The organism is Streptomyces sp. NPDC047000 (genome assembly GCF_040644295.1).
Classification (GTDB): Bacteria; Actinomycetota; Actinomycetes; order Streptomycetales; family Streptomycetaceae; genus Streptomyces.
Genome location: NZ_JBEYWE010000036.1, coordinates 1 through 57,671 on the forward strand (window position 1 = coordinate 1; position 57,671 = coordinate 57,671).

At 69.3% G+C, this 57,671-nt stretch carries 45 protein-coding genes and 5 pseudogenes (1 of these 50 running past the window's edge); 22 read left to right on the forward strand and 28 right to left on the reverse strand.

Annotated elements, in window-relative coordinates:
• Nucleotides 1–285, forward strand: a pseudogene (locus tag ABZ862_RS34455) (dehydrogenase); the annotation flags it as partial.
• A 69-nt stretch (nt 286–354) separates the two neighbouring features.
• Here the strand turns inward: ABZ862_RS34455 and ABZ862_RS34460 are convergent.
• Together ABZ862_RS34460 and ABZ862_RS34465 are read right to left on the reverse strand one after the other, a co-directional pair.
• Entirely contained in the window at nt 355–1,029 is a 675-nt protein-coding gene (locus tag ABZ862_RS34460; RefSeq protein ID WP_360967172.1) for an ankyrin repeat domain-containing protein, read from the reverse strand.
• Nucleotides 1,030–1,268: 239 nt separating this feature from the next.
• Nucleotides 1,269–2,651, reverse strand: a complete 1,383-nt coding sequence (locus tag ABZ862_RS34465) for a PLP-dependent aminotransferase family protein (RefSeq protein ID WP_360967175.1) — start codon at nt 2,649–2,651, stop codon at nt 1,269–1,271.
• A 64-nt stretch (nt 2,652–2,715) separates the two neighbouring features.
• Between ABZ862_RS34465 and ABZ862_RS34470 the strand changes: the two genes are divergently transcribed.
• The 3 genes and pseudogenes from ABZ862_RS34470 (at nt 2,716) to ABZ862_RS34480 (ending at nt 5,765) form a co-directional block, all read left to right on the forward strand.
• Nucleotides 2,716–3,663, forward strand: a complete 948-nt coding sequence (locus ABZ862_RS34470) for a DMT family transporter (RefSeq protein ID WP_360967178.1) — start codon at nt 2,716–2,718, stop codon at nt 3,661–3,663.
• 28 nt (nt 3,664–3,691) lie between these two features.
• Nucleotides 3,692–4,489, forward strand: a pseudogene (locus tag ABZ862_RS34475) (ISKra4 family transposase); the annotation flags it as partial.
• A gap of 1,015 nt (nt 4,490–5,504) precedes the next feature.
• Nucleotides 5,505–5,765, forward strand: coding sequence for a hypothetical protein (locus ABZ862_RS34480; protein ID WP_360967181.1), 261 nt, complete (start codon nt 5,505–5,507; stop codon nt 5,763–5,765).
• 414 nt (nt 5,766–6,179) lie between these two features.
• Here ABZ862_RS34480 and ABZ862_RS34485 read toward each other — a convergent pair.
• The 3 genes and pseudogenes from ABZ862_RS34485 to ABZ862_RS34495 all read right to left on the reverse strand — a co-directional run.
• Nucleotides 6,180–6,914 (reverse strand): annotated as a pseudogene (locus tag ABZ862_RS34485) (PIG-L family deacetylase); the annotation flags it as partial.
• A 139-nt stretch (nt 6,915–7,053) separates the two neighbouring features.
• Nucleotides 7,054–8,268 carry a hypothetical protein gene (locus ABZ862_RS34490; RefSeq protein WP_360967184.1) on the reverse strand — a complete coding sequence of 405 codons (1,215 nt, stop codon included), beginning with the start codon at nt 8,266–8,268 and terminating at the stop codon, nt 7,054–7,056.
• A gap of 387 nt (nt 8,269–8,655) precedes the next feature.
• A complete protein-coding gene (locus ABZ862_RS34495; protein ID WP_360967187.1) occupies nt 8,656–8,826 on the reverse strand; it encodes a hypothetical protein in 171 nt (56 codons plus the stop codon).
• A gap of 217 nt (nt 8,827–9,043) precedes the next feature.
• Between ABZ862_RS34495 and ABZ862_RS34500 the strand changes: the two genes are divergently transcribed.
• The gene (locus ABZ862_RS34500) at nt 9,044–10,750 is read left to right on the forward strand and encodes an IS1634 family transposase (RefSeq protein WP_360967190.1); all 1,707 of its coding nucleotides are present in this window, start codon (nt 9,044–9,046) and stop codon (nt 10,748–10,750) included.
• Between the two features lie 114 nt (nt 10,751–10,864).
• Here the strand turns inward: ABZ862_RS34500 and ABZ862_RS34505 are convergent.
• Nucleotides 10,865–11,245: pseudogene (locus ABZ862_RS34505) on the reverse strand (lytic transglycosylase); the annotation flags it as partial.
• A 98-nt stretch (nt 11,246–11,343) separates the two neighbouring features.
• Between ABZ862_RS34505 and ABZ862_RS34510 the strand changes: the two are divergent.
• Both ABZ862_RS34510 and ABZ862_RS34515 read left to right on the forward strand, forming a co-directional pair.
• Nucleotides 11,344–11,928 carry a hypothetical protein gene (locus ABZ862_RS34510; protein ID WP_360967193.1) on the forward strand — a complete coding sequence of 195 codons (585 nt, stop codon included), beginning with the start codon at nt 11,344–11,346 and terminating at the stop codon, nt 11,926–11,928.
• A 95-nt stretch (nt 11,929–12,023) separates the two neighbouring features.
• A complete protein-coding gene (locus ABZ862_RS34515) occupies nt 12,024–13,511 on the forward strand; it encodes an ISKra4 family transposase (RefSeq protein WP_360967196.1) in 1,488 nt (495 codons plus the stop codon).
• Between the two features lie 32 nt (nt 13,512–13,543).
• Here the strand turns inward: ABZ862_RS34515 and ABZ862_RS34520 are convergent.
• Nucleotides 13,544–13,756 (reverse strand): annotated as a pseudogene (locus tag ABZ862_RS34520) (hypothetical protein); the annotation flags it as partial.
• A gap of 775 nt (nt 13,757–14,531) precedes the next feature.
• On the opposite strand from ABZ862_RS34520, the gene ABZ862_RS34525 reads away from it, so the two are divergent.
• The 3 genes from ABZ862_RS34525 to ABZ862_RS34535 all read left to right on the forward strand — a co-directional run bounded on the left by ABZ862_RS34525 (nt 14,532) and on the right by ABZ862_RS34535 (nt 22,109).
• Complete coding sequence (locus tag ABZ862_RS34525; protein WP_360967338.1) at nt 14,532–20,729, forward strand: DNRLRE domain-containing protein; 6,198 nt, start codon at nt 14,532–14,534, stop codon at nt 20,727–20,729.
• A gap of 88 nt (nt 20,730–20,817) precedes the next feature.
• Entirely contained in the window at nt 20,818–21,045 is a 228-nt protein-coding gene (locus ABZ862_RS34530) for a hypothetical protein (RefSeq protein ID WP_360967199.1), read from the forward strand.
• Nucleotides 21,033–22,109: an FKBP-type peptidyl-prolyl cis-trans isomerase gene (locus ABZ862_RS34535; RefSeq protein ID WP_360967202.1), complete on the forward strand. Its 1,077-nt coding sequence runs from the start codon at nt 21,033–21,035 to the stop codon at nt 22,107–22,109. Before ABZ862_RS34530 ends, ABZ862_RS34535 begins: the two co-directional genes overlap by 13 nt.
• A gap of 307 nt (nt 22,110–22,416) precedes the next feature.
• Here the strand turns inward: ABZ862_RS34535 and ABZ862_RS34540 are convergent, their stop codons facing one another.
• Nucleotides 22,417–22,890 carry a hypothetical protein gene (locus tag ABZ862_RS34540; protein WP_360967205.1) on the reverse strand — a complete coding sequence of 158 codons (474 nt, stop codon included), beginning with the start codon at nt 22,888–22,890 and terminating at the stop codon, nt 22,417–22,419.
• Nucleotides 22,891–22,906: 16 nt separating this feature from the next.
• On the reverse strand, nt 22,907–23,566 hold the full coding sequence (locus ABZ862_RS34545) for a DNA-binding protein (RefSeq protein WP_360967207.1): 660 nt from the start codon (nt 23,564–23,566) through the stop codon (nt 22,907–22,909).
• Nucleotides 23,567–23,647: 81 nt separating this feature from the next.
• On the opposite strand from ABZ862_RS34545, the gene ABZ862_RS34550 reads away from it, so the two are divergent.
• On the forward strand, nt 23,648–25,033 hold the full coding sequence (locus tag ABZ862_RS34550; protein ID WP_360967210.1) for a transposase: 1,386 nt from the start codon (nt 23,648–23,650) through the stop codon (nt 25,031–25,033).
• Here ABZ862_RS34550 and ABZ862_RS34555 read toward each other — a convergent pair.
• Nucleotides 25,007–26,187 (reverse strand): IS3 family transposase gene (locus tag ABZ862_RS34555; RefSeq protein WP_360967213.1). Its coding sequence is split into 2 segments (ribosomal slippage): nt 25,007–25,920 and nt 25,920–26,187, totalling 1,182 coding nucleotides; the frame shifts between segments, so codons are not numbered across the junction. The two genes, ABZ862_RS34550 and ABZ862_RS34555, sit on opposite strands and share 27 nt — an antisense overlap.
• A gap of 141 nt (nt 26,188–26,328) precedes the next feature.
• Here ABZ862_RS34555 and ABZ862_RS34560 point away from each other — a divergent pair.
• Entirely contained in the window at nt 26,329–26,637 is a 309-nt protein-coding gene (locus ABZ862_RS34560) for a transposase (RefSeq protein WP_360967216.1), read from the forward strand.
• Complete coding sequence (locus ABZ862_RS34565) at nt 26,598–27,383, forward strand: IS3 family transposase (RefSeq protein WP_360967219.1); 786 nt, start codon at nt 26,598–26,600, stop codon at nt 27,381–27,383. The genes ABZ862_RS34560 and ABZ862_RS34565 overlap by 40 nt, the downstream gene beginning before the upstream one ends.
• A gap of 114 nt (nt 27,384–27,497) precedes the next feature.
• Here ABZ862_RS34565 and ABZ862_RS34570 read toward each other — a convergent pair whose 3' ends face one another.
• On the reverse strand, nt 27,498–28,271 hold the full coding sequence (locus ABZ862_RS34570; RefSeq protein WP_360967222.1) for an IS110 family transposase: 774 nt from the start codon (nt 28,269–28,271) through the stop codon (nt 27,498–27,500).
• Between ABZ862_RS34570 and ABZ862_RS34575 the strand changes: the two genes are divergently transcribed.
• Nucleotides 28,221–28,403, forward strand: coding sequence for an antitoxin (locus ABZ862_RS34575; protein ID WP_360967225.1), 183 nt, complete (start codon nt 28,221–28,223; stop codon nt 28,401–28,403). The two genes, ABZ862_RS34570 and ABZ862_RS34575, sit on opposite strands and share 51 nt — an antisense overlap.
• A 102-nt stretch (nt 28,404–28,505) precedes the next feature.
• Here ABZ862_RS34575 and ABZ862_RS34580 read toward each other — a convergent pair whose 3' ends face one another.
• The 16 genes from ABZ862_RS34580 to ABZ862_RS34655 all read right to left on the reverse strand — a co-directional run bounded on the left by ABZ862_RS34580 (nt 28,506) and on the right by ABZ862_RS34655 (nt 46,135).
• Nucleotides 28,506–29,777, reverse strand: a complete 1,272-nt coding sequence (locus tag ABZ862_RS34580) for an MFS transporter (protein WP_360967227.1) — start codon at nt 29,775–29,777, stop codon at nt 28,506–28,508.
• A gap of 148 nt (nt 29,778–29,925) precedes the next feature.
• Complete coding sequence (locus tag ABZ862_RS34585) at nt 29,926–30,789, reverse strand: ABC transporter permease (protein WP_360967230.1); 864 nt, start codon at nt 30,787–30,789, stop codon at nt 29,926–29,928.
• Between the two features lie 41 nt (nt 30,790–30,830).
• Complete coding sequence (locus ABZ862_RS34590; RefSeq protein ID WP_360967233.1) at nt 30,831–31,925, reverse strand: ABC transporter substrate-binding protein; 1,095 nt, start codon at nt 31,923–31,925, stop codon at nt 30,831–30,833.
• A gap of 13 nt (nt 31,926–31,938) precedes the next feature.
• On the reverse strand, nt 31,939–33,531 hold the full coding sequence (locus ABZ862_RS34595) for a carboxylesterase family protein (RefSeq protein ID WP_360967236.1): 1,593 nt from the start codon (nt 33,529–33,531) through the stop codon (nt 31,939–31,941).
• Nucleotides 33,532–33,653: 122 nt separating this feature from the next.
• On the reverse strand, nt 33,654–34,358 hold the full coding sequence (locus ABZ862_RS34600; RefSeq protein WP_360967239.1) for a GntR family transcriptional regulator: 705 nt from the start codon (nt 34,356–34,358) through the stop codon (nt 33,654–33,656).
• Between the two features lie 100 nt (nt 34,359–34,458).
• A complete protein-coding gene (locus tag ABZ862_RS34605) occupies nt 34,459–35,313 on the reverse strand; it encodes an amidohydrolase family protein (protein WP_360967243.1) in 855 nt (284 codons plus the stop codon).
• Between the two features lie 45 nt (nt 35,314–35,358).
• Nucleotides 35,359–36,342 carry a 4,5-dihydroxyphthalate decarboxylase gene (locus ABZ862_RS34610; protein WP_360967246.1) on the reverse strand — a complete coding sequence of 328 codons (984 nt, stop codon included), beginning with the start codon at nt 36,340–36,342 and terminating at the stop codon, nt 35,359–35,361.
• 52 nt (nt 36,343–36,394) lie between these two features.
• A complete protein-coding gene (locus ABZ862_RS34615; RefSeq protein ID WP_360967249.1) occupies nt 36,395–37,273 on the reverse strand; it encodes a hypothetical protein in 879 nt (292 codons plus the stop codon).
• Between the two features lie 52 nt (nt 37,274–37,325).
• Nucleotides 37,326–38,504 carry a DUF3500 domain-containing protein gene (locus tag ABZ862_RS34620; RefSeq protein WP_360967251.1) on the reverse strand — a complete coding sequence of 393 codons (1,179 nt, stop codon included), beginning with the start codon at nt 38,502–38,504 and terminating at the stop codon, nt 37,326–37,328.
• Between the two features lie 128 nt (nt 38,505–38,632).
• Nucleotides 38,633–39,544, reverse strand: a complete 912-nt coding sequence (locus ABZ862_RS34625; protein ID WP_360967254.1) for a hypothetical protein — start codon at nt 39,542–39,544, stop codon at nt 38,633–38,635.
• A gap of 5 nt (nt 39,545–39,549) precedes the next feature.
• The gene (locus ABZ862_RS34630) at nt 39,550–41,205 is read right to left on the reverse strand and encodes a thiamine pyrophosphate-binding protein (protein ID WP_360967257.1); all 1,656 of its coding nucleotides are present in this window, start codon (nt 41,203–41,205) and stop codon (nt 39,550–39,552) included.
• The gene (locus ABZ862_RS34635) at nt 41,202–42,272 is read right to left on the reverse strand and encodes an amidohydrolase family protein (protein WP_360967260.1); all 1,071 of its coding nucleotides are present in this window, start codon (nt 42,270–42,272) and stop codon (nt 41,202–41,204) included. The genes ABZ862_RS34630 and ABZ862_RS34635 overlap by 4 nt, the downstream gene beginning before the upstream one ends.
• A 65-nt stretch (nt 42,273–42,337) precedes the next feature.
• The gene (locus ABZ862_RS34640; protein WP_360967263.1) at nt 42,338–43,198 is read right to left on the reverse strand and encodes an aldolase/citrate lyase family protein; all 861 of its coding nucleotides are present in this window, start codon (nt 43,196–43,198) and stop codon (nt 42,338–42,340) included.
• A complete protein-coding gene (locus ABZ862_RS34645; RefSeq protein WP_360967266.1) occupies nt 43,195–43,878 on the reverse strand; it encodes an SRPBCC domain-containing protein in 684 nt (227 codons plus the stop codon). The genes ABZ862_RS34640 and ABZ862_RS34645 overlap by 4 nt, the downstream gene beginning before the upstream one ends.
• A 234-nt stretch (nt 43,879–44,112) precedes the next feature.
• Complete coding sequence (locus ABZ862_RS34650; protein WP_360967269.1) at nt 44,113–44,907, reverse strand: ABC transporter ATP-binding protein; 795 nt, start codon at nt 44,905–44,907, stop codon at nt 44,113–44,115.
• 322 nt (nt 44,908–45,229) lie between these two features.
• Nucleotides 45,230–46,135 carry a LysR family transcriptional regulator gene (locus tag ABZ862_RS34655; protein ID WP_360967271.1) on the reverse strand — a complete coding sequence of 302 codons (906 nt, stop codon included), beginning with the start codon at nt 46,133–46,135 and terminating at the stop codon, nt 45,230–45,232.
• A 514-nt stretch (nt 46,136–46,649) separates the two neighbouring features.
• Between ABZ862_RS34655 and ABZ862_RS34660 the strand changes: the two genes are divergently transcribed.
• The 6 genes from ABZ862_RS34660 to ABZ862_RS34685 all read left to right on the forward strand — a co-directional run bounded on the left by ABZ862_RS34660 (nt 46,650) and on the right by ABZ862_RS34685 (nt 52,871).
• A complete protein-coding gene (locus ABZ862_RS34660; RefSeq protein ID WP_360967273.1) occupies nt 46,650–47,708 on the forward strand; it encodes an ABC transporter substrate-binding protein in 1,059 nt (352 codons plus the stop codon).
• A 133-nt stretch (nt 47,709–47,841) separates the two neighbouring features.
• The gene (locus tag ABZ862_RS34665; protein ID WP_360967275.1) at nt 47,842–48,393 is read left to right on the forward strand and encodes an NADPH-dependent FMN reductase; all 552 of its coding nucleotides are present in this window, start codon (nt 47,842–47,844) and stop codon (nt 48,391–48,393) included.
• Between the two features lie 2 nt (nt 48,394–48,395).
• Entirely contained in the window at nt 48,396–49,175 is a 780-nt protein-coding gene (locus ABZ862_RS34670) for an SDR family oxidoreductase (RefSeq protein WP_360967278.1), read from the forward strand.
• Between the two features lie 56 nt (nt 49,176–49,231).
• Entirely contained in the window at nt 49,232–50,410 is a 1,179-nt protein-coding gene (locus ABZ862_RS34675; RefSeq protein WP_360967280.1) for a DUF3500 domain-containing protein, read from the forward strand.
• Nucleotides 50,411–50,495: 85 nt separating this feature from the next.
• Nucleotides 50,496–51,380, forward strand: a complete 885-nt coding sequence (locus tag ABZ862_RS34680) for a fumarylacetoacetate hydrolase family protein (protein ID WP_360967282.1) — start codon at nt 50,496–50,498, stop codon at nt 51,378–51,380.
• Between the two features lie 318 nt (nt 51,381–51,698).
• On the forward strand, nt 51,699–52,871 hold the full coding sequence (locus ABZ862_RS34685) for a lactonase family protein (protein WP_360967284.1): 1,173 nt from the start codon (nt 51,699–51,701) through the stop codon (nt 52,869–52,871).
• Between the two features lie 139 nt (nt 52,872–53,010).
• Here the strand turns inward: ABZ862_RS34685 and ABZ862_RS34690 are convergent, their stop codons facing one another.
• Complete coding sequence (locus ABZ862_RS34690; RefSeq protein WP_360967287.1) at nt 53,011–54,930, reverse strand: hypothetical protein; 1,920 nt, start codon at nt 54,928–54,930, stop codon at nt 53,011–53,013.
• Between the two features lie 543 nt (nt 54,931–55,473).
• Between ABZ862_RS34690 and ABZ862_RS34695 the strand changes: the two genes are divergently transcribed.
• Together ABZ862_RS34695 and ABZ862_RS34700 are read left to right on the forward strand one after the other, a co-directional pair.
• On the forward strand, nt 55,474–56,166 hold the full coding sequence (locus tag ABZ862_RS34695; RefSeq protein ID WP_360967289.1) for a GntR family transcriptional regulator: 693 nt from the start codon (nt 55,474–55,476) through the stop codon (nt 56,164–56,166).
• Nucleotides 56,167–57,490: 1,324 nt separating this feature from the next.
• Nucleotides 57,491–57,671, forward strand: partial view of a WhiB family transcriptional regulator gene (locus ABZ862_RS34700; protein ID WP_360967292.1) — the 5' portion only. The gene runs 140 nt beyond the window's last position; the window shows 181 of its 321 coding nt (coding positions 1–181); it begins with the start codon at nt 57,491–57,493; its stop codon lies off the right edge, out of view.

A 57,671-nucleotide genomic window follows, 5' to 3' on the forward strand; every position in this document is an offset into this window, starting at 1 on the left:
CCCGACCAGAACGCCCGCTACGGCGCCTTGACGCAGGCGCTGCCCTCCCACGTCGCCGCCTTCACCAAGGCCGGCGTGACCTCCGACACCGCGGCTCGGACGATCGCCAAAGCGGCAACCGACCGGAAACCGCGCACGCGCTACACCATCGGCGCGATGGCCACCTTCCTCATCCGCGCCTCCCGCTTCCTTCCCGACCGGGTGCTCGACCGCATGACAACCTCCGATCTGCGCAAGCACTACCCGACCGGATCCGGCCGGACCACCACAGCGCATCACGCATGACCGATCCGGGTCCCGTACAAGGAGGTAGAGATCGGGCCTTCCCCCAAGGCCGGGAAGTTAGGACTTCGCCTACTCCGGCTTGTGGATGCGGCCGACCGTGATGCGGTAGGGCGGCGGGGTCGAGTAGTCCATCTTGCCGACGGCCTGGGCGTTCAGTTCGAAGCCGCGCAGCTCGATGATGAAGATGCCGCCGCAGATGCGGATCCGGTAGGCGGGCGGGTCCAGTTCGGTGAGTACCTCGACCTCGGGAAGGCGCAGGTAGGACGGCGCGTCGGAGTCGTACCGGGTGATCAGGGTGTGCAGGTTGCGCTGCAGACCGGCGAGGACTGCGTCCGGGACCTGGTGCTTGATCTCGGGCTGCAGGATGCGGGTGAGGTGGTGGCCGCGCTCTTGGGGGATGTCGAGTGGCCGCTTCCCGTCGCTGTTGCGGAGGGTGCGCCATGCTCCGCAGCCGAGGAGGGCTTTGACGGCGTCGACAGGGGCGCCGTGCCTCGCGGCCTGGTGGAGCGGGGCGTACCCGCGATGCCCGTCGAGGCGTACCGCGTTGATCCAGCCGCGGTTCTCGCTGCAGGGCTCTCTTGCAGCGCGGCTGACCACGGAGAGGACCTGCGGCCAGTTAGCGGCGCGGGCGGCGTCGGCCAGTTCGTCCCGCGCGGCGGCTCGGTACGGGTGGACGCTTTCCCGGAGTATGCGGCCTTCCCACTGGGGGATACGCCCGAAGGCGCCTGTTCCTGATCTCCGCATCGGGGTGCCGCCTTGGAAGCGGCCGTCTGCGCCGCTGGGAGCGTCGCGCGGTGCGCAGTCGGCCAGCCGAGCAGTGGGTTCGGCATTTGTAGACGGCGCCGGTCCCGGCCGGTTCTGGGGCCCGCGTGAGTTGCCGCGCGGCGTGCAGGCCGTCCTGGCCGGTGACTGCGAGGGTGGAGATGCCCGGGTGGGCGGCTTCGACGACGCAGCCGGACGCTGTGCGGGTACTTGCCTGTGTGTCACATCGCGTGCGAGAGACGACGGATGCCTTCGCCGATCTGGTCGGCGGAGACCTGCCCGTAGGTCAGGCGGAGGCAGGCGCCGTCGGGTTCGGCGGGGAACCAGGGGGTGCCTGCGGAGATGAGGACCCCGGCGGCCAGTGCGCGTGCGGCGAGGACGTCGGGGTCGGTGCCGTCCGGCAGCCTGACCCACACGTGCATGCCGCCGCGGGGCACGCACGTGACGTCCGCTCCGGGCAGGTGGGTGGTGAGGGCCCGCAGGAGGGCGTCGCGGCGGTGGGCGAGCTGTCGGGACACTGCGCGCTGGTGGCGAGGGAACGCGCTCGAGGTGAGGAAGTCGAGCGCGGCGGCCTGGAGGGGGCCGGAGACGTAGAGGTCGTCGAGGGCTTTGGCCGCGCGCAGCCGGGCGAGGGCCGGTCCTCGGGCTGCGAGTGCGGCGACGCGCAGGCCGGGGGCGACGGCCTTGGTGAGGGAACGTACGTGCACGACGTGCCCGGTGCGGTCGGCGGACATGAGCGTCGGGGGCACGGGGGTGTCGATGACCAGGTCCCGGGCGTAGTCGTCCTCGAGGACGAACGCGGAGTGCCGTGTCGCGGTGTCGAGGAGCTGGGCGCGGCGTTCGGGGGGCAGGGTGGTTCCGGTGGGGTTGGCGAAGAGGGGCTGGACGACGACGAGGCGGGCTCCAGTGCGGGTGAGGGCGTCGTCGAGGAGGTCGGTGCGCATTCCGTGAGCGTCGGTGGGGACGGGCACGGTCTCGAGGCCGTAGGTGCGGGCGATGGAGATCGCGCCGAGATAGCCGGGGCTTTCCATGAGGACGGGCTGGCCGGGGCGGGTCAGGGCGCGGATGGCGATGGACAGGGCGCTCTGCCCGCCGGCGGTGACGACGACCTCGTCGTGGGCGACGCCGCCGATCGCGCGGGCGAACCACCGGCGCAATGCCTCCTCGCCGTCCACGGGTGAGCGTCCCCACACACCCGGGCGGCGTCCTGCGCGGGCGAGTGAGGCGCCCAGCGCCCGGGTGGGGATGGTCTCCTCGTCCAGGTAGCCGCCGGACAGCCGGATCGTGCCCGCGGGAGGTTCGGTCACCAGATCCAGCGCGCGCACGGCTGCGTCGGGGGTGCGCCCGCCGAGCACGGCCTGCTGCCAGGCGGTGTCCCGCGGTGGCGGGACGGGGTGGGCGGCGACGAACGTGCCTGCGGCCGGGCGGACTTCCACGAGTCCCGCGGCGGCCATCTCCCGGGTTACGGCCTGCACCGTGGCCGGCGACACCCGGTACTCGCGTTGCAGCGTACGCACCGTCGGCAGGCGTGTCCCTGCTGGCTCGCGTGCGGCGAGCTCACGCAGTGCGGAGAGTAGCAATGATCGACTGCTATCGTCATTCATGAGAGATGAGAGTAACGCAACTGTAGATACGGCGATTTCGAGTAACGGATCGCCGCGCGCGGCAGTGACGGCGTGGGTGCTGGGCGGGCTGGGGGTGCTGGTGTTCAGCCTGTCACTGCCCGCGAACAAGATCGCTGTTGTGGGTGTCGATCCGGTCGGGATCACGGTGTGGCGGGCGGCGATCGCCGGCGTCCTGGCCGGTGCCTACCTGCTGGCGGTGCGGGCGCCGGTCCCGCGCGGGGCTGCCGCCGCGCGCTTGGCGGTGTCCGGCCTCGGTGTCGTCGTGGGGTTCCCGTTGCTGTCCTCTCTCGCACTGCAGTCGATCGACTCGGGACGAGCAGCCGTCATCCTCGGACTGCTGCCGGCCGTCACCGCGATGTCCGCCCAACTGATCGGAGGAGAACGGCTACCGGCTGGCTTCTGGGCGGCATCCCTGGCCGGGATCGCCGTACTCACGACATATCTGCTGGCGTCCAGGCCCGGTGCGGCGGCCACCGGGTTCGGCTGGGGCGACCTCGCCATGCTGGGAGCCACCGTGTGCTCCGGCTTCGGGTACGCGGTCGGAGCCAGGGAGGCCAAGAACATCGGCGGCGCCCGCAGCATCTCCTGGACGCTCGTCCTGCTGCTGCCGCTCTCGCTCCCCGCCACGTCGGTCGCCTCCCTGACCGGCACCTACGACCTGAAGCCCCCGGTGATCGCCGCGATGGGCTACATCGCCGTCGTCTCCCAACTGCTGGGTTTCTTCGCCTGGTACGGCGGCCTGGCCCGCGGCGGCATCGCTCGCGTCGGCCAGATCCAGCAGCTGCAACCGATCCTCACCCTCATCGCCTCCGCCGCGCTCCTGGGCGAACCCCTCGCAGCCGGCACCTACCTCGTCGGCGCCGCCATCGCCGCACTTGTGTGGCTCGCCCAGCGCGCCCGCGCCACGGCCACATCGGCTGCGACCCGCCCTCGCCCCGCGCCTGGCTCCGTCGTCTCCGACGAACTGGCTCACGAAAGCAACAGGTCGTGAGCGGGACGGGCGCGGGCGGCCTACCGGTGTGGCCACCGTGGCCTGCGTATTCGACACCCGCCCGGCCCCACGCCGCCCGCACGACGTGATCGGGCCGCCCGAGGGCCGCAGCAGCCATCGCCCCCGCCGCCCACGACCGAAGGCGGAGAACAAGTGGCTGACCGCCTCCCTGGTCAAAACCCCCGAGGAGGTCATCTCCGAAGCGTTCGACCAGGCCCAGGCCCGCGACCCGCACCACCTGCGGGACTGGATCGTCCTGGTCGACGGCGCCCGCCACCAGCTCGACGCCGTCCAGGCCGAAGCCGCCCGCCGAGGCGTGACGATCCACGTCCTGATCGACTTCGTTCATGTCGCGGAATATCTGTGGGACGCCGCCCATGTCTTCCACAAAGCCGGCAGCAGCGAGGCCGAAGCCTTCACCGCGGACCGGCTCACCGCGATCCTCGCCGGTCACACCGCCCGCGTCGCCGACGAACTCCTCGCCCAGACCCACCGGGAGAACCTCCCCGCCTCACGACGCGAAGCAGTCATCGCCTGCCACCGCTACCTCACCAACCACCTCGACCAGCTCCACTACGACACCGCCCTGGCCAAGGGCTGGCCCATCGCCACCGGCGCGATCGAGGGCGCCTGCCGGCATCTCATCGCCGACCGCCTCGACATCACCGGCGCCCGCTGGGGCCTCGCCGGCGCCGAAGCCGTCCTCAAACTCCGCGCCGTCACCAGCAACGGACACCTCGACACCTACTTCGCCCACCACACCGCCCGCGAGCACGAACGGCTCTACCCCACCGCTGACCAGGCCACATTCAGACCGACCGCCTGACCCACAACCTTCACTCCAGAGGAACCGCACCCGATTCGGATTGCGAGGACCGAGCAGGGCAGCGCGGAGCTCCTGCTCGGCAAGCGCAGGGTCCATGGACAGAGGACCGGCCTGCAGGGCGACAAGGCCCACGAGCAGCCGGTGAAAACGCAGCCGCCGCAAGCCTTTTACTTCGCCGAAGAGCCCGGCGGCGAGGCGGCTTGCAATCTCCCGTGGCCGGACGTCACTCGCTTCGGTGACTGCGTAGTACGCGTTGGGCCGGTGCCGGGCGATGCGGGCGAGGTCCTCCTTCAAGAGGTGGGTCTTTCCGCTGCCAGGCGGTCCTATGAGGATCAGCACGGGCAGTCCGCGTGAAGCAGTGGTCTTGCGAGCGGGCCGCCGGTAGGGGACCCGCCTGAAGTCGTCGAACAGCCTTGGTAAACCGACAAGCTCACTCACGCGTGCTGTGCTCCCTGACGCTTGTGCAGCCCGTACGGCTGCCTACGGTCAGTCTTTACCTTCACCAGGCTCCGCGCACGCCATGTAACTACTCTGTTACTCGCCGCAGTTGGAATGGTGAAGTGCGCGGCAAGCCAACACACATCTCGGCGAAGTGCCCGCGTTCCCCTCGTCGGCAACGCCCACCCCGTATCCGCTTGAGAAGGGCCCAGCCGCCGCCGAGTGCCCCTTTGAAGCGGCCCACACTTCTCACTCGCGCGGACGAAGCCGATGCGCCAGTGGCGCGAGATCTCGTACACCGACGGTGCCGGTAGCACGGCGCTTGGCGGATCAGGTCCGGTTGCGCGTCCGCGGACTGCGCCCGGCGCCCGGCGCCCGGTCGCGACGATCCGTACGCCCTGACCGCCACGGACCGCGGCCGGACGGGATGACACGGAAGCAGCGGGCGCCGAAGTCGACTGGGACGACGTCGACGTGCTCGCTGTCCCGGTTGATGCCGCTACCGCTGTCTTCGATCCCGTCCCCAGACACCTGACTGGGATGACGAGACGTACCTCAAGAACTGAGCTTCCCCGCTGTGTGGGAGGTGCTGAACGGCCGGGTCTACGGCACCGACCACGACCACCCCGGTCCGCGTCCCGGCCGGCGCTGCGCCGGACTGGTGGGCGGACCGCTGGACAGCCTGCTGCTCGACATCACCGGCTGGAGGCGGGACGAGGCCGGCATTGGCGTCGCGCTGGCCACCGAGCTGGGGCAGTTCGGCCCCGGCGGGCGGGCGCTGTACGATCCGCGCCCCGGCGACCCGGCCCGCTTCGACTGGACCGGTGACACTCCCTGATACCCCGGGCCGACTCGCCCCCCCCCGACCCGGGGCAGGCTGGGAGGCGTGACCAGCGCGCCGGTCGTCGTGCACCAGGCCTCCGTTCCGGCCGGCAGGAGAGTCACGGTGCGCAGCAGCGGCCGGGACGAGATCCTCGGCACCGCCTTCAGCGACCACGACCTGCTCGTGTTCCTCGAAGGCGCGGGCATCACCGACCCCGAGGCCGTCCTGGACGACCCGCAGTGGTGGAGTGGCGCGGCGGCCACGCCTACGAGTTCCGCGCCGCCTGACGTCCGGGAGGAGGCGCGGTGGGCGGCATCTGCGTCGGGGGATCTTTCCCCGACCGTGAGTGCCTTGCTCGGGGGCGGTCAAGGTGCGGTCGGCACGGGGTCGGGGTGTCAGATGGTGAGCTGGGCTGGGTCGCTCTTCACGGGGGCCGGGGGCAAGACCGGTGAAGTGCTCGGTCTGGATGATCTGGTTGCGGTCGGCTTGGGGCAGGCGGGCGAGGATGCCGGGCAGGGACCGCTTGCGTGCGACCTCGCCGCGGTGCGCGAGGATCGCGCGCCACTTCGCGTCGGCCCAGGGGGAGACGTCGACGCTGGTGGTCATGTACGGGTCCGGCACCATGAGGACACGCTTGCCCACGCCTTCGAGCAGGGGGCGGAGCAGGCCGACGCCGGACTCGGAGTGCGCGGCGGCGTACAGCGCGGCCGGCTGCCAGGGCGGACCCGCGTCGGGATGCAGGTGAGCGAGGCCGGCGGCTTCGACGGCGAGCAGGGTGATCTGGTGGGTGCGTACGTGGTCGGGATGGCCGGTCAGCTGGCCGAGGGCGTCGTGTCCGACGACGATGTCGGGGCGGAAGTCCCGAATGTGGGCGACGAGGCGGCCGACCGCTTCGTCGAGGGGAGCGTCGACGAGCCGGGGCCGGCCGGGGGCGGCCTCGGGATTGCGGGCGTCGTTGTAGCCGAGCAGACGCGGGGTGCCCGCGCCCAGGACGGCCAGGGCGTCCGCGAGTTCGGGAACTCTTCGGCTGCCGGGAGCCCAGGTGGCGGTGACGACCGCCGTGCGGGCCCCGGCGGCGTGATGCTGCGCGAGGACGCCCCCGGCGAGGAGGGACTCGTCGTCCGGGTGGGCGAAGACGGCAAGCAAGCTGGGCGGCACGGGGATCTCCCGGGGCGGTCAGGGCACGGGTACAGGGGTGCCGGTGAGGTGCTCGGCGTGGCAGGCGAGGGGAAGAGCGATGGGTGAACGCGCCGGCCCCCGGGCCCTCGCAGGCGGAGCACGGGCTCGCCCGGCCCCGGCCGGCTCAGGTGGCCTGCGCGCCGGGCTGGTCCACCAGTTCTGATCGGATGCGTTCCCAGCTCGGCCGCGGGCTGTCGACCGGGTGCACGACGGTGAGCAGGCGGCCTTCGAGGTACATGTCGAGCCGGTCGGCCCTCTGCGAGGTCTGCAGGCGCCGGGCCCTGTGGTCCACTTCCACACGCTTGTCCAGGACGCCGAGCAGGACTTCGTGGCGTGCCTGGCCGACGGCGTCGCCGCGGATCCACCGGCCGCGGACCTCCGCACCGGAGAGAGCGCCGAGAACGTTCCCCTCCCGGCCGAAGGACCGGTCCATGGCCTCCTCGACCACCGGCGCGGCCCGGCTGACCACCGTTCCCTCACCGGCTCCGGCTCCGCCGGCCGTACTGTCGCCGCCGGGGTCGGGTGCGGGACCGGCCTGGGCCGCCAGGAGCATGCCCTGCTCCAGGTCCTCCTCCGGGCGCGCCCGTCGGCGGGAATCAGGCCGGGGGACATCGAACCGCCAGACCCGTGCGCTGCCCGACCGCTGGCTCCACTTGGGCTTGAGCATGGCCATGGCCGGGGAGTTGTCGGGCAGGAAGACGTCGACGTAGACGCCGCCCGCGCCGAGCCAGACCCAGCTCATGAAGTAGGCGTGATCGTCGTGGTGGTCGGACCACTGCGCGAGCTGTAGCAGGCGTGCCTTCTGTGCGGCGGTGCCCTTGCCGGGCGGGAACATCGGCTGGTGGTCGCGGCGGCGGCCCCGCGCCTCCCCGGCGAGCGGACCGGCGGCCAGGTCATACAGCAGGTCCGGCCGCACCCCCTTCTTCGCGTAGGTCCCGACAAGCTTTCCGGGCAGGACGTCGAAGCTGCTGACACGGTCCTTCCCTGCCCTCCAGTCGAAGAGACCCTCGCTGGCGGCGCTCATCACGCCGAGCCCGGTGCACTCGCTGACGAAGCGCCGGATGTGGAGAGAACTGGAGTCGAGCGCGGGGCAGTCGACCTCGAGGGGGCCGTCGCCCGGCCTGCCGGCTATGTAGCTGAGCAGGAGGCTGATCTCGTGGTCGCGTACCCGCTGATCGACCGTCCTGCGCAGATCGCAGGCGAGAGCGTTGACGTTGACCACTGCGGCCAGGGACACCGGCAGCAAGTCCTGCCTCATCTCGACGGCCTCGACGGCCTCAGCACCGGCCCTTCCCCGCTCGACCGTGAAACGCCACACCCGCGCGCGCACCGAACTCATGCCGGAACCCTAGACCCACCCGCCGACAGCACGAATTTCCGTGCTCGCGCGGTCGGTTCGACCAGAGCGAGCGGGGCGCACCGCAACGATTGCCACCGGGCACCCGGACATCCGGCCCCCTGGGTTCGCCGCCCTGCACACGGCCTGCGGTGTCGGTGCCACGCCGTAGTGTGCCGGGCATGGCCCGCGCCTGGACGCGACTGCACGAGCCCATCGGCGCGCCCCACCCGCCCCGCTCTGGGGAACGGGCGCTGCTTGCAGAGGCCGCGGAGCGTGACGCGGCACCGCATCCGGTCTGCCGTGCTCCCTGCCTGCTCGGACAGGCCCGGACGCAGCCAGGTCCCCGGCTGCGCGGAGGCCGGAGGCAGCACAGCGGGCAGGAGCAGGTCACCTTCTGCGGATGATGCGTGCGACGACACTGGTGACGGCGGCGAGCGCGCTCATGACGGCGGCTCCCACACCCAGCGGCTGGGCGAGGGCCGGGTGCACGCGGGCCACGTAAACGGCCGCGGCGGTGATCAGCAGCCCCACCAGCAGGGCGAGAAGGAGGAGCACCATGCGCAGCTCCTGGTGTTCGCGGTCCTGAGGAGGGGGCGTGTTCGTGTCTGCAGTCCCGGGTTCGACGTAATTAGGGGGTTCTAGAGGTTCTCCGGGGCTGAAGATGCAGGTCGCAGGGCGGATACCGCTTCGCGGCACGGAAAGTGCCTAGAGACGCGATTTTCTGGATTCGCCTGCGCTGGCCTGGGCATAACTCATAGGGTCTGGAGTCGTGTACGTGAAGACGACGAAGCGGGAGAACAAGTCCGGCACGGTCCGGTACCTGCACCTGGCCCACAACGAGTGGGATCCGGCGAAGGGGCGGGCGGTGCCGAAGGTGCTGTTCACCTTCGGCCGCGAGGACCAGCTCGACCGCGACGCGGTCAAGCGCCTGGTCGCGTCTCTATCGAAGCTGCTGGAGCCGGGCGACGCGCTGACCGCGACCGCCGCCTCGGACCTGGAGTTCACCTCCTCGGTACCGTTCGGCGGCACCTACGTGCTCGACCACCTGTGGCACCGCCTGAAGATCGACCAGATCGTGGGCCGGGTCGGGCAGCCCAAACGCGGCCGCCGCCGGGACATGACCGCCACCGAACGGGTGCTGTTCGCCCTGGTCGCCAACCGGGCACTGGCGCCGTCGTCCAAGCTGGCCGCCGCCGAGTGGATCACCAACGACGCACACATCGACCAACTCACCGAGACCGGCGAACAACCCTGCTACCGGGCGATGGACTGGCTCCACGAGGTGACCGGCGACCTGGAGAAGCAGGTCTTCGACGAGGTCGCCAACCTGCTCAACCTCGAAGTGGACCTGCTGTTCTTCGACACCACCAGCACCTACTTCGAACTCGAGGAGCCCGACGATCCCGTCGCCCGCGACGACGCAGGCCGCCCGCTGGACGACGCACCAGGCGACGGCGAGACGAACACGACCGGGTTCCGCACCTACGGCAAGTCCAAGGACTCCCGCGACGACCTCCCCCAGATCGTCATCGGCATGGCCGTCACCCGCGACGGCATCCCGGTCCGCTGCTGGTGCTGGCCCGGCAACGCCTCCGACCAGACCCTCATCCGGCAGGTCAAGGACGAGATGCGGGACTGGACCCTCTCGAAGATCGTCTGGGTGGCCGACCGCGGCTTCTCCTCCGAACGCAACCGCCGTTATCTGCGCCAGGGCGATCACGCCTACATCATCGGCGAGAAGCTCCGTTCCGGATCACCGGAGGTCAAGGCCGCCCTGTCCCGGCAGGGCCGCTACCAGGACATCGCCGAGAACATGCGCGTCAAGGAAGTACGGATCAGCGACACGGAACGGTTCGTCATCTGCCACAACCCCGAAGCCGCAGCACGTGACCAGCACACACGGGCCCAACTCGTTGCCCGGCTCCAGGAGCTGATCGAGGACACCGACAAGCTCAGCGACTTCAAACGCGGCGAGCTACGGGGGAAGATCGCCGACAAGCCCGGCCTGAACCGCTACCTGCGCACCACTCCCGCCGGCAAGCTCCGCATCGACACCACGAAGGCCAAGAACGAGGAGAACCTCGACGGCAATTACCTCCTGCGCTGTTCGGACCCCCACCTGAGCGCCGAGGACATCGCACTCGGTTACAAGCAACTCCTGGAAGTCGAGCGCGGCTGGCGCGACATGAAGCAGATCATCGACCTGCGGCCGGTCTACCACCGGCTCGAAGAACGCATCCGCGCCCACGTCGTCCTGTGCTGGCTCGCACTCCTGCTGATCCGCATCGCCGAGACCACCACCGGCAGCACCTGGCCGGACATCCGCCGCGAACTCCAACGCATCCACCTCGGCACCTTCACCGGCCCGACCGGAAGCTTCCAGCAGGTCACCGCCCTGACCAAGCCTCAACGAGACCTGCTCGCCAAGCTCACGATCCCCGCCCCGAAGCAGGTCATCGACCTTCAGGCCGCACCCCGCTGACCAGCGAGAACACCACCGCCTAGAGAAACGCCCACCAGGCGGTCCCTCCCATGTCCACGCAGGTCAGACCCCGAATTCACCACTCCAGCTCGCCGAATTACGTCGAACCCGGGATGCCCAGGTGGAGGGAATGAACTGCATAGGGCCCACCGCGCGGTCGTATCTGCTGTCGCCGTCGAATGCGCCGTGGTCGGTGTCCTTGATGCGGGCGAAGCCGTCGCCGTCGAGGACCGGGCCGAGGATCGGCGAGAGGGCGGTGCCGTTCGTGTCGACACGGCCGCCGCGGGCATGGCCCGACTCGACCTTGCCGATGGCGGCCAGGAGCTGCCAGGGCAGGTTGCAGGTGGGCCTGGACTTGTGCAGCGACGCCTGGGCCTGCTTGTAGGCGTCCAGGACGGTCGCCGGAATACCTGCCTCCGCGGTGTCCGTCGCCACGGGCGTGCCGTCTCCCACGGCCGGCGCGGGGTGCGGGCTTGGAAGTGGTGGAAGATGGGTGCGGCTCTTTCTCAGTGAGCTGGTGATGCCGTGCGCCGTTGCCGTGTGTGCGCGGAGGGCGGATCGTCGTGTCCTGAGACGTGGTCTTGGAGGCGGCGATGGTGTCGTGGCTGGAGGAGATCGAACGGCGGGAGGCGGCTGCCCGGGCCGAGATCAGTGAACTTCGCTCGCGGATGGAGGAGTTGGCTGGTCGTGTTGCCGAGCGGGAGGCTGTGCTGTCCCGGCTGGAGATCACCCGGGAGACGATGACGGAGATCCTGTCCGGCGAGGGGGCGGTGACGGTGTCCGTGGACGAGGCCACGGAGGAGGTCCCGCTGCCGGTGGAGGAGAGCGGGGCGGGATCGCCGGTCGGGGTGCGGCTGGTGCCGCAGTGGGAGCCGGGGGTCGAGGCGGATGTGCTGCCGCGCTCGTACCGGGACGTCGTGGAGGTGTTGCAGGACGCGGTGCATCCGATGCGGGCGCATCATCTGTGCGCCGCGCTGGGGTTGCCGACGGACAAGAACAAGGTGGAGGGGTTCCGTTCGAAGCTGAAACGGCTGGTGGAGCGGGGCTGGCTGGCCGAGGACGAGCCGGGCCTGTTCGCGTGGGGCGGTGCGCGGCGGGCGGGCGCGGGTGCGCCGGAGCGTGAAGCCGCGGCCGATGGGCCGCGTCGCGCCGGTGTGGGGCCGGGCTCTCGTCCCTAGCGTCGATGGTGCCAACCAGATCGCCACTGTCCGAAGACGAGAGCCCGATGAACGCAGCGTATGAAACGGCCGCGGCGGCTGACCCCTTTGCCCGCGTGTTTTCTTCCCTCACTTCTCTGGCCACCCGCCTCTCCAGCCCCGAAGCACTCACCGCGACGCATGAACAGACTGAGGCCGACGTCGAAGCGGGCTCCCGGGAACTGGGGCGACTGCTCCTGCAGGCCCATCTCGAGTGGCGGGCCCGCCACGAGGAGGACCACCTGTCCGCCCTCGGTCCGCATGAGCGGGCCGCGCTCGCCGGCGGCCGGAGCAGGCTGGAGAAGGGCCACCGCCGGCAACTGGCCACCGTGCTGGGGCCGGTGACCGTGACCCGATGCGCCCTGCGCGGCGCGGGCATGACCAACCTCTACCCCGCCGACGCCATGCTGGGCCTGCCCCACGGGCGGCACAGTCTGGGACTGCGCCGGCTCGCGGTCCTCGAAGCGGCCCGCGGTTCCTACGACACCGCGCTGGAAGCGATCGACCGCAGCTGCGGGGGCCGGGTGGTGGGCAAACGCCAGGTGGAGGATCTGGTGCGGGCCGCGGCCGTGGACGTCGCCGCGTTCTATACGGCCCGCACTCCCCACCCGGCCCCGGCCGGGACGCTGCTGGTGATCAGTGTCGATCAGAAGGGAATCGTGATGCGCCCGGGCCACCTGCGCGAGGCCACCGCGAAAGCCGCCGCCAGGGCCCGGCACACCTTCCGCACCCGGCTGTCGGCCGGGGAGAAGTCCTGCCGCAAGAGGATGGCCACCCTCGCCGTCGTCCACGACGCCGAACCCGCCATCCGCCGTCCGCACGACATCATCGCCCCGCCCGGCGGCCGCACCGGAGTCCGCACCGTCCGCAAAGGCCCCATCGCGCGGGCGAAATGGCTCACCGCCTCCGTCCGAGAGGACGCCGAAACAGTCATCGCCGCCGCGTTCGACCAGGCCGAGGCCCGCGACCCCGGACACCACCGGACCTGGGTCGTACTGATTGACGGCGCCACCCACCAGCGGGAGCTGATCCAGGCCGAGGCCGCCCGGCGCGGTGTCACGGTCCACATCGTCCTCGACATCGTTCACGTGATCGAGAAGTTGTGGGCAGCCGCCCGCTGTTTCCACACCGCCACCGATCCCGCCACCGAGGACTGGGTCGGCATCAGGGCCGCCCAGATCCTGGCCGGCGACGCCCCCGGCGCCGCCCGTGACATCCGCACCGAAGCCGACCGCCACCACCTCAGCGACGACCAGCGCGCCGCCGCTGACAAAGCGTGCCGATACCTCGAGAACAACGCCGACTTCGTCCACTACGACCAGGCCCTGGCAGCGGGCTGGCCGATCGCCAGCGGCGCCGTCGAAGGAGCAGCCCGCCATCTGGTCGCCGACAGACTCGACATCACCGGCAGCAGGTGGACCGTCCCCGGCGCCGAAGCCGTCCTCACCCTCCGCACCGTCATCAGCAACGACGACTTCCCCGGCTACTGGATCTTCCACGCACGGAAAGAGCACGAACGGCTCCAGCCCCTACCCGACCAGCACATCTACGCACTTCAAGCCTGACACGGGAACTCACTCAGACAGAGCCGCACCCGTGGAAGATCCGTGTAATAGCGTGAGTTGCCGGTCGCGATTCCGGTGTCTGTGCCGCTTGCGTTCTGGCCGACGTGGACGGCGGCCCTCGGACTGCCGTGATCGTTGGTGATGACTGCTGGGGCCTGCGAGGCGGACAGAGCCACGACCGCGGCGGCGGCCACAACGGTGGTTGCCGCACCTTTGCGCAGCCTCCTGCCGAATTGCACCGCCATTGAGCGACCCCTCCCACGGACGACCGCCGTGACCTGCTGTCTCTCAGAACCTGGTGCGCTGCTGCTTTAGGCTGCGATCTTCCAGCACGGCGACCCGGGTGACCATACGGCAACCTTTGGCCGAGGATGTGCGTGGCGTCTCCGCTGTACCACAGCAACGTCGCCCGGCCGGGATGGTGCTGCCCGCCACCTCACGGCCGCCACGAAGACGGGATCATGGTGACGTGCTCGAGGACGGTGTTGGCGCAACTCGAGAAAACGGCAATGAAGTTGTACGCCCCGCCTGCTATCACCGCCAGCCGCATCCCGATCTCATCGGCAGTCCCGAGGACCACACCTTGGAACTGCGGTGAAATCGGTCCGCCCGGGATGCGGTGATCGTTTTGATGGGTTTCTGGGGTATGTCACTGCATATTCCTTCATGGTTTTTAAAAGCCTCTGATGGGCAACCTGCAATCGTTTCGATACCTGACGCATCAACAGATCGCCGAGGGGAGTCGTAAATCGTGATGATCTACGTATCTCTCTCGCATGTAAAGCCACGGTAAGATTGCTGATTCTTTGTGTTGCATGGCTTAAACTTTACTTTTCTGGGATGGGGCGACGCTGCGGGTGGTCTGTCTACAGATGATCAACTTCCCGGCCGGGGCAACCTGGTCGGGCGGTTGACCTGGAAGGACACCCGACAATGCGTCAAAGACGTGCGATCCTCAACGGATCGCGGCCGGCATATGCGCGCCGGCGAAGATTGCGGCAGATAGCCGTTGGCCTGGTGATGGCCATGGTCGCCGAGGGGGCCCTGGTCGCGGAAGGCAGCGGGCTGGCTTTCGCGGCAGCGCCGGAGAGCAGCACATCGGCTGCCTCGGCTTCCGAAACTCCCTCAGGACCCCCAGAGGCGCAAGACGAGGCGTCGGCGATGCTGATGGCCCGCCTGCAGGACCGCAGGATTGAGGTGCTCTCGCAGCGGACATCAAAATCGACCACGTATGCGCTGTCCAGTGGGTCTTTGCAGACGGAGTCCTACGGCGGTCCGATCCGTGTGAAGCAGGACGGGAACTGGAAAGACATCGACACGTCCTTGTCTGACACGGGTGACGTCCTGGAGCCGAAGGCGGCCGCAGCGGACGTCGCGGTGTCCGACGGCGGGGATACCCAACTGGCATCGGTGGCCAAGGACAAGGAGTCGTTCGGGCTGGGCTGGAAGGACAAACTGCCCGCCCCGTCGGTGGAGGACGACACCGCCTCCTACAATCTGGGCGACGGGCAGAAGCTGTCGGTGACCGCTCTGGCCCAGGGCTTCTCGGAGAACATCAAGCTATCCCAGCAACTGGCCGACGGCTCTGCCACCTACCGGATCCCGCTCCACCTGGACGGGCTGAAGCTGTCCCAGGCCGATTCCGGGCACCTGCTGCTGAAGAATGCGGACGGGGACCTGGTGGCCGAGGCGCCGGCCCCGATGATGTGGGATGACTCCAAGGACCCTGTTTCGGGTGAATCCGCCCACCAGCAGCGGGTCGACACGAAGATCGAAACCGCTTCGGACGGGGCGCAGACCCTCGTCCTCAGCCCGGACAAGGACTTCCTGGCCACCGCCACCTACCCGGTGACCATCGACCCCACCTCCACGCTGGCGGTCACCACCGACACCTGGGTGCAAAACCCCGACTACCCGGACTCGCAGGTCTCCTCGCCCGAACTGAAGTCCGGCACGTACGACAACGGCACCGACAAGGCCCGCTCGTACCTGAAGTTCGACGTCTCCAAGTTCACTGGCAAGCACATCACCGACACGAACCTGGCGCTGTACTCGTACTACTCCTCGACCTGCGCCACCACCGGGGCCGGCACCCAGGTACGGCGCATCACCTCCGACTGGTCGTCCTCGACCATCACCTGGGGCGCGCAGCCGTCGACGACCACGACCGGCGCGGTGACGAACACCGCGGCGCTGGGATACAGCTCCTCCTGCCCAGCCGGGACGATGAACTTCGACATCGATGCCATCGTGCAGGCCTGGGCCGACGGCTCGGCCAACTACGGGCTGCGCATCGCCGGGGCGGACGAGACCGACCCGTCCACCTGGCGGCGCTTCCGGTCGGCGAACTACATCAGCGGTGACAACTCGGTCGAGCCGCATCTGACGGTCACCTACAACTCCTACGCCAGCAACTCGGCTTCGGCAGTTTCGCCGAGCGTCGTCAACGCTTACAACGGCAAGCGCTACGTCACTTCATTGACGCCGATGCTCTCAGCAAAGGTCAGCGATGCCGACGGCGGGACGGCCAAGGCTCAGTTCGAAGTGACGCCCGATCCGGCGTACAACGACACCACGTACACCTACACGGCCACCACAGCACCTGTGACATCAGGTGGAACAGCCAAGCTGACCATCCCCTCGGCCAACGCCTTCCCTGCTGGATCGCATCTGCGCTTCCGGGTCCGTGGCTTTGACGACTCCGACTACGGCACATGGTCGGGCTATTCGACGTTTACGCTGAACACCGCGCTGCCCGTCGCACCGAGTATCTCGTGCCCGGATTACCCGGTAAGTACCTGGTCGGCGGAGGCGCCGGACGCGGTCTCATGCACTCTGGACACAACCTCGACAGACGGTCAGGGTTTCAAGTGGAGCCTGGACGATCCGGCCATGGGCAAGCGCGTCGACGACACGGCAGACGGCACCGGCGGTGACCCGCTGACCATCAGCATCACACCTGCTGGCGGCTGGCACGCTCTGTACGCCAAGACCATCGATTCGGGCGGGAATCTGTCTACCGCGACCACCCAGTACGCCTTCGGCGTGGGCGCCGACGGGGCGGCCATACTCTCGCCCGGCCAGGGTGACAGGCCTGCCCGCCGCGTTGCTCTGTCTGCCACCGGCAAGTCTACCTACACCGGTGTCACGTACCAGTACCGCCGCGGTGACACCGACACCTGGCACAACGTGCCGCTCGCAGACGTCGTCAAGAATACCGATGGTTCCGCCGTCGCCGCATGGCCGCTGGCTGCTCCGGGCGGCGCGCCACCGGCGCTGGCCTGGAACATCACCACCTCGTTGGCCGAGGACGGCCCGGTCGACCTCCGCGCCGCCTTCACCGACGGCACTAGCACCGGTTACTCCGAAACCGTGACGGTCACTGCGGACCGCAATGCTGGCGATGCCCCCGCGAAAGATGTGGGACCTGGTTCAGTGAACGAACTGACCGGTGACTACACCCTGGCAGCCAACGATGCCTCGCTCTTCGGCATGTCGATCAGCCGCACGGCATCGTCCCGTCGTCCGACCGCAGGCACCGACGCCGAGGGGCAGGTGGCTATCTTCGGCCCCCAGTGGACCTCCGGTGCCGCGGTGCAGACCTCGGACTCGGACTGGGACTACCTGCGCAAGACCTCGGCCACCTCGGTCGCTGTGGTGGACTCCGAAGGTATTGAGACCGGCTTTACCGCCACCAGTGCCAGCGGATGGCAGCCGGAACCTGGCGCGCAGGACCTCGCCCTCACCGGTTCCCTGACCGGCTCGTTCACGCTCACGGACGACCAGGGCACCACGACCACCTTCGCGAAGGTGGACCCGGCTGCGACCACGTGGCAGATGTCCGCCACATTCACCCCCCTTTCCGACTCCACTACTACCGTGGTGTCCGAGAAGGTTGTGGCGGGCTCCAGCACGTTGGCGCGTCCGAAGTACCTGATCGCCCCGACGTCCGCGATCAGCACGTCCACTTGTGCGGCCACGCCGTCGACGGCGGGCTGCCGGATGTTGCAGTACGTCTACGCGACCGCGACGACCTCCACTCCGAGCGCGTTCGGCGACTACACCGGGCAGGTCAAGCAGGTCCTGCTCTGGGCCACCAGTCCCGGCGCCACAACGGCCACGTCCACGACGATCGCACAGTACTCGTACGACGATTCCGGTCGACTGCGTGAGGAATGGGATCCTCGGATCTCGCCGACGCTGAAGACCGCATACGCCTATGACAGTGCGGGCCGCGTCACCACGCTCACTCCACCGGGCGAACTGCCGTGGACCTTTGCCTACGGCACTGCCGGCAACGCGGCTACCGCAGGACCGGGCATGCTGCTGTCAACGTCGAGGCCCACGCTCTCCGCTGGCTCGCAAAACCAGCAAGATGGTGGCACGGCCGCCGTCTCGCTGGTCTACGACGTCCCTCTCAGCGGTTCCACGGCCCCCTACAAGATGGGTACCTCCGACGTGTCCGCCTGGGGACAGACGGACACGCCGACGGACGCCACCGCCGTCTTCCCTGAGGACACGGCGCCCGCCTCGCACGACGGCAAGAGCCTGACCTCCACGTCGTACACCCGCGCCTCGCTGTCCTACGCGGATGCCTCCGGCCGTGAGGTGAACGCCGTCGCCCCAGGCGGGTACGTCACCACCACCGAGTACGACGACACCGGCAACGTATTGCGCGAATTGACCGCTGCTGACCGTGAGCTGGCGCTTGCCACCTCCGGCACGGGCTTCGACAAGATCAACAGGCTTGGCATCAGCGGCCTGTCCACGGCGGAGCGCGCCGAGCAACTGTCCACCACGCATGTGTACTCCACCGACGGCCAGCGTGAGCTGCAGGAGTACGGGCCGCTACACATGGTCACCCTCACCGGCACCCTCAAGGCCGGCACGGGCGGCACCGATCTGCCCGCCGGCTCTGAGCTCGCCGCTCGAAGACACACGGTGACCGCCTACGACGAGGGCCGCCCCTCCGACGGCAGCGCCACAGTGAGCAATCAGCCCACTACCGCCACCATCGGCGCGTACGTGGACGGCTACCCCTCCGATGCGGACACCCGGACGACAAAGACCGGCTACGACTGGACGAAGGGCCTACCCACCACCAGCACACAGGACCCGGCCGGCCTCGCAGTCACCCAGACCACGGTGTACGACACCAAGGGCCGGACAGCCGAGACCATCATGCCCAAGTCCAACGGTTCGGACGCTGGCACCACGGTCACCACCTATTGGTCGGCCACTGGCACCGGAACCTGCCAGGGTCGTCCTGAGTGGGCGGACATGGTCTGCTCCGTGGGCCCGGCCGGGGCCATCACGGGAGGTGGCACCAACCCTGCCCAACTAGCGACCAAGTCACTTGAGTACGACCGATGGGGCAACCTCTCCAAGGAGACGCGGACCGCGAACGGCGCGACCCGCACCACGGCCTTCACAGTCGACGGCGCGGGCCGCACGACCAAGATCGCCATCGCTGGTGGCGTGGGGGCGGCTGTGGCCGACACCACCGCCGAGTACGACACGTTGACGGGTAACGTCACCACCGTCACGTCTGGCGGACAGACCGTCACCCGGACGTACGACATGCTCGGCCGCGACCTTTCCTACAACGACGGCGCGGGCAACGTCCGCAACACGGTATACGACAACCTCAACCGGCCGGTGAAGACGACCGACTCGGCTTCGTCGACCATCACCTACATCTACGACACCAGCAAGGACCCACGCGGTCTGGAGACTTCCCGCACGGACTCAGTGGCGGGCACCTTCCACGCCACCTATGACGCGAACGGCGGCATAGCCACCGAGCAGATACCGGGCGACTACACCCTCACGGTCGGCACGAACGAGATCGGGGCACAGACCTCCAAGGTCTACACCCGTGACAGTGACGGCTCCACCGTCGCGTCCGACGTCGCCGATCACTCAGTGCAGGACCAGGTTGTCGCTGACAATGACACCAACGGGCGGACGGTCAGCCGCGCCTACGCCTACGACCAGGTCGGTCGGCTCATGCGTTCCGACGAAACGAGCCCGAACGGCACCTGCACCAGAAGGGACTATGGCTTCGACAAGGACTCCAACCGCACCACCCAGGCGGTCTCGGCAGGCACTCCCGGAGACGCTTGCTCCTCGACCGGCGCGACCAGCACCACGAACACCTACGACAGCGCCGACCGCCTGACCAATGCCGGCACCGTCTACGACGCCTTCAGCCGCACGACGGCTAAGGCGAACGGCACTACCCTCTCGTACTATGCCAACGACCTGATCCATCAGCAGACCTCCAGCACCGGCCGTCAGACCTGGAGCCTGGACGCCGTCGGACGTCTGTCGTCCTCGGTCACCGAAACCCAGAACTCCGACTCCACCTGGAGCCAGACTGCGGTCAGGACCGAACACTACGGGGACGATACCGACAGTCCCGACTGGTCGGTGGTGGACGCGAGCGGCACCGTGAGCCGCAACGTCCAGGGCATCGACGGCAGCCTCGCCGCAGTTACCGGTGCCTCCGGTGCCACCGTTCTCCAGCTAGCCGACCTGGCTGGCAACGTGACAGCGCAGCTGCCCCTGGACCAGTCGGGCACGGTCGTCGCCCAGTCCTTCGACGAATTCGGCAACCCTGAGGCCCTTGCCGCACCCGCGAGCTACGGCTTCCGCGGTAGCACCCTGCGCAACAGCGGGACGGTCTCCGGCGACATCGTCATGGGCATGCGTATGTACGATCCGTCCACCGGGCGGTTCTTGCAGACCGACCCGGTTCCGGGCGGTTCGGCGAACGCCTACGACTATGCCGGACAAGACCCACTCAACCAGCAAGACGACTCTGGCATGTCGAGCACGTGCAAGTGCACCAGCTCCAACAGCTACTGGCGGAAGACGTCCAGCGGTTCCATTCACTGGGGCCCCTGGCACGACACTTACAGCCAGTGGATGCAGAACTGGTTCAAGCGCAACGCCATCAACGCCTTCAACTACATCTTCGCGGGCTATTCCTTCGGATCGTTGCGCGTAAAGATCGTCGGAATGAAGGTCCGGTACGGTTACCAGAACTATTACTTCAGACGCTGCCACCAAGGACGATGGCAGCACGAGAAGGAGACCTACTACTGGTACGTCGCGAAGGGAACGGTGGAGATCACCGCCATCTACTTCATTACCTGGCGGTACACCACCTATGACGGCCCGTACATTTACAAAATTGGAATCTCCTACTACTAGAAACGCGGATCGTCACTGACCGGGCTGGGTGGGGACACATTCCCGCCCAGCCCGGGCGGCGGTTGCGTTCCGCGACACTTGAGGAATCATGGAAATTTCCATCTCACACGATCCAGCGCGGATCCTATTGGGCCTCCTCTGTCTTGCGATGAACATCGGATGTTCAATAGCGGCCACGAGAATTGCCCGCCACAAGGGAGCGGACCATCGCGACTGGAGCTACGTCGCGCTGTTCTTCGGGCCCTTGGCAATCATCTCGCTCCTCCTGTTCGGTGGACGGAAGAAAAACAAGAAGGTCTACCCATGGGAAAAGTGAACCATCGACCCGCCCACTGTCGGCGCAGAACACCTACGCGGCGCCTGCTCAGCGCATTGCTCGTTGCCTGCTTTATCCCACTTGTGGGATGCGACAGTGGAGCAGCACGCCACCCCGACTCTCCTGACGGCTGGCATCGGCCGCTCGCGGCTCCCTCCGTGCCGGTGCCCAAGAACTCTGTGCCTGCAGCCGTCCACACGGACGCCGTACTGCCCACCGTTTCAGGCCGGTTCGGAAGCCCGGCCACAATCTCGGTTCCAAAGACCGTGCCGAGCGGCAAATTCGTCCTAGCGCCGCAGACACAGGGACGAGGGCGTTCGGCGCGCACTGGCGATGTGGTCGTCGTCCGCTGCACCGCCAAGGTGTGGCGAACCGGCAAAGCGCTGCCCAGCTCGTACGACAAGGGAGCCCACCCTCAGGTTTTCGCCGTCGGGCGAGGCGCGACGCTCCCGGCCCTGGATCAAGCGGTGCAAGGACAGCGTGCCGGGAGTCGGGTCCTGGTCGTGGCACCTCCCGCAGCGGCATACGGGACGACCGGCAGCGCCCAGCTCGGGGTCTCCGGCAACGACACTATCGTTTATGCCGTCGATATTCTGAACGTCATCGGAGCGCAGGAAATTGTCCCCGGCTATCAAGGGCCGGTACCCAGCAAACTGCCTAAGATACACATGAACAAGGATGACGGCACCGCGACTGTAACCGTCCCCGACCGTGTCGCTCCCACGAGCCTGACGGTCCGGAACCTGGTCGACGGCTCCGGCCCGGTGGTGAAAACCGGGCAGACCCTTGTTCTTCAGTACTCCTCGGCCGCTTGGGGGACCGCCCGCGGCGAGGGCGAGGCAGACCTCTTCCTCAGCTCCCGCGCGGACGGTAGCCCGTTGTCTGTCGTGATCGGCCGGGGCAACGTCATCGACGGCTGGGACCGAGCGCTGGTGGGCCGAAGGGTCGGCAGCCGCGTACTCGCCGTCATTCCCCCAAAGTGGGCGTACGGTCCGCATCCCCCGAAAAGCTTGGCACCCGGCACCGCTGTGGTCTCCGTCCTCGACATCCTCGCCGCCGTGTGAGATGGGACGGGCCTGGTGCGCGTCCCTTGGCGCGCACACCGACAGGGCTGCCCCGCGCCGGGGCAGCCCTGTTTCGTTCGACTCGAATAATCCTTCCGGGTGAGCCTCCCAGCCGGGAAGCCGATCATCTGAAATCGCCCATCTGTTGAGCGATCTGCCGGTCGAGATCCTCGGCCGGCTCCGCTCTGACCGGATCATGCGATGTCCTGCACCGCCGCGGGACTACCACCTCAAGGACAGCCGACTCGCGCCATCTGCCCGGTGCTCTGGCCTGACCCGTCGGCCTGTCACAGTGGGCTGGCTGCCGTCATCGGCTGGCGCCCTCGGGCCACAGCACCCGCACCGGGATGCCGGTCCGTTCCGCGTAGGCCACCACGTCCGCGGTGCCTCCGTAGCCCCGCGCGGGTTTCCCGTCCCATACGGCGATCAGCTCGTCCACCAGGCCGACGAGGATCTCGGATCCGGCCTGATGGGCTTCGGAGGTCGACTCGGTCATGCCGGTGTGATGGACGTCGGCGGCGCGGGAGACGAGCCGGTCGTAGACGGGGTGGTGCCAGTCGGGCAGGCCCTGGCGGTACTCGGTGGCCGGGATGACGACCTCGAGGCGGCCGCCGTGGCGCAGGACGGTTTCGGCGAACCAGGAGTCGGGGCCGTCGGCGATGCACGAGACGCCGACGAGTTCGGCCGGGTTGTACTGGCTGACCTGGTCGGACAGGAGGGTCCGCACCTGTTCCTCGATCTGCGTGCTCAGTCCGCGGTGTCCGGTGATCCCCACCCTCATACCGTGATCATCCTTCCTACAGGTAGACGCCGTGCAGGCGTTCGTCGAAGTCACGCACCGCCTTCGGCGGTGAGCTGGTGGCGAGGCTACGGCGCACACCACGGGCGCGTTCCACGATCCGGCCGGATCGGTACCGCAGACCGACCTCGAGCGCGCGGGAGGCGAAGGCGAACGCGGCCTCCACCCGCCCGCCGGCGAGATGGCCGGCTGCGATGTCGAGCACCAGCAGAGCGCGCTGTTTCGCATGCCCGGTGGTCAGGGCCTCCACGTCCTCATCCAGCACCCACTCCGGCAGCCCGAGGCGTGCGCCGCAGGTGACGCGGCAGGCGGCCACCTTGTCCGGGGTGAAGGAAAACACCCACGGCCACGGCGGCGGCTCCTGGCCGGCCGCCAGAGCCTCCGTCGCTGTGCGGGATGCGGTCAGGGTCCGGTCGGCGCTGCGCCGGTCCCCGGCTGCCGCGTGCCCGAGCGCTTCGACGCTCAGCAGCCATGCGTCGGCGACAGCCGGGCGCTTGTCGCTGAGCACCCGGCGGGCGCGGCGGGCGAGGTTCAGCGCTTCCACGCCGTTGCCGGCGTGTGCCTCGAACTGGGCGAACGTGCCGGTCTGGTACGCGGTCAGAAGCGGATTCCGGGGGGTGCGGGCGGCTTTGACGGCTCCGCCGACTCTGCTGCGCAATTCGCTGCGGGGGTAAGGCCGGGTCGGCGATGATCGTTGGCGGGGTCGTCTTCCTGTCGTGCGGCCCTGGAGGCGGTACGGATGTCGATGCGGCCGGTGGGGTTGCCGGAGATCCCGGAACAGACGGTGGTGGTGGCCCGGGCGGCGTTCCCGAAGGGGAGTTTGCCGATACGGGTGCGGGATCGCCTCGCGGGGGTCTTCATCGATGAGCCGTTCACGGAGGCGTTCGGGGTGCGGGGTGCTCCGGGTCTGTCACCTGGGGTGTTGTCGCTGGTGACGGTGTTGCAGTTCGCGGAGGGCCTGACGGACCGGCAGGCCGCGGCGATGGCGGTGCGGGCGATCGACTGGAAGTACGCGCTGGGGGCGGAGCTGACGGATACCGGTTTCGATGCCGGCGTGCTGTGCAGGTTCCGGGCCCGGCTCACCGGCAACGGTATGGAGCGGGTGGTCTTCGACCGGCTCCTTGAGCACTGCAAGGAGGCCGGCCTGGTGACGGCCGGAGGCAAGCAGCGCACGGATTCCACCCATGTGATCAGTGCGGTGCGGGACCTGAACCGTCTGGAGCTGGCCGGGGAGAGTGTGCGGGCGGCCCTGGAGGCCCTCGCGGTCGCGGCACCGGCCTGGCTGGCCGGGCACATCGACGTGACGGAGTTCGCCGAGCGGTACGGGCCGCGGGTCGACGGCTGGCGCATGCCGCTCTTGCAGACGAAACGTGACCGTCTCGCCCAGGTCTTCGGGCAGGATGCCCTCGCCTTGTGCCGGGCGGCCTGGGCCGATGACACTCCGGCCTGGATTCGCGAGATCGAGGCCGTGAGCTTGTTGCGGCAGGTCCTCGTGCAGACCTACATCGTCCGGATCGATGCCCGGGGACGGCAGGTGATCAAGAAGCGGGACGCCGACGACGGCGTCCCGCCCGGTCAACTCCGCCTGGCCTCCCCCTACGACTCTGACGCACGCTGGGCGGCCAAGGGCGACGGCCTGTTCTGGATGGGCTACAAGATCCATCTCACGGATACCTGCACCACCCTCCCCGACGCCGACGCGGGGACAGGGGTGATGCCGAATCTGATCACCGACGTGCACACCACCGACGCGACCGTGCCGGATGTGAAGGCGACCGCCCCGATCCAGCGCAAGCTCGCCGAGCACGGAGTGAAGCCCGGCGAGCACTACCTCGACTCCGGCTACCCGTCGGCCGACCTGATCACCAAGGCCCTGAAACAGGGCATCCGCATGGTCACCCCGGTCCTCCTGGACCACTCTGCCCAGGCCAAGGCCGCCGAAGGCTTCGACAAGAACGCCTTCACCATCAGCTGGAAGACCCGCCAGGTCCGCTGCCCCGCCGGCAGGACCAGCTCCCACTGGAACCCGGTGAAGCAGCACGGCAAAGGCGCGATCGTCATCACCTGGGCCTTGGCCCAAGATCGTGGACACCGGTTGTCATGCGGCGGCGGTCAGCGTAGCTGATTGTTGTTCGAAGGCGTTCGGGCTGATCTGGCCGATGCTGGAGTGCCTTCTTCTGGTGTTGTAGCGGGTGGCCCACCGGAAGACCGCGAGACGGGCCTCGCGGGCTCCTGACCAGCGTTTTCTGCCCTGGAGGGTCTCGCGTTTCATGGTCGCGTTGAACGATTCGGCGGCGGCGTTGTCCGCGCTCGTGCCCACCGCGCCGCGCGATCTGACCACACCGAGGTCGGTGCAGACCTGGGCGAACTCCTTCGAGGCGTATTGCGCCCCGTTATCGCTGTGGAAGATCGCTCCGCGCAGGCCGCCGGCGCCCCGGGCCGCTGCCGCGGCCTTCAGCGCGTCGGTGACCAGCCCGGTGCGCATGTGGTCGGCGATCGACCAGCCCGCCAGCCGCCTTGAGCACAGGTCCAACACCGTTGCCAGATAGAGGAATTGGCCGTTACCGACGGGGAGATAGGTTATGTCGCCCACGTACTTCGTGTTGGGCGCCTGCGCGGCGAAGTCGCGCCGCAGCAGGTCGGGAACCGGTGTCGCCGACGGCTCGGGGATGGTGGTGCGGACCTTCTTGCGCAGGTGGAAGCCGACGATGCCCCGCGAGCGCATGATCCGGGCGACACGTTTGTGATTGACGCGTACTCCGGCGTCCCGCAGCTCGGCTGTGACCCGCGGAGCCCCGTAAGTACCGTCGGACTCGGCGTGGATCTCGCCGATCCGCTCCGCGAGTTCGGCATCCGCACGGACCCGCTCGGCCCGCGCGTCCGCGCCGGCGATCCACCGGTAGAACCCGGACCGCGAGAGGCGCAGGATCCGGCACAGCCGCTTGACGCCGAAGGCGCCACGGTGATCGTCAACGAACTGGAAGCGGCTGCTCACCAGCTGGTCTCCGCCGCAAAATACTTCGCGGCCCTCCGCAGGATCTCCCGCTCGAGCTCGAGTTCCTTCACCCTCGCCCGCAGCTGCCGGTTCTCCTTCTCCATCGCGCTGGCCTCACCGGTGCCGGGCCGGGCGGCCTGTTCGGCATCCCGCACCCAGGTGCGCAGAGTCTCATGGTTGATGCCCAGATCCTTGGCCACCGACGCGTACGTCCCACCCGGGCTGGCGTGGTAGAGCGCGACGGCATCGGCCCGGAACTCAGGACTGTACTTCGACGTCCCCAACGGGAACTCCTGTTCTTCGGATCCTCACGATCCAATGATCAGGGTGTCCACGATCAAGGGTCAGGCCCCCATTGAGGTGATCCCCGTGGTGTGGACACACCTGACAATGGATCCTGTTGATCCTGGAAGGTGTAGATCCACGTGGCACGGCCCTCGAAGTGCAGTGCGGAGTTCCGGTCCGACGCGATCGCGTTGTGGCGGGCCTCGGCCGGCAGGCGGACGTTCAAGGACGTCGCGGCCGATCTGAACGTCGACCCCGAGATGTTGCGGACCTGGGTGCGTGATGCCGACGGTCGTCCTGTCGTCGCCGGCGCGTCGCAGGACACCGAGGCCGAGCCGGCCCGGCTGCGGGCGGAGAACGCCCGGCTTGCCGGGGCGGAGAAGGAATGGCATCCGGAGCGGGAGATCCCGTGTCGGGCAGCGGCGTATTTTGCCCGGGAGACGAAGTGAACACCGCCGCTTGGGGCTTCGTCTCCGCCCATGCCGAGATGTTCGGCATCAAGCGGATATGTCGGGTGCTGGAGGTCTCCCGCTCGGGCTACCACCGGTGGATCGCCGGCGCCAGGGCGCGGACGGAGCGGCAGTCCGAGAAGGACGCTCTGGGCAAGGAGATCCGCGAGATCCATGCCGAACACCGCGGGAACTATGGCGTGCTTCGAGTCCATGCCGAACTGCGCGGCTTCGGTCACACGGTCAACCGCGAGCGGGTGGTCAGGCTGATGCGCAAGCACCAAATCGTCGGCCGTCACCTGCGGAAGAAGAAGCGCACCACGATCCCGGGCCGCCTCGCGCCGCCGGTGGCGGACCTGGTCCAGCGGGACTTCACTGCCGGCGCACCGGACGAGAAGTGGTGCGGCGACATCACATACGTGCAGGTCGGAGTCGCGTGGCTCTACCTCGCCTGCGTCATTGACATCCGGTCGCGCCGGGTGCTCAGCTACTCGACGGCCCCGTACATGCGGGCCGAGCTTGTCATCGACGTGCTCGAGGCGGCGGTCGCGGCCCGCGGCGGCGACGTCACCGGAGTGATCTTCCACGCGGACCGCGGATCGCAGTACACCTCGGCCGCGTTCGCCCAGGTCTGCGGCAGGTACGGCATCCGCAGGAACATGGGCAGCGTCGGCTCGAGCTACGACTGTCAGTCTCTTCGTGCCGGATCCCGCAAGGATCGGGTGGTCCCGGCCGTGTCGGTCTGACTCTTGCTTACGACTGACCCTGCGGGTGTCCTGGCGTTGATCTGTCGACCGCCCGGCCGGGCACGCAGCAAGCGCTGCCGCCGGACGGACGTGACCTGATAGCGCCTCTGTGTGTCAAGCGGCTTGAGCGAGGTGGGTCCGTTGATCTCGTTTCATGATCCGGTAGACCACGTTGGACAGGCGTCGTTTCAGGGCCCGGCGGGCCTCCGCCGGGGTCTTCCCTTCCGCGATCTTGCGCAGGTAGTACTCCTGTCCCCGTCCCCCGTCGCGGATCTGGCAGACGGCGATGATGTGGAGGACGGAGTTCAGCGCGCGGTTGCCGCCGGTGTTGAGGCGGTGGCGGACGTTGTTGCCGCTGGAGGCATCCAAGGGCGCGCTGCCGGTGTAGCTGGCGAAGTGGTGCTCGGTGGGGAAGCGGCTGACGTCGCCGACGTGGCCGATGACCTTGGCGGCCAGCACGGTGCCCAGGCCCGGCAGGGTGGTCAGCGTAGTGCGGGCCACCGCGAGGACATCGCGCATCTCGGCCTCGTTGTCTTTGACCTGCCGGTCCAGTCGGTGCAGGTCGCCCAGCAGGTCACGGGCTATGTCCCGGCGGCAGGCGTCGGTGTAGGTCACGGGCCGGACGGCCTTCATGGCGGCCGCGGCCTTGTCGGCGGACAGGCCGGTTGGGGCGCCGCCGGGCAGCAGGTCTCGCAGCACGGCGTGAAGCCGGTTCAGAACGCGGGTGCGCTCGTGGACCAGGTCGTCATGCCGCTCGGTCAACAGCCGCAGGACCGTGGTCTGGTCCTCGGCTTCAACGACCCTCAAGTCGTGGCGGAAGAGAGCGACTTGGGCGACGTGACGGGCGTCGTTGGCGTCAGTCTTGCGGTCGCCGCCAGTTGTCAGCACCCCGGCCAGGGCGTCGAGGGCGCCGAGCGGCTGATCGACGAGCGGACGGGCGACAGGTACGACGCGCAGACCGACAAGGCCGCCGACGCGATCCGCCGCTCCTACCGGAGCGACGGCACGACCGAGCGCTGACCCGGCGCCCGCCTCACAGCCCTGGCCCCTGCCCGCCGCGCGGCCCGGTCCGCCCCTCGGGGTGCTGGCAGCCCACGGGCGGGGGCCCAGGGGGCCGGCTCATCACTGCCGGACAGGCCGGCCGACCGCTGACAGCGCCAGGACCAGCACACCCACGCCTGTGGCGGCGAGACCGCCGACGAGGAGCGCGGCGCGGGCTCCCCAGGCGGCGCCGACGGCCCCGACGGCGGGCGCGCCGACGACCGTGCCGCCCAGCCAGCCGATCGACCAGATCGACAGCACCCGCCCGCGCATCTGCGGCGCGGCTCGCAGCTGCAGCAGCGTCTTGGCCGAGGAGTTGAAGGTGATGGAGGCCGAGCCGACGAACACCAGGGCGACCAGTGCCACCGCGGGCGTCGGTGCCAGGGCCGCCACGGCGATCAGCGCGCCCCAGATCACCGCCGACAACGACAGGGAGCGGGTGCTGAACCGATGGCGGCGCACCGCGACCAGACCTCCCAGCACCGCACCGGCGCTCATCACCGCCATCGCCGCACCGTAGCCCGCGGGGCCCAGGCGGAAGGTCGACGTGGTCAGCAGCGGCAGACTGACGGGGAACTCCCAGGTGAGAATGCCCGTCACATACACCATGACCATGGCGTGGAGCAGCTCGGTGGTGCGGCAGACGTAGGCGACGGCGGCGCGGATCTGGCCACCTGCCCGCACCTCGCGCTCCGCCGGACACATCTCCGCCGTCCGTAGCATCAGCAGGCTGACGATGACAGCCAGGAACGAGACGGTGTCCAGGGCGAAGCAGGGTGTCACCCCGAGCGCCGCGATGACGACACCGGCCAGACCCGGGCCGATGAGCTTCGCGGTGTTGATGCAGGTGGAGTTGACGGCGATCGCGTTGGCCAGGTGCTCACGGTCGACGAGTTCGCTGATCAGGCTCTGCCGGGCGGGGCTGTCGAAGACGTTGGTGAGACCGGTCACCAGCATGAGCAGGACCAGCAGGGGCAGCGTCATCAGCCGGGCCCAGCTCAGGAGGGTGAGCACCGCGGCCTGGACGGCGAAGCAGACCTGAGTGACCGTGAGCAGCCTGCGGGTGTCATGGCGGTCCACGACCAGCCCGCCCCAGACGCCCAGCAGCAGGACGGGCAGGTACCGGGCGGCGGTCATGAGGCCGAGGACGGTCCCGCTGTGCGTCAGTTGCAGGGTCAGCCAGCCGACGGCGATGTTCTGCATCCAGTTGCCGACCACGGACGTGGTCTGTCCGAGCGCGAACAGCCGGTAGTTCCTGATCCGGAGTGACGCGAAACTGCCGAGGGCAGCGGGGCCTTCGGACGGGGACGTGGGGCGGCTTGTGGGGAACGGCCCGTGCCGGTGCGCGGTCATCGGCGTACCCGTCCCACCGCGGGTGCGGGCCCGGTCACCGGGGCCGGGATCACCGGTCCGGGACCGGGTTGTCGGCCGCGACTCCCGCACGGGGCTCCGTCTCTTACCGGGTGGGGGCCGGACGGGACGGTCCGGCCCGGGGCGCTGCTCAGTTGCCCTTGCCCCTCGCCCGTCGGTCACCCAGGCCGAGACGCTTCAGGGCGAGGGTGTCCAGCCCGGTGAGGATCCCGTTGAGGATGAGCGTCATCGCCACCAGGATGATCAGGCCCGCGAACTCGGTCGGCGCGTCGAGGTTGGTGGCCGCGGTGAACAGTTCGTGGCCGATGCCGTCGGTGGAGGCGATGAACTCACCGCCGATCACGCCCAGGATCGCCAGCGGGCCGCCCGTCTTGAGCGCCGCGAAGAAGGGCGCGGCCAGGGTGGGAAGCGTCACGTAGCTGAGCACGTGGTGCCGTCGTCCGCCCATCACCTGGACGATCTCCACGAGTTCGCGGTCCCGCAGCCGCAGGCCGAGGTAGACGTTGTAGAAGACCACGAAGGCCACGCCCGTCGCCGCGATCGTGATCTTCGACAGGGGGCCGATGCCGAAGAACAACAGGAAGAGCGGTGCGAGAGCGATCTTGGGAATACCGTTGACGGCCGCGATCAGCGGCTCGAACACCCGGCCTGCGAGCGGTACCGAGCCCAGTACCAGGCCCATCACGGTGCCCGCCGCCACACCGATCCCGAACCCGGCCACGATCTCGAAGGCCGTCGTCCTGATGTCGGTCCAGCCGGCCGACGAGCCGAGCAGCTTCCACAGCGCGTGGGACACGTCGGTCGGCTTGCTGACCGCGTACTCCGGCAGGACCGGACCGCTCATCACCTGCCAGAGGACGAGCGTCAGGGCAATCACCACGAGGCGCAGCACCACCACCAATGCGGTACCCCGCCACGCAGTGCTCCTGACCTTCTCGGTCCGGGGCACCTTCACCTCGGTCCTGCTTTCTGCACTGTTGGTAGCAGTCGCCATTGTCTGCTCCTTTCGGTTCGCCGGTGCGGCACCCGGCCGTCTCACGGCAGGTACTTGTTCGTCCAGTTGTCGGTGGTGACCTCGGCGCCTGCGGGCAGGGTGCCCAGACTGTCGAGGAACGCCATGGTCTTCTTCCATCCGGCGGCGTCCATCGAGCCGCTCACCGGCCAGTCGACCTGCTGGAGGCTGGCCTGCACGACACTGTCGGGCACGCCCTTGAGCGACTTCTGCGCCGCCTTCAGCACCGTCCGGTCACTACTGTCCTTGAGGTGCTCGTCCATGTAGGCCGTTGCCTGCTGCACCGCTGTGGCGAACTTCTTGACCACGTCGGGGTGGGCGTTGGCGTAACTCTTCTGGGTGACCAAGAGCTGTCCGTAGCCGGCCTGTTCGGCGGCCCACTCGGGTACCTTGAACGGGTCGGCGACCACGACGCCGTCCCCGTCGTCCTGGATCTGCAGCGGGATCGGCTCCGAGGTGACGAACCAGTCGATCTGGCCGCTGTTCATGGCGGCCTTGTCCGCGGCCGGGCTCGGCAGCGACACCCACTTCACCTTCTTGCCGGGATCGACGCCATACTTGCGGAGGAAGATGCCGGCCTCGGCCTTGGTGTTGGCGGAGCTGGCACCGCCGGTCGACCCGGACAGCGCTTTGGCCACCTGGGCGGCGGAGCTCTTCGCGGTCAGCTTGTGGGAGGCGGCGAACTTCTTGCTGACGACCAGCCCGAGCGGGTTGCCCAGGCCGTCGGCGGAGACGGCGATCTGCGGAAGCCCCTTGGCCAGGGCGGACACGAACCCGGTGGGGCTGCTGTCGAAGAACTGCACCGAACCGGACTGCAGGGCCGAAGGGCCGGTGGCCGCGGTCAGCGTCACGAACTTGATCTTCAGGCCCTGCCCGCGGAAGTACCCGTTGGCCTCGGCCACCTGCAGCGGCGTGTCGAAGATGCTGCCTCCGCCACCGACCGTGACCTGGACGAGGCCGTCGGAGGTCGTGGTGGTGCCGGCGCCACTGCCGCAGGCGGTGAGCAGCGCCGGGGCGAGCATCGCGGCCGAGGCGTGGGCAAGGAACCGGCTGCTCCCGCCGGGCCGCAGCCGGACCGCTCTGCGAGCCGTAGGAGGGGTCGGGATGTCGTGCGTCATGAGCGGTCTCCTGTCACCAAGCTTGCTGAGTAAGGAAGAAGCGTTTCCAGAAGTCGAGCCGGGGCGGATCCGCCAGAGGGATCGGGCCGAAGCCCGCGCCGACCTCCATGACGGTCGGGGTCTCGGGTGACCATGCGGGCCAGTGCGGCAGGCCCGGACCGTTGGGGTCACCGGTGGCCGCGAAGTTGGCCCAGTAGCCGCTCATCGTCTCCGCGACGTCGCGGTCCTCGGGGGTCCACTCGGCGTGATCGGGGTGGAGGTTGTCCCACACGAAGTCGATATCGGAGCCGTGCGCGGCACGCCGGGAGCTCTGTCCCACCGGGGCGGCGTAGGTCCAGAAGTACGTGTACACCGGCCGGCCCGCGTGGGCGGACCAGTCCTTCGCCCACAGCCAGGTCGAGATCCTGGCATTGTCCCGCACCGCGGCGCAATGGGCGTGCGCGGCCTCGTCGTCCGTGCCGGCGGGGTAGAGCCGCAGGAACTCGTCGGCCATCGCCCCGAACTTGAGCCGGGAGGTCTCGACATGGTCCTTCCGCGTCAGGTGGACCGGCGGCGCGCCAGGCCGCCATGCCTTCCTCCCGAGCGCCCGGTACTCCGCGAAGGCGCTCGCGGGCACCGCCCCGCTCTCGTCGAGGTTGTTCCCGGCCAGGTACCAGACGTCGTTCTGCAGCCCCTTGGCGTAGGTCTCCTCGTAGCCGTACGGAAGCACCCAGCCGTCCACGACCGGACGGAACAGCGGCGGCCTGGCCGGGCCGCCCGTCTCGACGGCGCTGTCGACCGCGGAGGCGTCCCCCTCCACGAGCTTCTGCCAGGGCAGCGACCTCAGCCGGGCCAGGGTCCGTGCCCCGCGCTCCGCCGCGTAGCGGGCTCCGGCGGCCTCGGCGTCGGCCGGAGTCCGGTAGGACGTGCCCAGGTACCGCAGGTCGGGGTCGCGGGAGTGGCGCGCGTGGCTCTGCGCGACGGCCCGGTGGAAGAGGCCCTTGGCCAGGGGCGACATGCTCAGGAAGTTCACCGATCCGGCGCCGGCCGACTGCCCCGCGATCGTGACCCGGCCGGGATCCCCGCCGAAACGGACGATGTTGCGCCGCACCCACCTCAGCACCGCGATCTGGTCGAGCAGCCCGTAGTTGCCGGAGGCACGGTGTCCGGACTCCTCGCTGAGTTCGGGTGTCGCAAGGAAGCCGAAGGCGCCCAGACGGTAGTTGAAGGTGACGACCACGACGCCTCTGCGGGCCAGGGCCTCACCGTCGAAACGCGGACTGGCACCCGTGCCGACGCGGAAGCCGCCGCCGTGGATCCAGACCAGCACCGGACGCAGGTGTCCGTCCGCGGGATCCGCCCCGGTCCAGACGCTCAGGCGCAGGCAGTCCTCACTCATCGGCAGGTCGTCGCCGTTCAGCTCGGACCCCGGCACCTGCGGGCACACCGGGCCGAACCTGACGGCCTCGTGCACCCCGGCCCACGGCAACGGGGGTCGCGGCGGCCGCCAGCGCAGGTCGCCGACCGGAGGGGCCGCGTAGGGGATACCGCGGAAGACGGTGATCGACCGGTCGCGCCCAGGTATGCCCCTGACCGGTCCCGCTTCGGTCATCACCGGCTGGCGCACGGTTTCTCCTTCCGGTCGGTGCGGGACGGTTCGACGGCCGGCCGGGCCGGTGGCCCGGACCGGGGCCGTGGCGGCCGACGGCGGCGCGGAGTCTCCGGGGCGCGGAGAACCGGACGGCATCCTCAGGCGTCCGGTGCCGAGGCGGTGCGCTCCCGGTGTGCCTGCAGCAGCAGGGCCCGGCGGGCGGAGGCGACGTGGTGGAGCATGGCGGCGACGGCCGCCGGGGGGTTGCGGGTGATGACGGCCAGGAGGATGGCCTGGTGCTCCTCCAGCGACCCGGTGCGCGGGTGCGGCGCGGACAGGTTGCGGTACTGGCGCATCACCAGCGGGTACAGCAGGGTGTCGTACGCCCGTGCGAGGGTCTGCTGGTGCGCGGCCTCCTTCACCTGCTGGTGGAAACGCCGGTTGCCCCGGGAGTAACCGGTCGCGTCCCCGCGGGACTTGCAGTCCTCCATCACCTCCAGCGTGGTGCGCAGCTCGCGGATCTCGTCCTCCGTGGCCCGTTCCGCGGCCTTGCCCGCCAGCGCGGACTCCAGCGTCTCGCGGGCCTCCAGGATGTCCGCGGCCTCCTGGACCGAGAAGCTGCGGGTGCGTACTCCGCGGTTGACCTCACTGGTGACGTAGCCCTCCTGGGCCAGCCGGACCAGGACGGCCCGCATGGTGCTGCGCGAGACGCTGAACATCCGGGTCAGGTCGGCCTCGGTGAGCCGGGTGCCCGGTTCGACGCTGCCCGAGAGCAGCAGCGAGCGCAGCCCTTCGTAGGCCTGGCTCTGCCGGGTCAGCAGGGTCCGGCCCGTGTCGTCGTCGAAACCGTTGGAATCCACCATGATCACCTTGTAGGTCTGCTCGGAGAGGACGAACTGCCGTGGCGGACAGGGCCGGCGTGCGGCCGGGCCCGGAGGGCAGCGGGGAACTGCGGACGGGCCGTCAGGCCCGCACGAGCTCCGGGTACAGGCGCCGGGCCGTACCGGCGAAGATCTCCTGGCGGTCCTGCTCCGGCAGACCGGCGAGGATCTCCTCGGCCAGGGCGCGGAGTTCGGGCAGGGACTGCTCGGCGGCGGGCAGGTTCGACCCCCAGGCGATCCGCCCCGCGCCGAACGCCTCGACGACCGGCCCGAGGAAGTCGCCCGCCCGGTCTTCGGCGTCCCGCAGCCGCTCCAGGTTGCGGTGGGTGAGCTTGAGGTGCAGGCCCGGGTGCACACCGAGCTCCGCGACCTCGGCGCCGGCCCGGGCGGGCGAGGCGGCGATGTCGGGGTAGCCGATGTGGTCGAGGAGCACCGTCACGCCCGGGAACCGCTGCAGCAGCTCCACCAGTTGCCTGGTGGCCGGGCCAAGACGCATCTGGAGGCAGACCGGCAGGTCCAGTTCCCCGGCCTGCTCCCAGAAGGGGAACGTCTCCGGGGCGACGAACCATTCGCCCTGGGTGGGCACAGTGCTGCCGCTGGTGAACAGCCGTACTCCGGCCAGGCCGCCCTCTCCGGCCGCTGCCTTGAGGGAGGCGGCGGCGTCCGGGCGCAGCGGGTCGACGGTGCCGACGGCGACGAAGCGGTCCGGGCGGTGCCGGCTGCTGTCGAGGACGTAGGAGTTGTCGTAGCCGTAGTTCGTGGTGGCCTGCACCAGGACGGCCTGGGCTATGCCGGCGTCGTCCATGCGGCTGATCATGCCCTCGGCGGTCACGGGCCGGGTCGCGGCCCACTCCGACTGCTTCCCGCCGATCGGTGCCTTCGGGTAACGGGCCAGGTCCTCGGAGATGATGTGGCAGTGTGCGTCGACGATGTCCACGTCGGGTGCTCCCTTGTCTTCGGTGTGTGCTGTCCGGGCCGCGGCTCAGGCGTCCGGGTAGTCGCCCGCGGCGAACAGCGAGGGCAGGTCGGCGGAGAACTCCGGGTCGAGCAGTCCCTGGTCCTTGGCGAAGCGCACCATCGCGTGGAGGCTGGGCGCGTTGGCCGTGATGCCGTAGGGGACCGGGTCTCCTCCGATCTGCCGTCCCTGGCGGGCCAGCCGGGGCACCGCCGACCACTCGGGCCGTGCGACGAGGTGACGGCGCTTGCTCTCGGCGAACGCCGCGTACAGCCTGGTCGGCAGGCCGGGGTCGCGTTCCACGAGTTCGGAGCGCAGGGCCACCACCGAGTGCAGCGGGTAGACGCCGGTGCGCAGGTAGTGGTCCACGGCGAGCGTCCCGGCCTCCGGGAAGAGCGGGTAGGGGCCGTCGTCGCCTTTGGCCTCCGGTTCTGCCGCCGCGGTCCAGCCGGCCCTCGGCGCGCCCGCCCGTCCTGTCCCGGCGTTGCCGGTCAGCGCTGCGTCGATCTCCCCGGCGCGCAGCAGCCCGCCCAGCGAGCGGCCGTCGGTGACCCGTTCGACACCGGCGGGGACATGGCCCTCGACGTGGTCGTCGTCGTCGACCACCCAGGTGATGCCGTCGATGTCCACGCCGTACTCCTCGCGCAGCACGCCACGCACCCATACGCCGGTGCTGACCGAGTAGGCGCGCACACCCACCCGGCGTCCCTCCAGGTCCCGGGGCACGCGGATGCCGGAGTGGACGGCGCACTGCACGTCGCCGTGGTGGAAGCGCCGGTTGAGGAACACCGGGACTGCGGTGAGCGCGATGCCTTCCTGGCGTGCCATCAGATAGGACACCGGTGCCAGTTCGCAGACATCGAACTCCAGGTCCCGGATCATCCTCCGGTAGGCGCCGATGACCGGTCTGACCTCGACCGGTTCGACCAGGTGACCGTCGATCGTCACGTCGCCGTCCAGCAGGGGCCCGGCGTGCGGGTAGTCGCCGAGAACCACTGTGAGCTTGTCCATGCCTTGTCCTCTTGCTCGTGTGTCGTGAGGGGGACCGTCCGTGCCGGGGCCTTCAGCCGCCGAGCCGGGACGGTGCCACGCCCAGGGCCGTGCAGGTCCGTTCGACGAGTTCGTCGTAGTCCACCGCCCGGGGGATGACGTCCTGCTCCAGCGCGTAGGCGGCGGCCTTGGTGAACGCGGCGCGCAGCCCCTCGAAGCCCACCGGGTGCAGGGGGACCGGGCCGCCCTCCTCCTGGGCGGTGAGCACCGACCGCATCGCGTCGTACGCGGCGAGGACGGCGGCGCCGTGCTCCACGGCGGCCGCCCCGGACACGCCGACCACGTGGTTGACCGGGACGAACCCCTGGTCCCTCGACCACTGTTCGGCGACCTCGTGGGCGTTGTCGACGGCGGTGCGGACACGGTCGTCGGAGGGCAGCTCGTTGCCCATGATCCCGAAGTCGACGCGGCCCGCCAGGAAGTCCTCCGGCAGCTTGGTGCCCTCCGGCGCCCGCGTCACCCAGGACGGGTCCTCGGCGCCGTCCACGTGGTGGCCCTCGTACGTCGTCCAGTCGGCCTTGCGCAGGTCGATGCCGTACTGCTCGGTGAGGAACCCGCGCACCCACACGCCGGTGGTCTGGCTCCAGGCGCGCACGCCGACGCTGTGTCCCTCCACGTCGGCGACCGAGAGGCCGCCGAGGGTCACCAGGGTCTGGTGCTGGTGGCGTCCGAGGGTGGTGACGGGCAGCAGCAGCACCGGCCTGCCGTGGGCGACGGCCTGCAGCACGGTCACGATCGCCAGCTCGCACAGGTCCGTGTCCGACGCGTTCACAAAACCGCGGGAGGCCTTGTGTACCGGCTTGACACCGATCCGCTCCGGCTCCGCACCCGCCTCGCGGGCCGCCGACAGCGCGGCTGCCGCGAGGTCGTCACGGCCGAGCACCAACTTCATGTCTCTCTCCTCTTGCAGGAAACCGGCGTCCTGGGCCGGAAGGCGGCGGTTGTCAGGCCTGCCCGTCCGGGTCGGCCGGACGCTGCCGGTGGTGCCGTTCGTGGTGCCGGCGCAGCAGGTCGACACCGAAGTCGTTGCCGTTGGGGGTGCGCACGACGGTGTGGATGTGCCGGCGCGAGTGGTAGTCGTTGTCGAAGAGCACGCCGGGCATGTGCTCGAACTCGACGAGGATCACCGGGCTGTGGAAGCGGTAGTAGAAGGTGCCGTCGGGATCGCCGACCCAGGCGAAGTGCGTGTCGCCCTCGTGGGCCCGTACCTCCTCCATGCGCACCCGGGCGTGGTGGTCGCCGGCCCGGTTCACATAGAGCCCGAGCAGGCGCAGTGCCGTGTCCCGCTGGCCGGGCGCCATGTCGCTCAGCCGCAGCCCCTGGTGGTCGAGTTCGAAGTTGTCCCGGAAGGCCCCGACGAACAGCTGCGCCGGCATTGTGTCCGCGATGACGGCCTCTTCCCGCTGCCGCCGGTCGAGCTGGGTGAACAGCTCGTGCCCGAGGGCTTCCTCGGCGCGGAAGGCCACGGTCCCCGCGTAGGTGCCGGACCCGGCGATCACCGGCTCGGCGCCGAGGAAGGAGGGCGTGAGGACCATCTGGTCCCCGACGAAGACGCAGTTGATGTTGACGTGGTGTCCGTCGAGCTGCCAGCCCCACGGGCCGCCGTTCTCCGGCTCGCCGTAGAGGGAGAACCAGTACAGCCACTCGTTGAGGCCGTCCGTGTTGCCGCTCAGTTCGCCGACGGTGAGGTTGAGGTGCATCAGGTCGACCGCCTGGCGGTACCCGTCCGCGCTGAGGCTCTCGCGGATGACGGCCAGGGCCCGTTCGCGTTGCGCGTCGTCGAAGTCCTCCAGCAGCATGCCGTGGCGCAGGAAGTACCGGGCGCCGTTGTTCCAGTGGCGCCAGCTCACGTCGTCCATCGGGAAGCGGCCCTCGGCGAGCTGCTTCTCCGTCAGGCCCGCCAGATAGTCCTCCGCCGCCCGGTACACCGGGCGGACGTCCGCGCCGGTGGAGCGCAGCGGGAACAGTCCCGGCCGGATGCCGTCGGACGTGGCCACGCCGCGGAAGGGCTCCTTTGCCGCCTCGACCCGCCAGGCGACCTTCTCGAGCAGGTCGGGCGTCCATGTCTCGGGCTTGCGAGTGGGCGGATTGCCCCGCTTGCGCAGCCCTGCCGGTTCTCCCACCGTTGCTCCTCTCTCGATGTTCCTGGAAGGGTGCGCCGCCGGGCGGCGCCCCCGTGCCGATCGCCTTCTCCCGTGCCGCGGAAGGCAGTTGCGTCTTCTGCTGCGCCGGGAAGGGCCGTCGCGCCTTCTCATGCGTCGAGGAAGGCCGTCGCCTGCTCGATCGCCGTGCCGTCCACGGGTTCACGGATCAGGTCCTGTTCCTGCGCGTAGCGTGCGGCGATCTCCAGACAGGCGGTGAGCGCCGTGCTCCATCCGGCGGTGACCGCGCGTCCGGCGGGCGAGCCGTCACGCCGGTCCGCGGTGTCCGCGATCGCCTTCTCCAGGGCCCGGTAGACGGCGCGCACCGCGTCGGGGCGGTCCCGCACGACGTCGTCGCGCACCACCAGCAGGTGGTTCGCCGGGATCGTGCCGTGCCGCCCGATCCACGCCTCCCCGGCCCCCTCGGCGTCCGCCACGAGCGGGACCAGCCCCGCGCCCTGCCCGCCGATCGCCTTCGGCCCCAGCACCGCGGCCGAGACGTCGTGGGAACGCAGCAGGTCCCCGACCCGCCCGGCCGCCGACCGCTCCACGTACGGGGGGTTGACGTACTGGGCGACATGGACGTCCTCGGTGGTCACCCAGGTGACGTCGGAGGACTCGACCCCGTACTCCTCGCGGAGCCAGCCGCGCACCCACAGACCGGTCGTCTGGCCGTACGCGCGGACCCCCACCCGCCGGCCCACCAGGTCCCGGGGGCCGATCACCGGGTCCTCGGGCAGCCGGGTCAGGGAGCGGTGGTGGGTGCTTCCCACCAGCACCACCGGCAGCAGCGTCAGCGGGATGCCGGCGTCGCGGGCCTGGAGGTAGGTGGCCATCGGCATCTCGCAGATGTCGTAGGCCAGGTCACGGACCATGCGGGCGAAGGCCGGGGGCAGGGGCGAGGACTCCGGGAAGCGGCAGACGGTTCCGTCCACCGGGACCGTCCCGTCCTTCAGCGGCCGGGTGTGCGGGTGGTCGCCCAGCAGGACGGTCAGCGGCGGTGCCGGGTGCTTCCTGCTCATGCCGCTCACACGTCCTCGCCGTACTGGATGCGCCGGTACGGGGTGCTCAGCACCGCGCGGGTGATGCGGACGTCGATGACGGTCGGCCGCGGGGTGCGCACGTACTCGGTCAGGGCGTCGCGCAGCTCCTGCGGGGTGCGGACGGTGGCTCCGCCGCCGCCCAGCGCCTGTGCCACGGTGCCCAGTTCGGGTGTGGGGATGGTCGCGAGCTCCGGGTCCAGGCCCTTCGCCCTCGCCTTGTGGTACTCGGCGCCCAGGCCCTGGTCGTTCATCACGACGACCAGCAGCGGGACGCCGTAGCGGCACGCCGTCTCGAACTCGGACAGGTGCATGAGGAAGCTGGCGTCGCCCTCGACCACGAATCCGGGCCTGTTGCCCTGCGCGATCATCTGGCCCATCGCGATCAGCGGGGCCTGGCCGATGGCGCCGAACATGCCGTAGTTGGAGAGCACGTCACGGGAGCGTTGGAAGAGCATGGTGCCGAAGTCGGTCTGGTGTCCGCTGCCGAGCACCAGGCCCATCTCGCCCGGGAGTTCGTGGTCGAGGATCCAGATCGCCTCGCGCGGGTCGAGCCGTCCGGGCTCGCGCACGTACTCCGCCTGCGGGTGCAGGCGGTCGGTCAGGTGCTGCCGGACGGCGTCGGTGTGGAAGCCCTCCGGCCGGACGGACCGTTCCCGCAGGGCCCGGGTCAGTTCGGTGAGCGCGGTGACCGCGTCGGCCTGCAGATAGCAGTCCGCCGTCCTGCCGTTTCCCATCACCAGGTGCGCAGCGGTGTCGATCTGGATGTACTTGGCCTCGGGATAGAGGTAGCCGCTCTCGATGGTGTAATGGTTCAGGCTGGCGCCCACCGCGATGACGCAGTCGGCCTCCTGGAGCAGTTCCATCGACGCCTTGTCGCCGAACAGGCCCGATAGGCCGACGTGGAAGTCGGTGCGGTCGCACAGCCAGTTCTTCGCCTGGAGGGTGGTGGCCAGCAGTGCGCCGGTCTGCTTCTGCAGGGCGAGGATCTGCTCGCCGGCGTCCGCCTTGCGCGCGCCCCGCCCCGCGATGACGACCACGCGCTTGGCGTTGCGGACGAGGTCGCAGGCGGCGTCGATGCCCGCCGGGTCCGGCAGCAGCCGCGGCGTGCGGATCAGGGCCGTGGAGGGGACGTAGTCCTCGTCGTAGTCGTCCAGTTCGGCCATCTGGACGTCGAAGGGCGCGCTGATCATGACCGGCCTGGACTCCGTACGGGCCAGGTAGAAGGCCTGGCGTACGGCCTCCTGGGCGTTCTCGGGCCGGGTGACGCGGATGAACTCGCACTCGATCGCGGCGGCGAAGCGCCGCTGGTCGAGGTACTGGGTGGCACCCTCGTCACCCAGTACCGTCTCACCGCAGAAGGCGACGAGCGGAGTACCCGCCCGGCTCGCCACGATCATCGAGGTGGCCAGCTGGGAGACCCCGGGACCGCTGGTCGTGGTGACCACACCGGGCCTGCCCGCGCCGCGCGCCCAGCCGTCCGCCATGCCGAGGCCGGAGCCCTCGTGCCGCACCTCGTACAACCGCACACCGCGGTCGGCGAGCGCGGCCATCCAGTGCATGTTGGCGTCGCCCATCATGCCGAAGACATCGCTGGTGCCCTCCCGGACGAACGCCTCGGCCAGCGCTTCGTAGACCTTCACCTCTGGGACTCCTTCACGTCCGCCGCGGCCGTCGCCCGTGCCTTCAGGACACCGTCGAGCCGTGCGAAGACCCGCAGCGCGTTGCCTCCGTAGACCGCCTGCCGGTCGCTGTCGCTCAGGCCGGTCAGGGAGTCGAGGGTGAACTTGGTGTCGTCGAACCGGCGCCCGGTCTCCGGGTCCACGCTGCGGACGGCGCCGATCATCTCCGAGGCGAACAGCACGTTGCGGGCCGGGACGACGTCCAGCAGCAGTTGCATGCCCCGCCGGTGGTACACGCAGGTGTCGAAGGAGACGTTGCGCAGGACCGACTCCTCCAGCGGCGGCCGGCCGCGGTCCAGCATCATCCCCCGGTAGCGGCCCCAGTGGTACGGGACGGCACCGCCGCCGTGCGGCAGGATCAGCCGCAGCGCCGGGAAGTCCCTGAACAGATCCGACTCGCACAGCTGCATGAACGCCGCGGTGTCACCGGCGAGATAGTGGGCGCAGGTGCCCTGCAGCGCGGGGTTCCTCGACATCGCGACATGGACCATCGCGGGGACGTCGAGCTCCACCATCTTCTCGTAGAGCGGGTAGTAGACCCGGTCGGTCAGCGGCGGGGCCTGGTAGTACCCGTCCGACGGGTCAGGGTTCAGGAGACAGCCGACGAACCCCAGCTCCTCGACGCAGCGCTCCAGTTCGCTCACCGAGTTGCGCACGGAGGCGGCGAGCGCCTCACCAGCGGACTGGGGGAGCTGGCACACGCCCACGAACCGCTCCGGGAAGAGGCCGCACACCCGGGCGATCAGGTCGTTGCTGACGCGCGACCAGTCGAGGCTGGTGCGCTCGTCACCGTAGTGGTGGGCCATCTTGCCGGCGCCCGGCGAGAAGAGCGTCAGGTCCGTGCCCCGCTCCGTCTGCAGCTTCAGCTGCCCGTTCTCGATGGCGTCGCGGATCTCGTCGTCGCTGATGCGGAGTTCGTCGGGCGAGACGCGGGCGCCCGACTCCTCGAACGCCTGGATCTGCCTCTCCCGCCACTTGCCCAGCGCGGGGGGCGCCGTGGTGAAGTGACCATGGCAGTCGATGATCATGAAATGCTCCGAGACTTGCGTAGCGGTGGTGGCGTGGGTGCGCCCGGGGCGCGGTGCGTGTGCCGTCAGCCGCGACCGGTCAGCTCGCGGGCCTTGTCCAGGCCGGGGTGGGAGCGCACCGGCGCCGACATCAGGAAGCGGTATCCGTCGTCGAGCACCTGCTTGACGTTGTCGGCCGTGACATGGGGGTGGCCCACGGCGACCCCGCGCTCACCGCAGATGTCGAGGATCAGCCGCTTGCACTCCAGCACCCTCGGATGCTCGTACTGGCGGGGGAAGCCCAGTTCCTGGCTCATGTCGCCCTCGCCGATCAGGATCAGCCCGATCCCCGGCACCTGGTCCAGGATGTCCGGCAGGTTCCTGATGCCGAGCTGGTCCTCGATCATGAGGCCGACGAGGATCTCTCCGTCCGGGGCGAGCGGCCACACATCGGCCCTGGAGTAGTACTCGATGTTCGGGATGCCCCAATAGCGCGTCGCCGCGTGCGGCCCGTCACCGCGCAGGCCGGCGGGCTCGTAGAGCGGAGCGTCGGGCAGCCGCGGGTAGCGGCAGGCGGCGACCGCGTTGCGGGCCTCCTCCACCGTGGAGACGTGCGGCCAGACGACACCGAACGCGCCGAGGTCGAGTGCCTGCTTGGCGTGCCACTGCGCCTTCTCCGCTCCGTTGGCGGGGATGCGCACCAGAGGGGTGACAGCCGGCGCGAGACTGTCCGCCTCGAAGATCCGACGCCGGTTCAGCAGGTACTGGAAGCTGTCCTTCAGGGCGTTGATGTCCCAGGGCTTGTGCTCCATCTCGAACACCACGGCGTCGTAGGCCGAGTTGCTCAGCTCGGTCGCGGACGTGGGATCGGCCGCCGAGAAGGTCGCGAAGACGTGCTCTCCCGCCTCCAGCGCGCCGATCACCTTGTTGAGCCTGGACGTCGTCATCGCGGGCTCCCTTGGCCGAGTGCTTCACCGGAGGTGTTCATGGAGGGCGGCGCCGTCTGCGGCGCCGGTCCGCCGCGCCTGCGCCGCCCCGCCCACCAGGCGCGCAGGCGGGCGAGCAGGCCGCGGGGGCGGGGTGCGGCCGTGCGGATGCCGGCGGGCACCGCTGCGTGCGGTTCGGCGGCTGCCGGCCCGATCGGCTCGGCGGCGGCTGCCGCGACCGGCTGGGAGGGTGCGGCGCAGGCCTTGACCAGTTCGTCGGTGAACTCGGCCGTCATCCGGGAGACGACCATCCCGGCGCCCGACTCGATCAGCTTGGCCAGCTTGCCGTTGAGCTTGATCTCACCGTCGCAGAACACCCTGGAGGCGCCGGGGGTGTCCCCCTCGGTGACCCGGAAGGTGGCGCCGGCACTGAAGCGGGTGGCGCCCTGCCCGTCCGCGCCCCGGGCGGTCAGCCGGCCCTCACGTGCCGGTTCCTCGAGGTCCAGGGCGACCCGGGCGGCGAACCTGACCCGCAGACCGCCGAATCTGACGGCCAGGGTCCCGTCGAAGGACCCGTCGTCGTGCGACGGCCCGAGCTCCGCGCCGCCGATGCACGACACGACGGCCGAGGGGTCCGAGATGACCTCCCAGACGCGTGGGGGCGGACTCGGTACGGTGATCTCTTCCTTGATCGGTATCAAATCTGTGAACCTCACTCGGCGGCGGACATGACGTCTCGGGGGCCTGTGAGAAGGCACGACGACATGGCGGCATGGCGACTTGGCGATGTGGGGATGTGACGACTCGAGGTGCGACGGCTCGAAGGCACGGCGACTTTGCGGCGCGGGCGGACGACGGCCGGTGCCTGACTCACGCGCCCAGGTGAGCGACGGGCCTCCGCAGTAGGTCGCTCGGCGTGGCCGGCGCCTCGCCCGCTACGCGGCGGACTTCCGCTCGGCGGCGAAGAGCCCCCAGAGGTCGTTGTAGAGCTCCGAGAACTCGTGGGACTCGACGAGCGAGCCGATCTGGCGCGGGCGCTCGAAGGGAACCGGGATGATACGGCGGACCGTGCCCGGGCCCTTCGACATCACCACGACCTCGTCGGCCAGGTAGATGGCCTCGTTGAGATCGTGCGTGACGAAGATGAGGGTCCCGTTCTGCTCACGCCAGATGTTGAGCAGTTCCTGCTGGAGCTCCAGCCGGGTGATGGCGTCCAGCGGCCCGAACGGCTCGTCCATCAGCACGATGGAGGGGTGGTAGATCAGCGCCCGGGCGATGGCGCAGCGCTTCTGCATGCCGCCGGACAGCTCCCGGGGGAAGTGGTTCTCGAAGCCGTTCAGGCCGACCAGGTCGACCCAGTGGGCGACGCGCTCCTCGCGTTCGTCCCTGGGAACCTTGCGGAACTTGAGCGCCAGACCGATGTTGGCCTTGACGCTCAGCCAGGGCAGCAGATGCGAGTGCTGCGTCACGTAGGCGGCATCGGAGTTGACGGTGATGACGCGCCGGCCGGCGTAGTGGACCTCGCCCCGGGTGGGAGTGAGCAGTCCGGCGGCCAGGTTGAGGATGGTGCTCTTCCCGCACCCGCTGGGCCCGATCACGGCGACGACCTTGCCGCGATCGACCTTGAACGACACCCCCTCGATCGCCGGCCGATGAGTGCCGGGGAACTGCAGGGTGACGTCGTCGAGACGGAGTGCCTCCGGGTGGAAGGTGCGCTGGCTGGTCGACATGGCTGTCTCCTCGGCTCCCTCACCGCGAAGAGACGAAGCGGGGGCCGTGCGCTCGTGCCGGTGGTGGCATTGGTGTGTGACGGTCCAGTGAACTGGTGCCGATGGAGTGATCGTTGCCCCGGAAGGAGCGCCTGGGACGGCCGGATCCTTCGGGCAAGGCGGTCCCGGCGACACCGTACGGCACCGGGATTGTCCGACAAGCTTTGATGGGAACGTAACACCACCGACTTCTGTGGACAAGAATCCTGCAGAAAAACGTCCCCCACTCACAGGTTGTGGTGCTCAGGCCGAGTCATTGTTGGACAACAGGGTTCCGAATGGCTCACCGAGGCTGTCGCGCGGCGGGCCGGTCGAGGGCGGCGATGAGGTGGCCGAGGTCGCGTCGGTGGGAGTCGGCCTTCCACACGGCCCAGGTGCGGCGGACGATGGGATCGCCCACCAGCGGGAACCAGCCCACGATGTCGGGCAGGGGCTGGGACCAGCCCGCGGGGACGAGGGTGAAGGCCTGGCCGCCGCTGACCGAGGCGAGCTTGACGTCGGCGATCAGCGGCCCGTCGTTCACCACAGGGCCGGGATCGATGCCGTGGTTGCGCAGGATGGCGGCGACCTCGTCGTACCAGGCAGGACTGCCGGAACGGGGGAAGCCGACCCAGTCCAGTCCCGTCAGGGCCTCCAGACGGATGCCCTGCGGTCCGGCCGGCCCGGTGGCGCGGTCCGCCACGAGCAGGGCGCCCAGCGGCTCCTCTACGACGAGCATCGCGTCGAAATCCTTGTCCAGTGGGCGGCTTCGCAGCAGGCCGAGGTCGAGCTCGTTCCTGTGCAGGGCCACCAGCTGGTCGGCGGTGGACAGGTGTTGCGCCTGGACGCGGGTGCCGGGATAGGCCGTGGCGAGGTCGAGGAGCGCCCTCGACAGCAGATCGGCCGGCAGTTCCACGGGAATCCCGAGACGCAAGGTGGTCGCCGCTGCCGCCGAGCGTGCTTCCATGGCCGCCAGCGCCTGGTCGTACCGCACCAGTACGGCGCGTGCCTCGGTGAGCAGAGCGAGACCGGCCTCCGTGGCCCGTACGCCGGTGGTGCTGCGGGTCAACAGCTTCACACCGAACTCGCGCTCCAGGGCGCCCATGGTCTGGGACAGGGCCGGCTGGCTGATGTGCAGCCGCCGCGCGGCCGCCGACAGGCCCTGCTCCTCGACCACCGCGACGAACGCCCGCATTGTTCGGATTTCCATACGCTCATGACATCACGGACCGCGGAAGGCGAGGTGCTCGCCCGACGGGGCCGCCTCGTCACGACAAGCGTGGAGGGCCGGTCGGGACAGGGCCAGCGCGGAGACGGAGCGCCATAGCCGGCGCTTATGGCCCTCTCGGCAGGCCCTATGGCCGGTGGGCTATACACGGCGCGGCGGCCGGGAGTTGAGTATGGCCGCACGGACGAGGGGACCGTCCGGGGACGTCGGCAGCACGCAACGCCCGAGCGGACTCGCTCCGGTGGCTCGCCGTTCGTCGGGACGGTGGGAACGCCGAGCAGACCGGCGTGCGGGCGCGGTCGGCGCCCGGAGTGTGGTCCGGCCGTCGCCGAGGGGGGAGGCCGGCGGGATCACTCGCGCATGGTGGAGCACCACGGAGCGGTGCCGATGAGGACAGGACCGCCGACGCGCGAAGGGTGACCGTCCGCATCCGTGAAGATGCCCGGCCGGCGTCGTGACGACGACCGGCCGGGCCACCGAGGAAAGAGGGAAAGACATGCTGATGCGAAGAGCCGCTCTGCGTCACCGGCTGAGCCGCCGGGGAGCCGTACCGGCGTTCTTGGTCACCGCCGGTCTGCTGGCCGCCGGGTGCGGCAGTTCGGCGTCGGCAGCGAAGTCGAGTGACGGCACGGTCGCGGTGACGGTCGGCGTGTCGGGAGCCAACGTCAACATCCTGCCGGTGTGGGTGGCTCAGAAAAAAGGGTTCTTCGCCGCGCACCACGTCAACGTCAAGCTCGCGGTGCTGACTCCGACGATCACCAACAGCGCCCTCACCTCGGGTTCTGTGCAGTTCCTCGCGGGCAGCGCGAAGAACTTCCTCACGGCGGTCGAACACGGCACCGACCAGCTCACCGTGGCGCAGACCTCGACCGGTGTGCCGCTGGGCCTGGTCATCAGCACCAAGTACGCCAAGGCGCACCACATCACCGCGGCCACCCCGCTGGCCACGGTCGCCCGGGAACTGGTCGGTTCGACGGGCGGCTCCTCGTCGGAGTCCACGACCGCCGAGGCCAACCTCTTCCTGCGCCGCTACGGCGTCGACACCGGCAAGATGAAGGTGGCGACCCTCTCCAGCCCGACCATCTACCAGAGCGCCCTGAAGTCCGGCCGCATCGACTGGTTCTGCACGTCGGAACCCACTCCGCTGCAGGCTCAGGCGGCGGGTGCGGGCGTGGTCGTCGCCAACTCGAAGAACGTCCCCGCCTGGGCGTCCGACCGGATGGGCCCCGGCAACATCACCATCACCAAGAAGAGCTACGCGAGCGGGCATCCCGACGTCGTCAGCGACTTCACGCAGGCGATGCAGGACGCGGTGAAGTACATCCACGACAACGAGGGCTCCGCCGCGCTCACCGACATAGCGGCAGCGGAGTCCCCCGGCGTGCCCCGGGCCATCCTCAAGGAGGCGATCTCCGAGATCGACTGGCCAGAGAACAGCAGGATGACCGCCGAGCAGTGGACCACCGGGGTCAGGTTCACCGTGTCCATCGGTGCCGCCAAGGCGAGCACGACTGTCAAGGAGGGGACCGATTGGACCAACAAGTACCTCGGTTAGCCCGGTCCGCGAGGCGTCGCCGGCAGCGGGCCCAGGACGCCGTCCACGAAAGGAATACGCTGTGAGAGCCACTCGTCCGTCTGCCGGCGACTCCGGTGCGGACACGCCGCGTCCTTCCCCGGGACGTGTGGGTGTGATCATCGGGAGCACCCGGCCGACGCGTATCTGCGCGCAGATCGCCGCCCTGGTCACCGCTCACCTCGGTAAGGACAGCGCCTTGTCCTACGCGACGGTCGACCTCGCGGAGATCGACCTGCCGTTCCTCGACGAACCGCGAAAACCGGCGCTCGGCCGGTACGAGCACGCGCACACCCGCGCCTGGAGCGAGACCGTCCGCGCCTTCGACGGCTTCGTCCTCGTCTTCCCGCAGTACAACTGGGGCTATCCGGCAGTGCTCAAGAACGCGCTGGACTTCCTCTACGAGGAATGGAGAGACAAGCCGGCCGCGCTGGTGACCTACGGTACCCGTGGAGGTGCGAGGGCCGCGGAACAGATGCGGACCGTGCTCACGGGCCTGCACATGCGCGTCGTCGCCGACGACGTACGGATGAGGATCTCCGCCGACGACGTGGACGACGCAGGTCAACTGCTTGACGCCGCCGGGAAGATCGCGGAATACCGTGACGGGATCAGCGAATTGGGTGCACAGCTGTCTGCTTTCCTCATTTCCGCACAGGGAGAATGACCATGGATCTGGGAATCGCGGGCCGCAGAGCGATAGTCTGTGCGTCGAGCCAGGGAATAGGATTCGCCTGTGCCGCGGCACTTGCGGCGGAGGGCGTCGAAGTATGGCTCAACGGGCGCCACACGGAATCCCTGCAACGGGCCGTCGATGAAATCCGTGCGGTCGGCCGTCTCGCCGTGCACGGCGTGGTGGGCGACCTCACCACCACCGAAGGCAGGAATGCCCTGCTGGAGGCGTGCCCGGACCCCGACATCCTCGTCACCAACAATCGCGGGCCGCGCCCCGGACGTCTCGGTGAGATCTCGGACGCGGACCTGCGGGAAGCGCTGGAACTTCATTTCGCGGCACCGATCCACCTGCTGCGCGTGGTGATCGACGGCATGGTCGCGCGAGAATTCGGCCGGATCGTCAACATCACCTCCGCGGTGGTGACCCGTCCCAGCGTCACCATGGTGGCCTCCAGTGGGGCGCGGGCCGGCCTGACATCGGTGATGAAAGCGGTGTCGAAGGACGTGGCCAAGCATAATGTGACGATCAACAACCTCCTTCCGGAGCGCATCGATTCCGGAAGACAACTTCAGCTCGCCAAGCGGACGGCGGAGCGAGAGGGCATCACTTTCGAGGAGGCCCGGCGACGCCAGGCGGAGTCGGTCGCCGCGCAGCGGCTCGGGGCCCCGGCCGAGATCGGTGCCGCCTGCGCCTTCTTCTGCTCGGCGCAGGCCGGATACATCTCGGGAAACAACGTCCATGTGGACGGCGGAAGTTATCTCGGCCTGGTCTGAACCGTGTCAAGGCACGGCCGGCAGAGATATTTCGGGTAACTGGGAGTTGGAATTTCATGTCAGAGGTCTACGAAGCACCCGAGGTCATCCGCCGGATGCTGGTGAACGCGAGTGCGTTGCTGAGCTGCCTGAGCGAGGAGCAGCGGGCCCGGGCCTGGTTCCCGCTGAACACGCCGATCCGGAGGGACTGGGACTTCGTACCCAAGCCGGATCGCACCGGCCTGTCGCTGTCGGCGATGGACGGCCACCAGCGCGCTCTGTCCCACGCCTTGCTGAGTGCCGGGCTGAGCACACGCGGATACACCATGGCCCTCTCGATCATGGCGATGGAGAACGTCCTGCGGGAGGCGGGCACGCACCGGTTCGGTGTGGCCGCCGCCGACGTGCGCAATCCGGACCTCTATTTCTTCTCGTTCTTCGGCAGGCCCAGCCATGAGGACACCTGGGGATGGCGGGTGATCGGCCACCATCTCTCCCTCAACTACACCATCATCGACGAACGTTTCCTGTCCGTGACGCCGTGCAACATGGGCAGCCAGCCCGCGAGTGCCGGAGCGCTCGCACCGCTCAAGGACGACGACCGGCTCGGATTCTCCCTGCTGGACGCGCTCTCTCCCGAGCAGCGGTCCACGGCGGTCATCCATCATGTCGCTCCGGCGGACTTCGTCACCCGGCAGGTGCCCCTCCTGGGGAAGGTCGAGTATCCGGACCGCTGGGACCTCGGCATCCCCTCGTACGTGATATCGGAGGAGGACCGTCAGACGCTGAAGTTCGAGAAGGACAACCCTCGCGGTATCGCGGTCGTGGACCTCGCTTTGGAACAGGCGGAGGCGTTCTGGTCACTCGTGTCCAGCCATCTGAACCGCATGCCTGCCGTGGTGGCCGACAAACATCTGGAGCGGCTGCACGACGAGGGCGCGGAGAACATCTTCTTCTGCTGGGCCGGCGGGACCCGGCAAGGAACGTCGCACTACTACCGGATCCAGAGCCGACGCCTGCTGTTCGAGTTCGACAACGCCATCGACAGCGGGAACCACATCCACTCGATGTGGCGCGACTACCGCAACGACTTCGGCCACGAGCTGCTCCTCGACCACTACGAGCGCGAGCGCGCGACCGGACATCACCTCCGGACCCGGTTGACCTCCTCCGCGCCGGACGAGGAACTCGACCCGGCCGATGCACTGATGCCGCGGGCGGAGCCGGACAGCGGCTCCAGGTGGTACCAGCGCTAGCCGCCGCCTCCCGTCTTCACCGGTTCGCCCCCGCCCGGCCGTCCGGCTCTCCATCCATCCGTCCCTCCGGTCGGACATCACGTTCATGATTGAGGAGTTCCCTTTGATTTTCTGCTTCTTCGACGGCGGCCGGCTGGGCACGGTCGACGAGGGCCGGGTGACCGAGGTGCCCGCATCACTGGTCCCCCTGACCACCAGGCCCCAGGACCGCCTGGTGGCACTGATCGACCGCTACGAGGACCTGAAGCCGCAGCTGGCCCGGCTGCCGCGCGACTCGTCCGTTTCGCTGGCCGAGGTCACGCTGGAGGCGCCGGTTCCGTCGCCGCAGCAGTTGCTGTGCGCCGTGAAGAACTACGCGGACGACCGGCAGGGCGTGGAAGCCGACTTCTTCCTCAAGTCACCCTTGTCGATCGTCCCCACCGGCGCGACGGTGACGCTGCCGCCCGTCGAGGCACGGGTGTTCCACCACGAGGCCGAGCTCGCGGTCGTGATCGGCCGGGGCGGCCGCGACATACCCGCCGCCGAGGCGATGAGCCATGTCTTCGGCTACACCGGCTTCCTCGATCTCTCGGCGCGTGACGTCGGACAGACCTACTACTTCAAGAAGTCACCGGCCGAGTTCGGACCCATGGGCCCGTTTCTCGTGACCGCCGACGAGATCCCGGACCCCCAGGACCTGGTGGTCGAACTGTCGGTCAACGGCACCCTGCGGCAGCGCTTCTCCACGAGCCGGATGGCCAATCGGATCGACAGGCTCATCGAAGTCGCCTCGTCGGTCGCGGGCGTCGCCCCGGGCGACGTCGTCGCCACCGGCACTTACCACATCGGCATGGGACCGGTGCAGGACGGGGACCGTGTGACGCTGAGCATCGAGAGGATCGGCGACCTGACCATCGACGTCACCGACCCCTGGCACCGGGCGTGGGACGAGTCGGGCAAGCGGATCGACGTCACCGCGCAGACCGGCTGACGAGAGGACGGCGGCTCCAGGATTGTCGGGCAATCGATGGGCGGGGTCACCGTCGGGGGCCTTTGGGACAGGTTTACTGCACGGACTTCTTGTCGGCGCGACTCTCACGGGTTAGGTTTCCGGGGAAGTTTTGTCAGACAACATCCGCATCTTGTTACCCGTGCCGTCGGGAGCCGACACGGCTCGCCGAGAGCCCGGGACGCCCCCTTCCGATCATGAGAAAGGCGTCGCTCGATGAACGATTCTGCCCGGCCCGAGTCTCGGCCTCCTGCCCCGGGCGACGGCGCCCCTTCCTCGCCGCGGCCCTCGCGGAGAAGCGTGCTGACAGCCATGACGGTGTCGGCCGTGGCGGCCACGCCCCTGCTCTCCGGAACTCCGGCCGTCGCCGTACCGGACGGCCCGGGCGAACTGCTCTACATCGGCACCTGGGGCCAGGGCCAGGTGTACGCGGCACGGTTCGATCCCGGACGCGGGACCATGACCTCCTTGGGTTCCGTGGCCCAGGTCAGCTCGAACTGGGTGGCCGCACACCCCGCCCGCCCGGTCCTCTACGTCGCCGGCAGCGAGCAGGGCGGACACATACGCGTCTTCCGTATCGACGAGACCTCGGGAGCGCTGCGGCAACTCGACGAGATCACGGTCGAGACCGTCCCGATGGGCAGCGGCGGACTGTCGTACATCGGGCTGACCAAGAAGGCGGACGCCTTGCTGGTCGCCGATTTCGCGGCCGGCTCCGCGGTGACCGTCCCCGTGGGCCCCGATGGTGGTCTGCGTTCCGTGGCGTCGGTGGTCCAGGACGCCGGGTCCGGCCCCAGTCCGCGGCAGACGGGTCCCCACCCTCACCACGTGGTCATCGACCCGAGCCGCAGGTACGCGCTGGTCGCGGACTTCGGCGCCGACCGGGTGTTCGTCTACGACTACGACCCGGCCACCCGCCGGATGTCGGCAGGCGCACCCGACGGGCCCGGCTCCTACGCGACCGCACCGGGCTCGGGACCGCGGCGGCTGGCCTTTCACCCGAACGGACGGACGCTGTACCTGCTCAACGAGCTCACCGCGGACATACAGGTGCTGGGATGGGACTCGGCCCAGGGCATATTGACTGAACGTCAACTCCTGACGACCAACTCACCTGACCACACCGGGACCACCAGCGCCGCCGAGCTGGCCGTCAGCCGCGACGGCCGTCATCTGTACACGTCCAACCGCGGCGAGAACACCCTGGTCGTGTTCTCCGCCGCCCCCGAGACCGGTCTGCTCACCGAGATCCAGCGCATTCCCTGCGCCGGGGTCACGCCCTGGAGTCTCGCCCTGCACCCCGGCGGGCGGTGGCTGTTCGTCGCGAACGAGGCGAGCGACAGCGTGAACCTCTTTGCGGTCGACCGGGCGTCCGGGGGGCTCACCGACACGGGTGCCTCCCTTGCCGTGCCCCGTCCCGACTGCATCGCCTTCAGCAGGCGGCCGGAAGGACCGGGCGCCGGACCTTCGTGACGTACGGCTGACCGCCGGGACGCGGACACGTTGGGTGACATGGCCGCGTCCCGGCGTCTCCTGCGAAGGAGTGCCGTCCCGTCCTGTGCTCGTGGCGGGCCTTGTGGCCTTCTCGGAGGTCACAAGGCCGCCGTTCACGTCACTGCGACAGCACGCTCTGCGGGAGGTAGAGCGGCATCGAGTCCTCCCACTGGCTGTCCGTCAGCAGCCTCTTGTCCGAGCCGTCCGCGTTCATGGACATGATCTGCCCGTACGGCTGGAAGGTGTTGTCGTACAGCGCGGCTTCCTCCCGGAAGCCGTACATCCCGCTGTTGTACAGGATGCGGCCGTCGTAACTCCACACCGCGTGGCCGTCGTTCGCGCCGCTGCTGGTGAGCACCCGCAAGTCGCTGCCGTCGGGCCGGATCGTGCACACGTCGAAGTTGGTCGTTCCGGTCTTGCGGGTGAACAGGACGAGTTCGCCGTCCACGGACCAGTCCGGCAGGTTGTCGGACCCGGTGGTGAGCACGGTCGTCGCCCTGGTGGTGAGATCGAGGACGCGCAGACCGTTCTCCTGACCCCACACCCGGTACACGATCTTCGTACCGTCTGCCGAATAGCTCGGGAAACCGGCGTTCGTCGAGTTGTCCGTCAGAGCCTCCGCGGCGCTGCCGTCGCTGCGCACCCGCCAGATCGCGGCCGTCATGGTGGCCCGTTCCTGGAACCAGCCGCCGAGACCGAACGCGATCCAGTCACCGTCGGGCGACCAGGCGGGCCGGAACGCGCCGGCCAGGCCCCGCGCGACCAGCGTCGGGTCGAGCCCGCTGGCGGCGGTGTCGAAGACGACCTGGAGGTCGGAACCGTCCGGTCTGAGGGTGACGATCGAGGAGGCGGCGGAACCGGTCTGCTTCTGCGTGATGGCCAGCCGGCCCTGACGCGAGAGCACCGGGAACACGTCACAGAAGCGGTAGTCCCAGTCCGCGTCCCAGCTGTAGAGCGTCTCGTCGAGCGTACGGCTGCCGAAGCCCTGCTTCTCGTAGATGACCGACTTGCCGTCCGGGGACCAGACGGGTGAGCGCAGCGACCGTTTGACGGCTGCCCTGCCCGACGTGTAAGCGAGGCCCTCGTCGGCTCCGCCCTTGACGAGATAGCCGATCTCGGTGCCGGTGACGTACTGGGGTGACACCTTCAGACCGGGACCGGAGGTGTGTTCGACGCGGTCGGTGCCGGTGGCGACATCGACCGAGACGATCTGCGACTCGACGACGCCGATGTCCTCCGGGCGGTGGGCTCCCCAGGTGCCCTCGGTGGTGATCTCGTAGTAGACGATCCGCCGGCCGTCCGGCGACCACTTGGGTGAGCCCAGGCAGTATCCCGGCTTGGTCGCCAGCCGGCGGAAGCCGGTGCCGTCCGGGCGGATGACGTAGATGCTCAGTTCCTGGGTGTGTTCCCAGCCCTTGCCGTCGTCGTGGCCGCGCCAGGTGGTGTTGCGGTCGCTGGAGAAGGCGATCCACTGACCGTCGGGCGACCAGACCGGGCGGAAGTGGCCGTCGGGACTGGCCGGATCACCGGCGAGCGCGGCGGTACCCGTGAGGTCGGTCAGAGCGCCGGTCTGCATGTTCTGCAGCCAGATGTGCGACAGGTGGTCCGTCGAGCGCGTGGACGAGAAGGCCAGGGTCCTCCTGTCCGGGGACAGGGCGGCGCAGTCGTTCACCGCGGGACCGCCCACCAGGGACTGGACGCCCACCAGTTGGCCCGATCCGTTGAGGCTGCCCCAGTAGACGCCGGAGTTGCCGTCGCCCCTCCGCTCCGACGTGAAGTACACCGTCTTGCCGTCGGGGGAGTAGGCGGCGTGACGGTCGAAGGCCGCGCTCGTCCCGGCGAGCAGCTTGCGTTCGTTGGATCCGTCGACGTCGGCGATGTACAGGGTCGAGGACGACGGTCCGATGCGGTTCATCAGCAGCACGCCCTTCTTGCCGTCGGCGGCCGCCGAGACAGCGAAGCGAAGGGGCAATAAGCCGGCGGCGCCGACCGCGGCGGTGCTCGTCAGAAACGCTCTGCGATTGAGGTGGGGTGACATCGGTGTTTCGGTTCCCTTCGCCATCGGCGGACACGCGACCGCGGGCCGACTGCCGCTCGCGGCGACGGTCGGGCCTCTCGGCCGGCAACAGGGGGACTGACTTCGCCCGACGGCGTGGCGGCAGTTCTTGCCGGTCGGCCTTGGCTGCGGCTGTGGAGTCAGTCGGTGGGCAGCAAGCTCCGAGAGCCGGTCCCGGCTGCGGTTCAGCTCAGGCCCGACTCAGGCTCGGCTCGTACGGTTACACACGCCCATCGTGCAGATTGTCGAACAACTCGTGAGCGACCGTAACACCACCCTGGCGCACCGGCAAGGAGTGTGCAGATTAATCGAGAGCATGAACCGCAATGCCTGACCATCGAACTTAAATTGTTGGACAAACGAGCCGATCATCGCCGGGTCGGCAGCCGGGCAGGCAATCCTCGCAGGGCTGCTCCCGCCACCCGCCGCGGCAGGTGTGACACGTCGTCAGCGAGGCCCCACCGCCCCGGGCGGCAGCCATACTGCTCGATACGCGGCAGACATCCCCGAGCCACAGGTGATCATGTGAACCCGAAGCACCACGACGAGACGGCCGACCCAGGCAAGGGCCCGTCGACGCGGCACAGTCAGGCTTACGAAGGCCTGCGCTCACTCCTGCTCTCGGGAACCTTCGCGCCGGGCACCCGGCTCACCGAGGCGGACCTGACCCAGAGGTTCGGCGTCTCGCGCAGCACCATGCGGGCCGTACTGGTGCAGCTCACGCAGGAGGGTTACGTCACCAGCGAAGTCAACCGGGGTGTCCGCACACGGGACTTCACGGTCGAGGAGGCACTGGACATCCTGGAGGCCAGGGAAACCCTCGAGTCCGCCCTGGCCGGCAAGGCGGCCGAATGCGCGACCGAGGAGGAGATCGAGGAGCTGCGCCGTACGCTGCAGTTCATGGCGGACTGCCAGGCGCGCGGAGACCAGGAGGGCTACTCGCAAGGCAACCGGACGTTCCATCAGCAGATCAAGCGCGCTGCTCACCAGCAGACGCTGGCCCGTGCCTACGACACCCTGCTGTATCCCCTTGTCATGAGGCAGTACCGCGACTTCACCGCGCCTCATCCGCGCACCGGATCGCTCGAGGAGCACCAGGTCATCTTCCTGGCCGTGCTCACCCGCAACCCCGAAGCGGCGGTCGCCGCGATGCGCCACCACGTCGGCTCCGCCCGCCGGGCTCTGCTGCTGCGATCGACCGGGGACGCCGCGGGGTGAGCGGGACGGCGGCTGGCGCGGCGCCGTACAGCGGCATGCTCCGGTGGCAGCCGTCCCGGCCGGCCCGGGTCCGCCACCGGCGGGTGTCCCGGCGACCGGGCGCCCGCCCCCGTATGACATCAGGTTGACCTTGACCCTGGGGGAGCCCACACCATCAATCGGGCCGGGCGCAGCGCTCGGTACGAGGAGGAGTGAGCCTCCGCCAAGTTCGTTTCCGCAGTTCAGTGGGGCTGGTGTGATGTGTCGATGAGGCCCTCACGCTGGCAGGTGGCGTGATCATCGGGGCGAGATCGTCCGCCCCGTCTCGTTACCGCTGTACTTCGCTGTTCGCCAGGACGAGCAGGGCCCGCAGGAGCGTGGTGGCCTGCCGGGTGTCGGTGCGGAGCTTGGTCAGGATCCGCCAGTTCTTGAGGTTCGCGAAGCCGTGTTCGTTGGCGGCGCGTTCGCGGCTGACCAGGGGGGCGTACAGCAGAACCGCATTCGGGCGGACACTCGATCACGCCCAACGGCGGTCCGTGCGCACGCCACGACGGCGGCGGGCGCACCGTCTGGAGGCCCCCTGACGGCTCCTGGGCCCGCGCCGAAGCAGACGGTCCCCACCAGGCCCCGACCGTCCACCAGGGCACCCCCCCCCGCTGACGGGGCCCTGCAACCGCCTGACCGAGGGCCCGGCCACGCCGCGCGTGCCAGCCACCGGGCGGAGCCGGAGGCCACCGCAGCCCCCAGGGGCCGGCGGGCCGACGCGCTCGTCATCCTCTTCCACAGCCCGCCCAACCGCCCTGCGGCCGAACAGGCCCCTTCGTGCCCCGGCGGCGAGCGCAGGATCCTTGACCCCGGCCCGGGCTCAGGAGCGGGCAGAGCGATCACACCGGTGGCGACCTCGGCAGTGATCTGCCGACCGTCCTGGACCCTCTACGCGGCCTCGCCGACCCCCTCACGCGCCAGGCCACCGTCCGCGCCCCAGCCCGGACACGCCCGCGCCCGGTGCCGCCACCCCGGCCGACCACAGGAAAGGTGGGAAAGAGGAGGAACTGCCTGCGGGCCCGCGGGACAGTGACCTGGTGGCAGCATGACTGACACCCACCGCTCACCGCCTGCCTGACGCCCGCCCGAGGACGACAGAGGTGCCACCGATCCCCGGGGGAGCAGGTGAACGCACCTGCTCCCGCCCCACCTCGTGCCAGGGCAAGCGGAAGGTCACCCGATGGGATGGCCGCCGGGAATGGATGTTCCCTCCCGCCCCGTGGTTGCCGTACGGTCTGCCATGCGCGGTCCGCAAGCAGGGGAGCAGAGCGGGCAGTTCAGGACGGGGGACGGTACCGGGATGGTCGGGGACGAAGAGTGGAGCGAGCACGCGGCGTGCCGTACGGCCGACCCGGACGAGCTGTTCGTCGAGGGAGCCGCGCAGAACAAGGCCAAGGCCGTCTGCGCCGGTTGCTTGGTACGGACCGAATGTCTGGCCCACGCGCTCGACAACCGGATCGAGCACGGGATCTGGGGCGGCA

Bases quoted from the DNA above. Each gene is read 5' to 3' on its own strand.
- ABZ862_RS34460 (WP_360967172.1), bottom strand. From the start codon at position 1,029: ATGCGGAGATCAGGAACAGGCGCCTTCGGGCGTATCCCCCAGTGGGAA.
- ABZ862_RS34465 (WP_360967175.1), bottom strand. From the start codon at position 2,651: ATGAATGACGATAGCAGTCGATCATTGCTACTCTCCGCACTGCGTGAG.
- ABZ862_RS34490 (WP_360967184.1), bottom strand. From the start codon at position 8,268: ATGAGTTCGGTGCGCGCGCGGGTGTGGCGTTTCACGGTCGAGCGGGGA.
- ABZ862_RS34495 (WP_360967187.1), bottom strand. From the start codon at position 8,826: ATGGTGCTCCTCCTTCTCGCCCTGCTGGTGGGGCTGCTGATCACCGCC.
- ABZ862_RS34510 (WP_360967193.1), top strand. From the start codon at position 11,344: ATGGTGTCGTGGCTGGAGGAGATCGAACGGCGGGAGGCGGCTGCCCGG.
- ABZ862_RS34525 (WP_360967338.1), top strand. From the start codon at position 14,532: ATGGCCATGGTCGCCGAGGGGGCCCTGGTCGCGGAAGGCAGCGGGCTG.
- ABZ862_RS34530 (WP_360967199.1), top strand. From the start codon at position 20,818: ATGGAAATTTCCATCTCACACGATCCAGCGCGGATCCTATTGGGCCTC.
- ABZ862_RS34535 (WP_360967202.1), top strand. From the start codon at position 21,033: ATGGGAAAAGTGAACCATCGACCCGCCCACTGTCGGCGCAGAACACCT.
- ABZ862_RS34540 (WP_360967205.1), bottom strand. From the start codon at position 22,890: ATGAGGGTGGGGATCACCGGACACCGCGGACTGAGCACGCAGATCGAG.
- ABZ862_RS34550 (WP_360967210.1), top strand. From the start codon at position 23,648: ATGTCGATGCGGCCGGTGGGGTTGCCGGAGATCCCGGAACAGACGGTG.
- ABZ862_RS34580 (WP_360967227.1), bottom strand. From the start codon at position 29,777: ATGACCGCGCACCGGCACGGGCCGTTCCCCACAAGCCGCCCCACGTCC.
- ABZ862_RS34585 (WP_360967230.1), bottom strand. From the start codon at position 30,789: ATGGCGACTGCTACCAACAGTGCAGAAAGCAGGACCGAGGTGAAGGTG.
- ABZ862_RS34590 (WP_360967233.1), bottom strand. From the start codon at position 31,925: ATGACGCACGACATCCCGACCCCTCCTACGGCTCGCAGAGCGGTCCGG.
- ABZ862_RS34600 (WP_360967239.1), bottom strand. From the start codon at position 34,358: ATGGTGGATTCCAACGGTTTCGACGACGACACGGGCCGGACCCTGCTG.
- ABZ862_RS34610 (WP_360967246.1), bottom strand. From the start codon at position 36,342: ATGGACAAGCTCACAGTGGTTCTCGGCGACTACCCGCACGCCGGGCCC.
- ABZ862_RS34615 (WP_360967249.1), bottom strand. From the start codon at position 37,273: ATGAAGTTGGTGCTCGGCCGTGACGACCTCGCGGCAGCCGCGCTGTCG.
- ABZ862_RS34625 (WP_360967254.1), bottom strand. From the start codon at position 39,544: ATGAGCAGGAAGCACCCGGCACCGCCGCTGACCGTCCTGCTGGGCGAC.
- ABZ862_RS34635 (WP_360967260.1), bottom strand. From the start codon at position 42,272: ATGATCATCGACTGCCATGGTCACTTCACCACGGCGCCCCCCGCGCTG.
- ABZ862_RS34640 (WP_360967263.1), bottom strand. From the start codon at position 43,198: ATGACGACGTCCAGGCTCAACAAGGTGATCGGCGCGCTGGAGGCGGGA.
- ABZ862_RS34650 (WP_360967269.1), bottom strand. From the start codon at position 44,907: ATGTCGACCAGCCAGCGCACCTTCCACCCGGAGGCACTCCGTCTCGAC.
- ABZ862_RS34655 (WP_360967271.1), bottom strand. From the start codon at position 46,135: ATGGAAATCCGAACAATGCGGGCGTTCGTCGCGGTGGTCGAGGAGCAG.
- ABZ862_RS34660 (WP_360967273.1), top strand. From the start codon at position 46,650: ATGCTGATGCGAAGAGCCGCTCTGCGTCACCGGCTGAGCCGCCGGGGA.
- ABZ862_RS34670 (WP_360967278.1), top strand. From the start codon at position 48,396: ATGGATCTGGGAATCGCGGGCCGCAGAGCGATAGTCTGTGCGTCGAGC.
- ABZ862_RS34675 (WP_360967280.1), top strand. From the start codon at position 49,232: ATGTCAGAGGTCTACGAAGCACCCGAGGTCATCCGCCGGATGCTGGTG.
- ABZ862_RS34680 (WP_360967282.1), top strand. From the start codon at position 50,496: ATGATTGAGGAGTTCCCTTTGATTTTCTGCTTCTTCGACGGCGGCCGG.
- ABZ862_RS34690 (WP_360967287.1), bottom strand. From the start codon at position 54,930: ATGTCACCCCACCTCAATCGCAGAGCGTTTCTGACGAGCACCGCCGCG.